General features: G+C 62.6%; 56 protein-coding genes (1 of these 56 only partly in view). 9 read left to right on the top strand and 47 right to left on the bottom strand.

The window, feature by feature from the left end; all coding sequences use genetic code 11:
* Together pheT and pheS are read right to left on the bottom strand one after the other, a co-directional pair.
* Nucleotides 1–2,340, bottom strand: the 5' portion of a protein-coding gene (pheT, locus tag ADIAG_RS15955; protein WP_007272457.1) for a phenylalanine--tRNA ligase subunit beta. 201 nt of this gene lie to the left of the window's left edge; the window shows 2,340 of its 2,541 coding nt (coding positions 1–2,340); it begins with the start codon at nucleotides 2,338–2,340; its stop codon lies beyond the left edge, outside the window.
* A gap of 3 nt (nucleotides 2,341–2,343) precedes the next feature.
* Nucleotides 2,344–3,432: a phenylalanine--tRNA ligase subunit alpha gene (gene pheS / locus ADIAG_RS15950; protein ID WP_007272456.1), complete on the bottom strand. Its 1,089-nt coding sequence runs from the start codon at nucleotides 3,430–3,432 to the stop codon at nucleotides 2,344–2,346.
* A 153-nt stretch (nucleotides 3,433–3,585) separates the two neighbouring features.
* On the opposite strand from pheS, the gene ADIAG_RS15945 reads away from it, so the two are divergent.
* Complete coding sequence (locus ADIAG_RS15945; protein WP_007272455.1) at nucleotides 3,586–5,496, top strand: penicillin-binding transpeptidase domain-containing protein; 1,911 nt, start codon at nucleotides 3,586–3,588, stop codon at nucleotides 5,494–5,496.
* A gap of 113 nt (nucleotides 5,497–5,609) precedes the next feature.
* Here ADIAG_RS15945 and ADIAG_RS15940 read toward each other — a convergent pair whose 3' ends face one another.
* Nucleotides 5,610–6,266, bottom strand: coding sequence for an LppM family (lipo)protein (locus ADIAG_RS15940; protein ID WP_007272454.1), 657 nt, complete (start codon nucleotides 6,264–6,266; stop codon nucleotides 5,610–5,612).
* Between the two features lie 148 nt (nucleotides 6,267–6,414).
* On the opposite strand from ADIAG_RS15940, the gene ADIAG_RS15935 reads away from it, so the two are divergent.
* Both ADIAG_RS15935 and ADIAG_RS20465 read left to right on the top strand, forming a co-directional pair.
* The gene (locus ADIAG_RS15935) at nucleotides 6,415–6,918 is read left to right on the top strand and encodes an eCIS core domain-containing protein (RefSeq protein WP_007272453.1); all 504 of its coding nucleotides are present in this window, start codon (nucleotides 6,415–6,417) and stop codon (nucleotides 6,916–6,918) included.
* Nucleotides 6,915–7,571 carry an SIMPL domain-containing protein gene (locus ADIAG_RS20465; RefSeq protein ID WP_007272452.1) on the top strand — a complete coding sequence of 219 codons (657 nt, stop codon included), beginning with the start codon at nucleotides 6,915–6,917 and terminating at the stop codon, nucleotides 7,569–7,571. Before ADIAG_RS15935 ends, ADIAG_RS20465 begins: the two co-directional genes overlap by 4 nt.
* Here ADIAG_RS20465 and ADIAG_RS15925 read toward each other — a convergent pair.
* From ADIAG_RS15925 to infC, 7 genes are all read right to left on the bottom strand, one after another.
* A complete protein-coding gene (locus ADIAG_RS15925) occupies nucleotides 7,568–8,200 on the bottom strand; it encodes a pyroglutamyl-peptidase I family protein (protein ID WP_007272451.1) in 633 nt (210 codons plus the stop codon). The two genes, ADIAG_RS20465 and ADIAG_RS15925, sit on opposite strands and share 4 nt — an antisense overlap.
* On the bottom strand, nucleotides 8,197–8,631 hold the full coding sequence (locus ADIAG_RS15920; RefSeq protein WP_007272450.1) for a (deoxy)nucleoside triphosphate pyrophosphohydrolase: 435 nt from the start codon (nucleotides 8,629–8,631) through the stop codon (nucleotides 8,197–8,199). Before ADIAG_RS15920 ends, ADIAG_RS15925 begins: the two co-directional genes overlap by 4 nt.
* Before the next feature lie 5 nt (nucleotides 8,632–8,636).
* On the bottom strand, nucleotides 8,637–9,584 hold the full coding sequence (locus ADIAG_RS15915; RefSeq protein ID WP_007272449.1) for a cation diffusion facilitator family transporter: 948 nt from the start codon (nucleotides 9,582–9,584) through the stop codon (nucleotides 8,637–8,639).
* Between the two features lie 169 nt (nucleotides 9,585–9,753).
* Nucleotides 9,754–10,662: a TrmH family RNA methyltransferase gene (locus ADIAG_RS15910; protein ID WP_007272448.1), complete on the bottom strand. Its 909-nt coding sequence runs from the start codon at nucleotides 10,660–10,662 to the stop codon at nucleotides 9,754–9,756.
* 86 nt (nucleotides 10,663–10,748) lie between these two features.
* Complete coding sequence (rplT, locus tag ADIAG_RS22695) at nucleotides 10,749–11,414, bottom strand: 50S ribosomal protein L20, sunset domain variant (RefSeq protein ID WP_007272447.1); 666 nt, start codon at nucleotides 11,412–11,414, stop codon at nucleotides 10,749–10,751.
* 105 nt (nucleotides 11,415–11,519) lie between these two features.
* Nucleotides 11,520–11,714: a 50S ribosomal protein L35 gene (gene rpmI, locus ADIAG_RS15900; RefSeq protein ID WP_007272446.1), complete on the bottom strand. Its 195-nt coding sequence runs from the start codon at nucleotides 11,712–11,714 to the stop codon at nucleotides 11,520–11,522.
* Between the two features lie 124 nt (nucleotides 11,715–11,838).
* Entirely contained in the window at nucleotides 11,839–12,801 is a 963-nt protein-coding gene (gene infC / locus ADIAG_RS15895) for a translation initiation factor IF-3 (protein ID WP_007272445.1), read from the bottom strand.
* A gap of 326 nt (nucleotides 12,802–13,127) precedes the next feature.
* Between infC and ADIAG_RS15890 the strand changes: the two genes are divergently transcribed.
* Entirely contained in the window at nucleotides 13,128–13,493 is a 366-nt protein-coding gene (locus ADIAG_RS15890; protein ID WP_043475407.1) for a DUF1844 domain-containing protein, read from the top strand.
* Nucleotides 13,494–13,667: 174 nt separating this feature from the next.
* On the opposite strand, the gene ADIAG_RS15885 is transcribed toward ADIAG_RS15890, so the two are convergent.
* The 9 genes from ADIAG_RS15885 to ADIAG_RS15850 all read right to left on the bottom strand — a co-directional run bounded on the left by ADIAG_RS15885 (nucleotide 13,668) and on the right by ADIAG_RS15850 (nucleotide 20,974).
* On the bottom strand, nucleotides 13,668–15,011 hold the full coding sequence (locus ADIAG_RS15885; protein WP_007272443.1) for an MFS transporter: 1,344 nt from the start codon (nucleotides 15,009–15,011) through the stop codon (nucleotides 13,668–13,670).
* Entirely contained in the window at nucleotides 15,008–15,916 is a 909-nt protein-coding gene (locus ADIAG_RS15880; protein WP_007272442.1) for an SseB family protein, read from the bottom strand. Before ADIAG_RS15880 ends, ADIAG_RS15885 begins: the two co-directional genes overlap by 4 nt.
* A gap of 148 nt (nucleotides 15,917–16,064) precedes the next feature.
* A complete protein-coding gene (locus tag ADIAG_RS15875) occupies nucleotides 16,065–16,880 on the bottom strand; it encodes an aminoglycoside 3'-phosphotransferase (RefSeq protein WP_043475495.1) in 816 nt (271 codons plus the stop codon).
* Between the two features lie 122 nt (nucleotides 16,881–17,002).
* Nucleotides 17,003–17,746, bottom strand: a complete 744-nt coding sequence (gene priA / locus ADIAG_RS15870; protein WP_007272440.1) for a bifunctional 1-(5-phosphoribosyl)-5-((5-phosphoribosylamino)methylideneamino)imidazole-4-carboxamide isomerase/phosphoribosylanthranilate isomerase PriA — start codon at nucleotides 17,744–17,746, stop codon at nucleotides 17,003–17,005.
* Between the two features lie 70 nt (nucleotides 17,747–17,816).
* Nucleotides 17,817–17,972, bottom strand: coding sequence for a hypothetical protein (locus ADIAG_RS21915; protein ID WP_007272439.1), 156 nt, complete (start codon nucleotides 17,970–17,972; stop codon nucleotides 17,817–17,819).
* Nucleotides 17,973–17,975: 3 nt separating this feature from the next.
* Entirely contained in the window at nucleotides 17,976–18,611 is a 636-nt protein-coding gene (gene hisH / locus ADIAG_RS15865; protein ID WP_007272438.1) for an imidazole glycerol phosphate synthase subunit HisH, read from the bottom strand.
* Complete coding sequence (gene hisB / locus ADIAG_RS15860) at nucleotides 18,612–19,232, bottom strand: imidazoleglycerol-phosphate dehydratase HisB (RefSeq protein ID WP_007272437.1); 621 nt, start codon at nucleotides 19,230–19,232, stop codon at nucleotides 18,612–18,614.
* A 118-nt stretch (nucleotides 19,233–19,350) separates the two neighbouring features.
* Complete coding sequence (locus tag ADIAG_RS15855) at nucleotides 19,351–20,466, bottom strand: histidinol-phosphate transaminase (RefSeq protein ID WP_007272436.1); 1,116 nt, start codon at nucleotides 20,464–20,466, stop codon at nucleotides 19,351–19,353.
* Between the two features lie 115 nt (nucleotides 20,467–20,581).
* On the bottom strand, nucleotides 20,582–20,974 hold the full coding sequence (locus ADIAG_RS15850) for a LysM peptidoglycan-binding domain-containing protein (protein ID WP_007272435.1): 393 nt from the start codon (nucleotides 20,972–20,974) through the stop codon (nucleotides 20,582–20,584).
* 287 nt (nucleotides 20,975–21,261) lie between these two features.
* Between ADIAG_RS15850 and lexA the strand changes: the two genes are divergently transcribed.
* On the top strand, nucleotides 21,262–21,981 hold the full coding sequence (gene lexA, locus ADIAG_RS15845) for a transcriptional repressor LexA (protein ID WP_007272434.1): 720 nt from the start codon (nucleotides 21,262–21,264) through the stop codon (nucleotides 21,979–21,981).
* A gap of 88 nt (nucleotides 21,982–22,069) precedes the next feature.
* On the opposite strand, the gene ADIAG_RS15840 is transcribed toward lexA, so the two are convergent.
* On the bottom strand, nucleotides 22,070–24,073 hold the full coding sequence (locus ADIAG_RS15840; RefSeq protein ID WP_007272433.1) for an ATP-dependent DNA helicase: 2,004 nt from the start codon (nucleotides 24,071–24,073) through the stop codon (nucleotides 22,070–22,072).
* Nucleotides 24,066–25,637 (bottom strand): GTPase HflX, encoded by a 1,572-nt coding sequence (gene hflX / locus ADIAG_RS15835; protein ID WP_043475406.1) that lies wholly within the window; start codon nucleotides 25,635–25,637, stop codon nucleotides 24,066–24,068. Before hflX ends, ADIAG_RS15840 begins: the two co-directional genes overlap by 8 nt.
* A 518-nt stretch (nucleotides 25,638–26,155) precedes the next feature.
* Between hflX and ADIAG_RS15830 the strand changes: the two genes are divergently transcribed.
* Nucleotides 26,156–26,773 (top strand): class I SAM-dependent methyltransferase, encoded by a 618-nt coding sequence (locus tag ADIAG_RS15830; protein WP_007272431.1) that lies wholly within the window; start codon nucleotides 26,156–26,158, stop codon nucleotides 26,771–26,773.
* 35 nt (nucleotides 26,774–26,808) lie between these two features.
* Here ADIAG_RS15830 and dapF read toward each other — a convergent pair whose 3' ends face one another.
* The 13 genes from dapF to ADIAG_RS21470 form a co-directional block, all read right to left on the bottom strand.
* Nucleotides 26,809–27,765, bottom strand: a complete 957-nt coding sequence (dapF, locus tag ADIAG_RS15825) for a diaminopimelate epimerase (protein WP_007272430.1) — start codon at nucleotides 27,763–27,765, stop codon at nucleotides 26,809–26,811.
* A gap of 69 nt (nucleotides 27,766–27,834) precedes the next feature.
* Nucleotides 27,835–28,734 (bottom strand): tRNA (adenosine(37)-N6)-dimethylallyltransferase MiaA, encoded by a 900-nt coding sequence (gene miaA, locus ADIAG_RS15820; protein WP_007272429.1) that lies wholly within the window; start codon nucleotides 28,732–28,734, stop codon nucleotides 27,835–27,837.
* Between the two features lie 10 nt (nucleotides 28,735–28,744).
* Nucleotides 28,745–30,271, bottom strand: a complete 1,527-nt coding sequence (miaB, locus tag ADIAG_RS15815; protein WP_007272428.1) for a tRNA (N6-isopentenyl adenosine(37)-C2)-methylthiotransferase MiaB — start codon at nucleotides 30,269–30,271, stop codon at nucleotides 28,745–28,747.
* Between the two features lie 55 nt (nucleotides 30,272–30,326).
* On the bottom strand, nucleotides 30,327–31,244 hold the full coding sequence (locus tag ADIAG_RS22225) for a regulatory protein RecX (protein ID WP_007272427.1): 918 nt from the start codon (nucleotides 31,242–31,244) through the stop codon (nucleotides 30,327–30,329).
* A gap of 4 nt (nucleotides 31,245–31,248) precedes the next feature.
* Nucleotides 31,249–32,295: a recombinase RecA gene (recA, locus tag ADIAG_RS15805; protein WP_007272426.1), complete on the bottom strand. Its 1,047-nt coding sequence runs from the start codon at nucleotides 32,293–32,295 to the stop codon at nucleotides 31,249–31,251.
* 216 nt (nucleotides 32,296–32,511) lie between these two features.
* Nucleotides 32,512–32,736 carry a DUF3046 domain-containing protein gene (locus tag ADIAG_RS15800; protein ID WP_043475487.1) on the bottom strand — a complete coding sequence of 75 codons (225 nt, stop codon included), beginning with the start codon at nucleotides 32,734–32,736 and terminating at the stop codon, nucleotides 32,512–32,514.
* A gap of 142 nt (nucleotides 32,737–32,878) precedes the next feature.
* Nucleotides 32,879–33,304 carry a helix-turn-helix domain-containing protein gene (locus ADIAG_RS15795; protein ID WP_043475484.1) on the bottom strand — a complete coding sequence of 142 codons (426 nt, stop codon included), beginning with the start codon at nucleotides 33,302–33,304 and terminating at the stop codon, nucleotides 32,879–32,881.
* Between the two features lie 209 nt (nucleotides 33,305–33,513).
* Complete coding sequence (locus tag ADIAG_RS15790) at nucleotides 33,514–34,026, bottom strand: CinA family protein (protein ID WP_007272423.1); 513 nt, start codon at nucleotides 34,024–34,026, stop codon at nucleotides 33,514–33,516.
* Nucleotides 34,023–34,652, bottom strand: coding sequence for a CDP-diacylglycerol--glycerol-3-phosphate 3-phosphatidyltransferase (pgsA, locus tag ADIAG_RS15785; RefSeq protein ID WP_007272422.1), 630 nt, complete (start codon nucleotides 34,650–34,652; stop codon nucleotides 34,023–34,025). The genes ADIAG_RS15790 and pgsA overlap by 4 nt, the downstream gene beginning before the upstream one ends.
* 9 nt (nucleotides 34,653–34,661) lie before the next feature.
* Nucleotides 34,662–37,532 (bottom strand): FtsK/SpoIIIE family DNA translocase, encoded by a 2,871-nt coding sequence (locus ADIAG_RS15780; protein WP_051059977.1) that lies wholly within the window; start codon nucleotides 37,530–37,532, stop codon nucleotides 34,662–34,664.
* A gap of 204 nt (nucleotides 37,533–37,736) precedes the next feature.
* Nucleotides 37,737–38,567: a hypothetical protein gene (locus ADIAG_RS15775; RefSeq protein ID WP_007272420.1), complete on the bottom strand. Its 831-nt coding sequence runs from the start codon at nucleotides 38,565–38,567 to the stop codon at nucleotides 37,737–37,739.
* Nucleotides 38,548–39,405, bottom strand: coding sequence for a hypothetical protein (locus tag ADIAG_RS15770; RefSeq protein WP_200859409.1), 858 nt, complete (start codon nucleotides 39,403–39,405; stop codon nucleotides 38,548–38,550). Before ADIAG_RS15770 ends, ADIAG_RS15775 begins: the two co-directional genes overlap by 20 nt.
* A gap of 299 nt (nucleotides 39,406–39,704) precedes the next feature.
* Nucleotides 39,705–40,226: a hypothetical protein gene (locus ADIAG_RS21470; protein WP_152426186.1), complete on the bottom strand. Its 522-nt coding sequence runs from the start codon at nucleotides 40,224–40,226 to the stop codon at nucleotides 39,705–39,707.
* A 344-nt stretch (nucleotides 40,227–40,570) separates the two neighbouring features.
* On the opposite strand from ADIAG_RS21470, the gene ADIAG_RS15765 reads away from it, so the two are divergent.
* Both ADIAG_RS15765 and ADIAG_RS15760 read left to right on the top strand, forming a co-directional pair.
* Nucleotides 40,571–40,951 (top strand): PadR family transcriptional regulator, encoded by a 381-nt coding sequence (locus ADIAG_RS15765; RefSeq protein WP_043475476.1) that lies wholly within the window; start codon nucleotides 40,571–40,573, stop codon nucleotides 40,949–40,951.
* A complete protein-coding gene (locus tag ADIAG_RS15760; RefSeq protein ID WP_007272417.1) occupies nucleotides 40,948–41,484 on the top strand; it encodes a hypothetical protein in 537 nt (178 codons plus the stop codon). The genes ADIAG_RS15765 and ADIAG_RS15760 overlap by 4 nt, the downstream gene beginning before the upstream one ends.
* Before the next feature lie 162 nt (nucleotides 41,485–41,646).
* Here the strand turns inward: ADIAG_RS15760 and ADIAG_RS15755 are convergent, their stop codons facing one another.
* Entirely contained in the window at nucleotides 41,647–43,353 is a 1,707-nt protein-coding gene (locus ADIAG_RS15755; RefSeq protein ID WP_007272416.1) for a ribonuclease J, read from the bottom strand.
* 15 nt (nucleotides 43,354–43,368) lie between these two features.
* Entirely contained in the window at nucleotides 43,369–44,286 is a 918-nt protein-coding gene (gene dapA / locus ADIAG_RS15750) for a 4-hydroxy-tetrahydrodipicolinate synthase (protein WP_007272415.1), read from the bottom strand.
* 64 nt (nucleotides 44,287–44,350) lie between these two features.
* Here dapA and ADIAG_RS15745 point away from each other — a divergent pair, with 64 nt between their 5' ends.
* Entirely contained in the window at nucleotides 44,351–45,595 is a 1,245-nt protein-coding gene (locus ADIAG_RS15745) for a heparan-alpha-glucosaminide N-acetyltransferase domain-containing protein (RefSeq protein ID WP_007272414.1), read from the top strand.
* Nucleotides 45,596–45,712: 117 nt separating this feature from the next.
* Here ADIAG_RS15745 and ADIAG_RS15740 read toward each other — a convergent pair whose 3' ends face one another.
* The 11 genes from ADIAG_RS15740 to purU all read right to left on the bottom strand — a co-directional run bounded on the left by ADIAG_RS15740 (nucleotide 45,713) and on the right by purU (nucleotide 55,146).
* The gene (locus tag ADIAG_RS15740) at nucleotides 45,713–46,378 is read right to left on the bottom strand and encodes a response regulator (RefSeq protein WP_043475474.1); all 666 of its coding nucleotides are present in this window, start codon (nucleotides 46,376–46,378) and stop codon (nucleotides 45,713–45,715) included.
* Nucleotides 46,375–47,850: a GAF domain-containing sensor histidine kinase gene (locus tag ADIAG_RS15735; RefSeq protein ID WP_007272412.1), complete on the bottom strand. Its 1,476-nt coding sequence runs from the start codon at nucleotides 47,848–47,850 to the stop codon at nucleotides 46,375–46,377. The genes ADIAG_RS15740 and ADIAG_RS15735 overlap by 4 nt, the downstream gene beginning before the upstream one ends.
* A 99-nt stretch (nucleotides 47,851–47,949) precedes the next feature.
* Complete coding sequence (locus tag ADIAG_RS15730) at nucleotides 47,950–48,654, bottom strand: 4-carboxy-4-hydroxy-2-oxoadipate aldolase/oxaloacetate decarboxylase (RefSeq protein ID WP_007272411.1); 705 nt, start codon at nucleotides 48,652–48,654, stop codon at nucleotides 47,950–47,952.
* Nucleotides 48,651–49,379, bottom strand: coding sequence for a PIG-L deacetylase family protein (locus ADIAG_RS15725; RefSeq protein ID WP_007272410.1), 729 nt, complete (start codon nucleotides 49,377–49,379; stop codon nucleotides 48,651–48,653). The genes ADIAG_RS15730 and ADIAG_RS15725 overlap by 4 nt, the downstream gene beginning before the upstream one ends.
* A 38-nt stretch (nucleotides 49,380–49,417) precedes the next feature.
* Nucleotides 49,418–50,158 carry an SDR family NAD(P)-dependent oxidoreductase gene (locus tag ADIAG_RS15720; protein ID WP_007272409.1) on the bottom strand — a complete coding sequence of 247 codons (741 nt, stop codon included), beginning with the start codon at nucleotides 50,156–50,158 and terminating at the stop codon, nucleotides 49,418–49,420.
* Between the two features lie 3 nt (nucleotides 50,159–50,161).
* Nucleotides 50,162–50,437 carry a muconolactone Delta-isomerase gene (locus tag ADIAG_RS15715; protein WP_007272408.1) on the bottom strand — a complete coding sequence of 92 codons (276 nt, stop codon included), beginning with the start codon at nucleotides 50,435–50,437 and terminating at the stop codon, nucleotides 50,162–50,164.
* Nucleotides 50,438–50,496: 59 nt separating this feature from the next.
* Complete coding sequence (locus ADIAG_RS15710) at nucleotides 50,497–51,207, bottom strand: alpha/beta fold hydrolase (RefSeq protein ID WP_007272407.1); 711 nt, start codon at nucleotides 51,205–51,207, stop codon at nucleotides 50,497–50,499.
* A gap of 32 nt (nucleotides 51,208–51,239) precedes the next feature.
* Nucleotides 51,240–52,556, bottom strand: a complete 1,317-nt coding sequence (locus ADIAG_RS15705; RefSeq protein WP_007272406.1) for an MFS transporter — start codon at nucleotides 52,554–52,556, stop codon at nucleotides 51,240–51,242.
* Between the two features lie 23 nt (nucleotides 52,557–52,579).
* Nucleotides 52,580–53,431 carry a class III extradiol dioxygenase subunit beta gene (locus ADIAG_RS15700; RefSeq protein WP_007272405.1) on the bottom strand — a complete coding sequence of 284 codons (852 nt, stop codon included), beginning with the start codon at nucleotides 53,429–53,431 and terminating at the stop codon, nucleotides 52,580–52,582.
* Complete coding sequence (locus ADIAG_RS15695) at nucleotides 53,424–53,831, bottom strand: protocatechuate 3,4-dioxygenase (RefSeq protein WP_200859408.1); 408 nt, start codon at nucleotides 53,829–53,831, stop codon at nucleotides 53,424–53,426. Before ADIAG_RS15695 ends, ADIAG_RS15700 begins: the two co-directional genes overlap by 8 nt.
* A gap of 409 nt (nucleotides 53,832–54,240) precedes the next feature.
* Complete coding sequence (gene purU, locus ADIAG_RS15690) at nucleotides 54,241–55,146, bottom strand: formyltetrahydrofolate deformylase (RefSeq protein ID WP_007272402.1); 906 nt, start codon at nucleotides 55,144–55,146, stop codon at nucleotides 54,241–54,243.
* Nucleotides 55,147–55,243 lie beyond the last annotated feature (97 nt).

The following is a 55,243-nucleotide window of genomic DNA, read 5'->3' as shown; positions in this document are numbered from 1 at the left end:
GCGCAGGGCCTCCAACACGTCCGAGGCCACGATGCCCTCGTCCACGACCAGGGCGACGTCCTGGGTGGAGATCGGGTAGGTGGAGATTTCCTTGGCCACGATCACATCGGCGGCGGCCTCAAAAAGCTCGTCGGCGTTGATTTCCATGGCCACGGTGCGCTCGGGCAGATCCAGCTCGGCCAGCAGCTTCGGGTGAAGCTCGCCGGCGTAGCCGATGAACGTGCCATCGCGCAGCGCCAGGGCCGCGGTGCGGCCGGGGTGGAATGCCTGGTGTGATCCCTGGGAGACCACGACCTCCACGCCCAGGACGTCCCCGACCAGCTTGGCCGCGTCCAAGGCGTCAGCCCAGTCGTAGACGCGCGGGGTGTGTTCCGCCGCCACCGGAGAATCATGCCCGGTGAGCACCGCTGCAATGTGCGTCGGCTGGTGCGGCAACCCGTTGTACAGCGCTTCCAGCTCCTCCTCGGAGGGACGAATGCCCAACGGCGGGATCGACGAGGTGCCCAGCACCTCGCCGGGCAGGAACACCTGGCCTGCCTCGTAGAGGGCCAGGTCGCGGAATCCGCGGCCGTGGTTGCGCCGTGCGATGCCCAGCAGGCCGGGCAGGATCGAGGTGCGCATGAACCCGTACTCGCTGGAGAGCGGGTTGTTCAGCTTCACCGCGGCAACGTCGCCGGCCTCGGGGGCACCGAAGGTGTTGTTCTGCGCCTTGGTGACAAACGGGTAGGAGAGCACCTCGGTGAGCCCTGCGTCTGCCAGGGCGGCCACGACGCGGCGACGCTGGGACTGCACACGGGAGTAGCCACGGCCCGGAGGCGCGGTAGGCAACGTGGCGGGGATCAGGTGGTAGCCCACCAGTCGAGCGATTTCCTCGACTAGATCCTGCTTGGTGGCCAAATCCGGGCGCCAGGACGGCGCGGTGACGCGCAGCCCACCCTCAATTTCCTCGAGCTGCGCACCGATCTCGCCCAGCGCCCAGGTGATCTGCTCGTCGGTGTACTCGATGCCGATCAGTGCCGAAGCGAAGCCTGCGGGCAGGTCGATGAGCGTCGGTGCGGGACGGGTGCCCGCGTCGGTGATCTCCGTGGTGGCGGTGCCGTCGGCCAGCTGGACCAACAGATCCACGGCACGCTGGGCCGCCTCGTCGGCAACTTCCCAGTCCACGCCGCGCTCGAAGCGCTTGGATGCCTCGGAAGGCAGCTTGTGGCGGCGACGCGAACGAGCGATGGAGATCGGCTCGAAGTGCGCCGCCTCGATCAGTACCGAAGTGGTCGTGTCCGACACCTCGGTGGCGGATCCGCCCATGACACCGGCCACGCCGATGGCACCGGACTCGTCGGTGATCAGCAGATCCTCGACGTGCAGCTTGCGTTCCTTGGTATCCAGGGTCTTGAGCGTCTCGCACGGGTTGGCCCGACGCACGGTGATGGCTCCGGTGAGCTTGTCCGCATCGTAGAAGTGCAGCGGCTGTCCCAGTTCCAGCATCACGTAGTTGGAGATGTCCACGACCAGGGAGATCGAGCGCATGCCTGCCAGGTTCAGCCGGCTAGCCATCCACGGAGGGGTGGGCAGTGCCGGGTTTATTCCGGTGACCTTGCGGGTGACGAACCTGTCGCAGCCCGGAACCCCGTAGATGCCAGCTGCATCTTGAAGCTTCACCGGGTGGCCTTCGGCGGTTGCCGCATCCACCGTGACCAGCGAGGCCGGGTCGGTGAACGTGGTGCCCGTGGCGTGCGCGTATTCGCGAGCCACACCGCGGATGGAGAACGCGTAGGAGCGGTCCGGGGTGACGTTGATTTCGGCGGCCTGGTCGTAGAGACCGAGCAGCTCCATCGCGTCGGTGCCAACCTCCGGGTCAAGGCCCAAGCGCGAGAGCACGATGATGCCGTCGTGGTCATCCCCGATGCCCAGCTCGCGGGAGGATGCGATCATGCCTGCCGAAATATGCCCGTAGGTCTTGCGCGGGGTGATCCTGAAGTCTCCTGGTAGCACGGCGCCGGGCAGGGTGACAACCACCTTGTCACCCGCGACGAAGTTGTGGGCGCCGCAGATGATGCCCTGCACACCCGAGGGATCGATTCCCTCGTTCGTCAAGGTCTGTGGCTGCCCTTCGGGCACCACACGGACCTGGCACCAGTTGATGGTCTTGCCGTTGGTCTGCTCCTCCTTGACGATGGACAGCACCTGGCCGACCACGATGGGACCTGTTATCGAGTCGGTGGGACGGTGCACGTCCTCTTCCTCGAGGCCAACCTTGACCAACTCGTTCATCACGTCTTCGGCCGAGGCATCGGCCGGAACCTGCGCGTATTCGCGCAGCCATGAAAGGGGAATACGCATAACTTAGATCTCCATCCCGAAGTGCTCGCTGAAGCGGATATCGCCCTCGATCATGTCGTGCATGTCGGGGACCTCGTTGCGGAACATGAGCGTGCGCTCCACGCCCATGCCGAAGGCGAACCCGGAGTACTCCTCCGGGTCGATGCCCGCGGCGCGCAACACGTTGGGGTTGACCATGCCGCATCCGCCCCACTCGATCCAGCGCGGACCGCCCTTGGCACCTGGGTGCCAGATATCCAGTTCTGCTGATGGTTCGGTGAACGGGAAGAAGTTGGGGCGCAGGCGGATGGAGGCATCGTCGCCAAACATCTGCCGGGCGAAGTGCTCCAAGGTGCCACGCAAATCGGCCATGGTCAGGTTCTTGTCGATGGCCAGACCCTCGAACTGGTGGAAGACCGGGGTGTGGGTAGCGTCGAGCTCGTCGGTGCGGTAGACCCGTCCCGGGCACAGCACGTACATCGGCACCTCGCGCTCGAGCATGGAGCGGACCTGCACCGGGGAGGTGTGGGTGCGCAACAGCAGATGCGAGTCGACCGGGTCGATGAAGAAGGTGTCTTGCATTTCGCGCGCCGGGTGATCCGGAGCGAAGTTCAGTGCGTCGAAGTTGAACCACTCGGATTCGACCTCGGGGCCCTCGGCGATTTCCCAGCCCATGCCCACGAAGATGTCCGAGACGCGGTCCTGCAGGGTGGACAGCGGGTGCCTGGCACCGGCACGGCGGCGGCGCGGGGCAGCCGTCACGTCGACGGTTTCCTCAACCAGGATCCGTGCGGCGTCCTCGGCCTCCAGCACCGCGGTGCGGTCGGCCAGGGCCTTGTTGACCCGTCCACGGGAGGCGCCCATGAGCTTGCCGGCAACAGCCTTCTCACTCTTATCTAGGCGGCCGATCTCGCGGTTGGCCAGCGACAACGGGGACTTCTCCCCGGAGTGGGCCAAACGTGCGCTCTTCAGCTCATCGAGGTTGCCTGCGGCGGCAAAAGCCGCCAACGCTGCTTGTACCGCGACGTTGACGCCGACCTCGTCGGTGGGGTGCGGGACGACCGGCACTAGGCCGTCAAGGACGGCCGTTTCCGGACTCGTGGGTTCAGACATGGGGTTCTACGGCCCTTTTCACTGTTGATTGTGTATCTGGTTCTGCTCACTATTCTAGGTGCTGATCTCGCCCAGCCCTGAATCGCGGTGCACCCGCGTCACGACCCTTACTCTTTGTGGACAGCCGGGAGCGGGTTAGGCGATAGTTATCTCATGTCACGAGCCCTTCGTACCTTCGCCCTGCCCGCCGCCGCGCTGCTGATGGCAGGCTCCCTCAGCGCCTGTTCGGCACCGCCATCCCCCGAGGCCACCGCCACCCTGCTGGCCACCTCCCTGCAGGACGTAGACCTGTCCGCGGTCCCGCTGGCAGGGACCGATGCCGCCAGTGCTACCGCCGAATTAGCCACGGCGCTGGCCCCCATGGAATCCATCAAGCGCAGCGTCACCCTGGACTCGGTCAGCGAGGACGAGGACTCGGCCGATCCCCAGACCGCGACTGCCACCTATTCCACGGTCTGGGACATTGATTCCACCGACACCGACTGGACCTACACCACCACCGCTATCCTCGAGCTGGATGAGCAGGCCGATACCTGGGCCGTACGCTACTCCCCCTCCATCGCAGTACCGGAGCTGGAAGCCGGCCAATACGTGGCCAAGCGCACCAGCGGCTCGGCACGCGGGGACATCATCGGGGACAGCAAGGCTGCCCTGGTGACCGATCGGCCGGTGCTGCGCATCGGAATCAATAAGGAAGCAGTGGAGGAATCCGAGTGGGAGTCATCGGCCAAGGCCCTGGCCAAACTGCTTGAGATTGACCCTGAGCCCTACGCCGCGCGGGTGGTAGCCGGAGGCGAGCGGGCCTTCGTCGTTGCCATCACGCTGCGCGATGACATCGATCGCACCGTGACCGATGAGGAACTTGACGCGATCCCCGGGGTGCTGGCCCAACCGGCCACCTTGCCATTGGCTCCCACACGCACCTTTGCCCGGGCCATTCTGGGCTCAGTGGGAGAGGCCACCGCGGAGATCGTGGCCAATTCCAAGGGCACCGTCAACGCCGGGGACCAGGTCGGGCTCTCGGGTTTGCAAAAGTCGTACCAAGACCGGCTGGCCGGGACCAAGGGTTACAGCATCAACATCTATGACCAGGACAAAAATGTTCTCTCCACGTTGGCAAGCCAGGACGCGGTGGATGGAAAGAACCTGGTCACCACGCTGGATCGCGACATGCAACAGCTTGCCGAGTCGCTAGTAGCTGAGTCGGACTCTGATGCCGCCTTGGTGGCGGTTCGGCCTTCGGACGGGGCGATCCTCGCCGCGGCGTCCGGCCCCGAGGACAACGCGCAGAACACCGCCATGCTGGGTAAGTACGCCCCGGGTTCCACCTTCAAGGTGATCACCGCGTTGGCGATGCTCCGCAACGGGGATACCCCCAAGACTTCCGTCGCTTGCCCTGCCACCATGACGGTGGACGGCAAGGAATTCAAGAACTACGACGGCTACCCTGCCTCGGCCTTGGGCGAGATCCAGCTCTCCGAAGCACTCGCGCAGTCCTGCAACACCGTCTTCCTAAAGGGTGCCGCCGATGCCAAGTCCCCGGCACTGGCCGACGCGGCGGCAGCCCTGGGGCTGAATCTGAGCCCCTCGACCGGAGCCGGATCGTTCCTTGGCTCGGTCCCGGATGATTCCTCCGGCACCGAACTGGCAGCCAACGGCATCGGTCAGGGCATCGTGCAGTCCTCCGCGCTGGGCATGGCCACCGTCGCGGCTTCCATCCAGAACGGCGGCACCGTCACCCCGCACCTGATCGATGATCCCAAGCCCGATGCTGCCCCGAAACCTAAGAATCCACTGACCGCCGACGAGGCCAAGGACCTGGCATCGATGATGGCCGGGGTTGTGGACCACGGCACGCTCAAGGAACTTCGCGACATCCCCGGTCCCAAGGTCATCGGCAAGAGCGGCACCGCTGAATATGATGGCGAGCGCAACGCCCACGCCTGGTCGATCGCGGCCCAGGGAGATCTTGCCGTGGCGGTGTTTGTCGCCGACGGCAGCGGAGGCGCGCAGACCGCAGGCCCGATCGTGGGCAAGTTCCTCACCGACGCCACACAGGGCTGATCCTCCCCCGCAAGCACCAAAGGGGACCTTGCGCCGAGAAATTTCTCGGCGCAAGGTCCCCTTGTTGGTTTTCTGTCGGCCGCCGAAGTAACCGACGGCCTCGTGAAGAATCTCTAAGCGTGTAGCTGCGAGTCCGTCTCGGGGCGGCGCATCAGGGACACCCCGATGATGGCTCCGAGCAGTGCCAGACCGCCCATGCCAAAGGACAGGTACAACGTGGTGTTGTCCTTCGGGTTGGCTACCGCCGTCATCGCGCCTTGGGTCTTGAGCATGTCGAAGCTGACGGTATTGCCCTCGATGGTCGCGCCCTTGCTGGCGGAGACCACTTCACCGGGGAAGCTCACCGTCATCGTGGATTCGTTCATGGTCGAGGTGTCGCCACCGGAAAGGCCTTGGCCAGCGAAGTGGTACTGCCCATCGGTGAAGTCGATATTGACCTTCGAGCCAAGTTCCCCGGAGATGTCGCCCATGTCGGTCAGCGACCTGTCCTGGACACTGAAGGTGTAGCCCTTGTATCCGTCTTTTTCATAGGGGCTCTTCTGTGCGTCCTCGGGGAAGTTCTCAAAGAGCTTTTCCTCGCTGGTGCCCATCTGCTTCAGGAGGTCTGCGACGCTGGCATCGCCGACGGCCTTGGTATCAAAGGCCATGACCATGTCCATGGAGGCTTTTTCCGGGCTTTCAACCACCAGATCCACATCCATCTTCATGCAGCCGGTCAGGCTCAACACCAATGCCACCATGACACCAATGACGGATAGGGTCTTCTTCATCAAATCTCCTCAGCATGCGGGGCAACTCTCGGCAACGAGGCCCCGGTTCAGCTTCCAACCCTAATGGTTGACGTGGCTACCCCAAGAATTCAGCACTCTGACGGCCCCCCTGCCGCAGCGTTGCTTCGGGTGGATACACTGGGGAAGCATGGAGACCTGGCAGCGTACCCGCGAGCTCGCCAACTGGCTGAATCTATCCACCCTCGCCGGTCTGGCCTTGGCAAACGTCGCAGGTTCGCCGCTGTCTCGAGGGGAACGTGGAATCTTCTGGGCACGGAACTACACCCCGAAGCTGCCCCATGCCGGCGCCTTCACCGTGGGAAACGTGGTCTTCTTCCGCGAGTATCTCAGCGTCCAGGAGCCCGACCCCGTGTTACTGGCCCACGAGGAAAAGCACTGCACGCAATATGCGTTGTGCCTCGGGTTACCGTTCCTACCATTGTATTTCGCCGCCGCCGGGTATTCCTGGTTGCGCACCTCGGATCCGGCCTCTCGAAACATCTTTGAACGTGCCGCCGGCCTGCAGGCCGGCGGCTACCTTGAACGCCCTTTCCGCAGGCTGGGCCCGGTACTCGCCGCGGGCATCCGACGCAGCTTGCGCTCCGGTAGCACTCCGAAACCCGTCCCACCCGCAGGAGGCATCCACGCATGAGCAAGACACCAAGAATCACCGTGCCCGGGACCGGAAGCAGCTGGGCCGTCCCGGATGTCATGAACATTTCGTTTACCCTCCAAGGGCACCATCTGCAGGGCGCCTCTGCATTTGCGCGTGCCTCGGACGCGGCCAGGGATGTTATTGCCGCGGTGGGAAGTACGGCGCCGACCGCCGAGCTGTCCACCACCGGAATCACTCTTGCCGCCCGCAGCACTTGGCGCAACGAAGAGTCGGGGTTTGCCGGCTATGACGCGGAAACCACCGTGGAGGCCGTGGGGCTTGCGGTGGATTCGGTTCCCGCAGTTCTCGAAGCGGCCGTTGCGGCCGGCGGGGACACGCTACGCATCCATTCCTTGCGCGCCGAGGTATCGGATCCTGCACCGGTGCTGGTGGACGCCCGCGACGCGGCCTTTGCCGATGCCCGCTCTACGGCCGAGCAGCTGGCGCAGCTATCCGGGACCCGACTTGGCACAGTCCAACGAATACGTGAGTTGGCCGAGGCCCCGGCCTTCCCGTTGACACGGGTCAAAGCTACGACCATGGCTTCTTCGTCCATGCCGGTGGTGGCCGGGAAGCAGACCCACACGGTGCGCCTCGAGGTGACATGGCGGTTGGTGCCCCTCGAGACCGCCCAGCAGCCAGGTTCCTAGAATTCGGTCCCGGCACTGTAAAGAGGTTCGGCCACGTTATCCAAGGCCAACCGTGCCACGGTGGCGACCGCCCCGGACAGATCTTCCATCTGCGGATCCGTGGCCTCCATCGAGGGCACGTGGATGAATCCGGCTCGAGTCTCGGGGACATCACCGAGGTGGTGCATGAGTTCATAGAAGACCTGGTTGCAGACAAAGCTTCCGGCCGTATAGGAAATCGCGGCATCCACTGGGGTGCTTCCATCCACGGGTTCGCCGAGAGCCTGCAGGGACGCCTTCAGCGGCAGCGTGGAGAAATAGGCGTTGGCACCGTCCTCGCGCACCGGCACATCGATCGGTTGCTGCCCTGCGTTATCCGCGATGCGCGCATCGATATGGTTGATGGCGACTTTCTCCAGGCCGAGGCCCTTCCTGCCACCTGCCAGTCCCAGACCGATGGCCACACGGGGGCGCCACCGCTCGAGCAAGACTGCCAACGTTGCAGGTGCCGTAGCAAAAACACAGGGTAGTTCGGCGGTAATCACCTGGTGGCCCTGTCGGCGAAGAATGTCAGCTGCCCGTTCCGCGATGGCCTGGGACGGATTAAAATCCGCCCCTCCAAAGGGTTCGAAGCCCGTGAGCAGGATCAACGAGTGGCTCCTGCCAAAGTGTCAGCGAGTACCGCGTGCACGATTGGCAGGTCGGCCGGGATCCAGTCCAGGGCCTTGAGCGACTCGGCGTCAAGTTCCACCCAGGCCAACTGGTCGTGATCTTCCAAGGTGTCTGGGGTGCCGTCGGTGATTTCGGCGAACCACACGCGCATCGCGGCGTGCTCGTTCAGCACCCAGCCTTCGGGCTCCGGCCCAAAAACCTCGGTCCCCAGCATCACCTCGACGCCAAGTTCTTCGACGAGTTCGCGGGCCACCCCCGCCTCACAGCTTTCTCCTGATTCGAGCTTGCCTCCGGGAAATTCCCAGAGCCCGGCCAAAGCAGGCGGCGAGGTGCGTCTGGCGGCCAGGAGTTTACGCGGGTGACTGAGCGAATCAAGGATTGCTGCGGCGACGATCTGCTTGTAGGCCATGGGGCTTACGCCCGCTCAGTGGTGTGGGCCGCGGCTTTGTCGACAGCACCGAAGATGTCGGGCTCAATGTAGATCACGCACTTGAGCGGAACAGCGGCACGAATGCGTGCTTCCGCGTCACCGATGGCGTCGGCGATCTGGGCGCCTGTGGCGTCCTGGGGCACCGAGACCTTGGCGGCGACCAGGATTTCTTCTGGCCCCAGGTGCAAGGTCTTGAGGTGGATCAGTTTCGCGCCCTTGACGGTGATGGCCGCGGAAATCAGTTTGACGTGTTCGGCAGTTGCTGACTCCCCCAGCAACAACGATTTGGTTTCCACTGCCAGCACGATGGCGATGGCCACCAGCAGCAGACCAATGCAGGCGGTTCCGGCGGCGTCCCAGATGCCGTTTCCGGTGAGCAGGGTGAGGCTGACACCGCACAGGGCCAGGACGAGCCCGATAAGTGCCCCGAGGTCCTCAAGCAGGATCACCGGCAGTTCCGGGGCCTTGGCGGTCTTGACGAACTTTGGCCACGACTGCGTCCCGCGCACCAAGTTCGATTCGATGATGGCCGTGCGGAAGGAGAAGGACTCGGCGATGATCGCACCGATCAGCACCGCCAGCGGAACCCACCACCATTTGCCTTCAATGCCGTGCGGGTGCTGGAACTTCTGCCAGGCCTCGTACAGGGCGAAGAGCCCACCGACGCTGAAAAGGACAATGGAAACGATGAACGAATACACGTAGCGTTCACGCCCATATCCGAAGGGATGCTCCGCGTCTGCTTCGCGGCGGGCTTTTTTGCCACCCACCAACAGCAGCACCTGGTTTCCCGAGTCGGCCACCGAGTGGATGGCTTCGGCAAGCATGGAGGACGAGGCCGTCATCGCCCAGGCCACAAACTTGAATACCGCAATGGTCAGGTTGGCCGCCAGTGCGGCAACCACCGCTTTTGTTCCGCCGGATGCCGCCATTGCGGGCCCCGCTTTCTTCTCGGTCAAATATCTGGTCCGCCCGTGCAAAGGCTCGTGCGACGCTGTCATCCGCAGGGTGCCACCGGGGTTCATCCCCGCGGCGCACAACTACGTTCCCTAATCCTAGGGCACGGGTATTTTGTCCCGGTGCAGGCCACAGCGGGAGTGTCTAGCTACGACGTTGGGCGCGTGCCGAAGCGTAAAGGCAGACTGTGGCAGCGGTTGCGACGTTCAACGATTCGGCGATCCCATAGAGCGGAACAGCGACCCGGTGGTCGGCACCCGCCAGTTCGGTCTCGTCCAGACCCTCTCCCTCGTTGCCGAACAGCCAGATAGTGGGCTCCTCCAGCATCGGTTGGCCGGCCTCGGGCGCCGTGGTGCTCCCGGCCCGCCGTGCGGCGCTGACGTCCTGGAGTTTATCTAGGTCCGCGGCCCCGTATCCGTCGGCGGCCAGGATCGTTGCGCCCTGGGATTTAAACAGGGCCAGGGTTTCGCCCAGGTCGGCGTTGGTGATGATTGGCAGGTGGAAAATCGACCCCACGGTGGAGCGCACGGCCTTGGGGTTGTAGATATCGACGCTGCCGCTGGTGAGTACGAGCGCATCGGCGCCGGCGGCGTCCGCGGCGCGGAGGATCGTTCCGGCATTTCCTGGGTCCTGGATGCGGCACAGGACGGCTACGAGTTTCGGCCGGGTGGCAGCGAGATCTTCGAGGCTGGTTTCGGGGAGCGGGCAGACGGCCACGATGCCCTGGGGCGTGACGGTATCGGCCATGGCTGCCAGCACCTCTGGGCTGACCAGACGGGTGAGCAGACCCGGGGCTTTATCGGCCATTTCTTCGAATTCCGGGTACCGGTCCAGGCAGTCCTCGGTGGCGTACAACGCACCGACGACCGGGGCTTTGGACTCCTCGAGGTGAGTCAGATGCAGGCGCATGGCCTCGCGAACCGCTTGCGGGCCCTCGGCCAGGAATTCTCCGGCCTTGCTGCGTCCGGTACGTGTGCCAAGTCTGGCTACTTCTCGCACCCGCTCGGCACGGACGTTGGTCATTGTTTCTTCGGTGTATCCGGCGCCATTCATGGAGATGACTTTACCGGTCAGACGCCAAAGGGACGGAATCGCGAACGATTCCGTCCCTTTGGACAGGAGCTTTAGGAGCTCAAAGACTAGGCGTCTTTGATCTGCTGGCGAGATTCGCCGCCTGCAGGCTCGAAGCCTGCAGCCTTTGCTGACTCAATGCTGTTGAACCAGTACTCCGCAGCGGTCTGCTCGTACCAGGTCGAGCCCGGGACGTGGTACTTGCCCGAGCCGGCGTTGCCCTTGATGACGTAGCCTTCCGGTGCGGCTTCGCCTTCGACGGCCTTGACGGCGCCTTCGATGTCAGCTTTCTCCGTGGATGCTGCGGCCGGAGCTGCAGCCTTCTTGGCAACAGGGGCAACAACGGCAGCGGCAGCAGCCTTCGGTGCGTTGACATCGGTCGGCAATGCGCCCTTGGCGATGTTCACCAGTGCGGTGAAAGCGTTGGCGTCCGAGATGGCCAGTTCGGCCAGCATGCGGCGGTCAACCTCGACCTCAGCGGCCTTCAGGCCCTGGATCAGACGGTTGTAGGTCAGGCCGTTGGCGCGGGAGGCAGCGTTGATGCGCTGGATCCACAGGCGACGGAAGTCACCCTTGCGCTTGCGGCGGTGGCCGAAGCTGTAGACGAACGAGTGGAGCAGCTGCTCCTTGGCCTTACGGTACAGGCGCGAACGCTGACCGCGGTAGCCCTTGGCGCGAGCCAAAATGACGCGACGCTTCTTATGGGCGTTTACTGCCCGCTTCACACGTGCCACGTGTGTACTCCTTTGTTTCTGTCCCGCCCTCCCGCAAGGTGGCGGAGTGACGAAAATCTTTAAGTGGTAGGAAGTCCCAATTCGGACGTCCCGGACGGAAGGGTGTTAGATACCGAGCATCCGCTTGATGGTCTTGACGTCCGCCTTGGCGACCAACTGGTCAGAAGCCAAACGACGGGTGATGCGGGAGGACTTGTGCTCCAGGTAGTGACGGCGGTTAGCCTGCTGGCGCATGATCTTGCCGCTACCGGTGAGCTTGAAGCGCTTCTTGGCGCCACTGTGGGTCTTGAACTTCGGCATATCCGCCGTTCTCCTTACTTGCTCCCGGGGTCCTGTCGGGCCGGGGATCTTTTGAACTCCCGCGTTTGCGATGAATCCGTGGTTCTAGTGTTGCTCTTGCGAGCACGCCCTGCTCGGGAAGACCTTACTTGGTCGTCCCGGGCTTGGCGGCGCGGGTTGCGGGCTTGGGACCCGGCTTGCCCGCAGGCTTTGGAGGCATGGCCGTTGGCTTAGGAACAGCCATCGGCTTCGGTGCTGCAACGGGCTTGGCTGCAACGGCCGGCTTCGCAGCCGGGGCTGCCGCAGGCTTGGAAGCCGCCGGACGAACCGGAGGCCTTGAAGCTGCCGGACGACTGGCCGCATCGCGGACCGGGGCTGCCTTGGCCGGAGCCTTGGAAACCACTGGAGCCGACCTGACGGGAGCTACCTTGGGAGCCGCAGCTGCTGCGGCTTCTTCGGCTGCTGCCTCGGCGCGGACCTTGGCAAGCTTTTCCATGATGTCGGATTCGATCACATCTGCAACTGATCCACCAATGTCGCCCTGGGGCTCCGAGGTGTCGATCTTTGCATCGGGGTTCGCTGCCTTGGCCTTGTCCGCATCGCGCTGTTCGTTGCGACGGGCTTCTGCCTTGGCCTCTGCCTTGTTCTTCAACGGCCCAACAACCATGACCATGTTGCGGCCATCGATGCGCGGGCTTGACTCGACCACGCCAACTTCGGCAACGGCCTCGGCAAACTTGTTCAACAGCCGAATACCCATTTCCGGGCGCTGCTGTTCACGGCCGCGGAACTGGATCATGGCCTTGACCTTGTCACCAGCACCGAGGAAGCGCAGTGCGTGCCCGACCTTGGTTTCGTAGTCGTGCGTATCGATCTTCAGACGGAAGCGAACTTCCTTCAGCACGGTGTTCGTTTGGTTCTTGCGAGTTTCGCGTGCCTTGACGGCGGCCTCGTACTTGTACTTTCCGAAGTCCATCAGCTTGCACACGGGAGGCTTGGCAGTGGGTGCCACCTCCACGAGATCAAGGTCGGACTCGACGGCAAGACGAAGTGCATCCTCAATACGGACAATGCCAACCTGTTCACCGGCAGGCCCGACAAGCCGCACCTCTGGGACGCGGATTCGATCATTAATGCGTGGATCGCTAATGTGTTGCTCCTGAGTAGTTCGTAGTTTCAGGCCACCACAGCAAAAGGAAAGGCCTTCGGCTGCAGGTGCAGGCGAAGGCCTCGAATTCGATCGATGAAAAATCATCCAACCGATTGATCCCGCGGGATCAATCGGTACCGAACGTACCCGGCCGCCTGATTCGGCTGCTGCGGGTGGGAGTGGCCTCCACTTGCATACTGACCCATGCTTACTTGATCACATCCACCCGTTGGGCGTCTGTTCCAAATGCACGGATTCAGTCGGTCTATGGAAAGCTTAGCAGTATGAGTACTCCTGAAACCAATCCGGACTCCACCCCCGCCGCCGAAGAGATTCGCGACATCGCCGAGGTGGCAGCCATCGAAATCATCACTACCGCCGCAGTTCACCTGATGAGCGCCGCCGCGGTCAAATGCGGTTTGGCCGAGGGCCACGACGCAGAAGAGCTCACGGACCTCGATGAGGCCCGCAAGTTGATCACCGCGCTGGCCGGCCTGGTCACCTCCGCAGCCCCGGAAATCGGGTCCCAGCACGCCGGTCCGTTGCGCGACGGACTGCGTTCGCTGCAGCTTGCCTTCCGCGAAGCCTCGGCGTTCCCGGACGCGCCGGGCCAGGGCCCGGGCGAAAAGCTCACCGGCCCGGTCAACTAATCACCCGCACCATGAAGTAACACTCCAACGCGTTAACACCCTGCGGCCGAGACATTGGACACAGGAAGCATCATCGAAGTTTTCGGTGCTTCTACTCCGACTCGGCCGCAGGGTTTTTAATGCCCGTTGCGCGCCCGACCGGGCCCAGTCCCACGCGCACGAAACAGTGCCGGATTAGCTTTCGTTGACCAGCACTCGCACACGACCTCGCGCACGCTTGCGACGCACCTGCTGGGCGGTCAAAGCCACGGCGCAAATCAGTGTCCCGATGGCGCCGACCATGACGAATCCGGTGTTGGCACCCAAGAGGTCCACCGTGGCCCCGGAGATGGGCGATCCTAGGGCGGTGCCCCCGGTCAGCGCGGAACCGTACCAACCCATGGCTTCGCCGCGACGCTTCTCCGCAACCAGATCGGTGAGCCATTCCGAGGCGGCGGAGAGTACCGGGGCGCACACCATCCCCGGCGCGATCGACAGCAAGGCCAAGGACCAGGTATCGGTGGCAAAGGCCATGGGCACCGTCAGCACGGCCATGGCCAGCAGCAGCACGATCGGCGAGATACGCCGATCCAGGCTTCCGTAGAGAAGCCCGCCCAGCAGCGAGGCCCCGCACCAGAACAGGACCACGATACCCAGCTGACCTTCGCTGTGGTGCGCATCGAGCAGTGACAGGATTCCGACTTCGGTGCCCGAGATCAGCAATCCTGCACCGGCTGCGGCGATGAGCACCGCGATCACCGAGGCACTGACCCAGCCGAACTTGTGGCGGAAACCGCGCCCGCGGGCGGCAATCCGCGCCTTGGTCGACTTGGCGCCGGCCACGATCAGTTCACCCTCTACGTCGGCCAGACCGCCCGGTCCGGCGGCGATCAGCGAAGCCTCTGCCCCCAGGCGTTCCTCGTGCGGGTTGGCTTTGAGCGCCACGGCCCCAGGCTGGCCGGTACGCGTGGGCGGGTTCAACACCATCAGTGCGAGCCCGGCCACGGACGCGGCGATCCCGATGCCGATCATCCCGATGGTGGTGTCAAGCGAGACGGCGACGATCCCCGCGCCGGCCGGACCCACGATGAAAACCACTTCGGTGGCCATCGCGTCCAGGGCGAAGGCCGCGCGACGTGTGTCCCCGGTGGTCATCACGCCCAGGGCGGTGCGCACCACGGAGAAGACCGGCAGGGAGAACAATCCGCCGAGGAATACTAGCGGCAGCACCCAGGTGAAGGAGACCTGCGGGACAATGCTCCACACCACCACCTCGGCGATGACCGAGGGGACCAGCGCCCGGCGCAACCCGTACATATCGACAATGTGCCCACGCCACGGTGCCCCTAGGGCAATGCCGATGGTCATCAGCGCGACCACCAGGCCCGCCGAACCCCAGTCCTGATCTAGCTCGTTGACCAGGTGCAGCAACAGGAGCATGCCGACCGCTGCGTGCGGAAGCCTGGCGACCATACCGATGAGCAGCAGTGCGCCGACCCCGGGCTGCCTCAGCAGTTGCCCGTAGCGGCCGAACTTCACGCCTCGGTGCCGGGAACAGGTGCCGCCTTCAGGGCAATCTCGAGAGAATCGACGTTTTCGGCAAATTCTTGGTTGGCCGCGAGCCTGGAATGGACCCGGGAGACGCACTCGCGGGCGGCGGCTTCCTCGACGCCCGGATGGAACAAGAATTCCAGGCGTAGTTCGGGCCCCGGCCCCCCGCCCGGCACCGCGGCGCCGGCGGAGGTGCGGGTTCCCACCCCATGGCCAGGTGCCATGTGGATCGCCGCCAACACGCTTTCGCTGGACAGCTGCGCCTCCACCACGGCTGCGAGCTCGTCATTGAGGTAGCTGGGCACCCAGTCGTGCTGCTGGGCCAGGGCCCACATGCCGGGGCGGCGCAAGACGAAGGTGAAGTCGGTGCCGGGATCCAACACCAGCATCTGGGCTTCCTCGCTGACCGCCGAGAGTGCGGCGCGCGGTGCGTACACGGCCACGGGGCGGGCCTCGCCATGCCAGCGCTGCAGGTTCTCGACGCTGCTGAAGACCGGCAACGCGGTACGCCCGTCCGGTGCGGTGAGCGTGACCAGGGCCATGTCTGCTTCCTTGTCCTCGGTGAAGCCGTGCTCCCCCAGCCCGCCCTCCGCCAGTTGTGCCACCACCGCGATGTAGACCCGTGCATGGGCCAGGGCCGTGTGGACCAGTGGCTCGGAGCCGTTCCCGGCCTTCAAGTCTTCCAGCGCGCGCTCGAGCGCGGGGTCAATCAGTCCGTTGTCGTTATCGAAGTTGTGCAGCGGGTTCCCCTCGCCGGAGAGGTCCCGCCCGTCCCAACTCTGGCCAGCCGAGTCGGTGGCACCGCCTGCGCGCTGCAGGGCAGCAGCAATGTGGCCCGGCAGGTGTCGTTCGGCACCCTGGTCGGTGGGGGAAGAAGGGGAATTCGCGCTCATACGCCCATGCTATCCCGCCCCCGCGGTGCTCGCGGGGCCTTTCCCTGCGGCGGTGGACGGGCCTTCCGCCGGTGCGCCCACGGATTCCTCGAGACCAAGGTCTGGTGCGGTGTGGCCAAAATCGCGTTGTGCCCCGGCAGCGGGATGGTTAACCCAAGTCCCAGAGCAGGCGGTAGTAGGCGATTGATGCGGTGTCAGGTGCGATGCCGTAACCGGCGTACACCAACTCCTCGTAGCCACGACCGTAGTTCCATTCGGTGCTCCACGCCGCCACGGCCAGGTCGGCCCAGCGGTCTGCTACACCCAGGGAACCCAGGTCCACGTGTCCGGCAAAGTTTCCTTGCTCATCCAGCAGCGTGTTGGGGGCACAAACATCTCCATGGCAGACCACCCTGACGGCGGGAACCGGCGGATTACGCAGCAGTTCCAAGGCCGTCTCGATTCGGTGAAGGGAGTATCCAGGGGGCCAGTCCGCCGGGTTCCAGGGCCGCTCGATGCGCCGTTCAAGGTCTTTGACCCGCTCGGACAGCGATGATTCGAACGGGCAGTCATGCACCGGCAAGGCCTCGTGCAGGGCGCGCAGCCCGGAACCCAGTGCGCGTGCAGCCATGGCAGGCCTGGGGATCCAGCCCGGGGCCACCGCCGATTCGCCCCGAAGGGCCGCGGTCAGCAGCCAGTTTCCCGCCGCGTCGCCGCCCACCTCAAGCACCCGCGGAACGATGGCATGGGCACCGGCCCAACCCAAACGTTGCGCCTCGGCAGCGAAGTCGGTGTCTTCGGTGCCCACCGGCGCGTACTTGATATAGCGTTCGGCCGTGGTGTCGGCCCCGATCCTGAAGCTCGTTCCTCCGACCTCGTTGATCCAGACGGCTTCCAGCTCTTCGCCTCCGGCTTCCCTGGCCACGGCGGCGGGGATCGGGACCGGCGCTGCGGGGATGCCTGCCAACGGTGGTTTCAGGGTCATGGTCCCAGCCTGCCCGAGTCCCTGCAGCACAGACAACCAACGGGAGGTGCCCGGAACCATTGTGGTCCGAACCCCTCCCGGGGATTCAAAGCTCAGGGCCGGTCATCGGACGGCCCGGTGACTTAGCGGCGGCCTGCCACATCCAAGGCCTCGGCCATGGTGAACTTGCCCGCGTACAGGGCCTTGCCCACGATGGCGCCTTCGACGCCGGCCGGGACCAGTTCGCGCAGCACGCGCAGGTCCTCGAGGCTCGAGATGCCGCCGGATGCGATGACGGGCTTGGCGGTGCGCTTGCACATCTCGGCCAGCAGCTCCACGTTGGGTCCGCGCAGCGTCCCATCCTTGGTCACGTCGGTGACGACGTAGCGGGCGCAGCCGGCGTCTTCCAGACGGGCCAGGACCTCCCAGATGTCGCCGCCTTCCTTGGTCCAGCCACGGCCCGAAAGCACGGTACCGCGCACGTCCAGTCCCACGGCGATCTTGTCTCCGTGGCGTGCGATGGCCCGGGCGGTCCATTCCGGGTTTTCGAGGGCTGCGGTGCCCAGGTTGACGCGTGTGGCACCGAATTCGAGGGCTCGTTCGAGGGATTCGTCGTCGCGGATGCCGCCGGAGAGCTCAACCTTGATGGTCAATTCCTTGGCGATGCGGCCCAGCAGCTCGGTGTTTGCCCCACGGTCGAAGGCAGCGTCCAGGTCCACCAGGTGCACCCATTCGGCACCGGCTTCCTGCCAGGCCAGGGCGTTCTCGAGCGGATCGCCGTAGCTGGTCTCGGACCCGGCCTCGCCCTGGACCAGGCGCACGGCCTGGCCGTTCACCACGTCGACGGCGGGCAGCAGCTCAAGGATGTTGTTGTGGTTCTCGGTCATGATCGATCCTTAGGTTCTTGTGCCCGGCGTTTGCCGGGTGCAACCGGCGGCATTCGCCGGCGGGGGTTGGTTAAAGCGTGATCAGGTAGGCGCAGTAAAGGGACACCGCGGCCAGTACCCAGGCGACGATGATCCAGGAGATGTGGGCGCGTTGTTGGCGCAGCGAGAGCGCTCCGCCGGCTAAGATCCCGGCGACTCCCATGAGGACAATTGACCAAATGAGCATGGTTTACAGGGTCTCCAACCAGTTGCGCAGCAATCGTGCTCCGGCCTCGCCGGACTTTTCCGGGTGGAACTGCAGGGCGCACAGTGGCCCGTTTTCCACCGCGGCGATGAATGGGGTCCCGTGTTCGGACCAGGTGACCTGTGGCGGGGTCATTTTGGGTTGGGCCACTTCGAAGTCCCATTTCTGCACGGCGTAGGAGTGCACGAAGTAGAAGCGTTCATCCTCGATGCCGGCGAAGAGCTTGCTGCCGGCCGGCGGGGTGAGGGTGTTCCAGCCCATGTGCGGAACCACTGGTGCCTGAAGCAGTTCCACGGTGCCAGGCCATTCGCCCAGCCCCGGAGTATGGATCCCGTGTTCCACGCCCTCGTCGAAAAAGACCTGGTGTCCGACGCAGACCCCGAGCACGGGTCGGCCGCCGGCAATGCGGCGTCCAATCCAGCGGATCGCTCCGACGTCTTTGAGCGCCTGCATCACCGCGGCAAACGCGCCAACACCTGGAACAAAGAGTCCGTCGCAGTTGGCGATGTCCTCGGGTTTGGCCGAAAGCTTGACCTGTGCCCCGGCTGCCTCAAGTGCCCTGACTGCGGAGCGGACATTGCCCGATCCGTAGTCCAGGACCGTGACGGTCTTCTGCGCCATCTACAGCGCACCCTTGGTGGACGGGATGGCGTCGCCGATGCGCGGGTCAGTTTCCACTGCTTCACGCAGTGCACGGGCCAGGGCCTTGAACTGGGCCTCCACGATGTGGTGCGGGTCGCGTCCGGAGATGACCTCGATGTGCGCGCAGATCTGCGCGTGGAAGGTCAGGGATTCGAAGACGTGGCGGGTCATCGACCCGGTGAAGTGTCCACCGATCAGGTGGTATTCCTGTCCTGCGGGCTCGCCTCCGTGGACCAGGTAGGGGCGTCCGGAGATGTCGACGACGGCGCGGGCCAGGGCCTCGTCCAGCGGGGCGTAGGCGGTGCCGAAACGGCGGATCCCGGCCTTGTTGCCCAGTGCGGTGCGCAGTACCTCGCCGATGGTGATGGCGGTGTCTTCCACGGTGTGGTGCACATCGATGTGGACATCCCCGGTGGCGCGCACGGTGAGGTCGATCAGCGAGTGCTTGGACAGCGCTGTGAGCATGTGGTCGTAGAACGGTACGCCGGTGCTAATTTCCGAGCGGCCAGTGCCGTCCAGATCGAGCTCGACAAAGACGGAGGACTCGCTGGTGATGCGTTCGAGGCGAGCGCGACGACCCGTGAGTTTTTCGGCAGACATGCACATTCCTTTGGATCAGGCGTTGAGACGAAGATGTGGGGCGCTGGCTTGGAGGCGCACGCGGGCATGTGGTCGTAACCAGCCCGCCGGCACCATCGCCGCCGCCCCAAGTTTAGCGCTATAGCGTGGGAGGAGCCTGATTGAGCAGTTCCTCGAGGCGTACCAAGAACGTGGTGGTCTCCGCTTCGGTGCCGGCGGTAACCCGGAGGTGTCCGGGAATTCCGACATCACGGATGATCACCCCGGCCTCGAGCAGGCCCTCCCAGATGGCACCGGTGTCGTTGATGCCGCCGAAGAACACGAAGTTCGAGTCGCTCGAGGCCGGGCTCAATCCCATGCGGGTGAGCTCGTTGACGATGCGGTCACGTTGGACCTTGATGTCCTCGACGTTGGCCAGCAGCGCATCAACGTGTTTCAGCGCGGCGTTGGCTGTCGCCTGGGTGACCGCCGAGAGGTGGTACGGCAGGCGGACCAAGCGGATGGCGTCGGTGACTTCGGGTGCCGCGGCCAGGTAGCCCACGCGGGCACCGGCCAAGGCGAAAGCCTTGGACATGGTCCGCGAGACAATGAGCCGTTCACGGCCCGGAAGCAGGGACAGCGCCGAGGGCGTTCCGGTGTGCGCGAATTCGGCGTAGGCCTCGTCCACGATCACGATGGTGTTGCTGGCTGCCCCGGCCTCGTAGACGGCTTCGACAACGTCGAGGCCCAGTGCCGTGCCGGTGGGGTTGTTTGGCGAGCATAGGAACACGATGTTCGGGGCTGCCTTGCGGACTTGCTCGGCGGCATCCGCGGCGGTGAGGCCGTAGCCCGGTGAGCGTTGCCCGGCAATGTAGGCGGTATCCGTGCCGGAGGCCAGCAGCGGGTACATGGAGTAGGTGGGAGGGAAGCCCATGACGGAGCGTCCGGGCCCGCCGAAGGCCTGGAGGATCTGTTGGAGGACCTCGTTGGATCCGTTTCCGGCCCAGATGTTTTCCGGCGTCAACCCATGGCCCAGGTAGGTGGCCAGGCGTTCGCGTAGTTCGGTGAATTCACGGTCGGGGTAGCGGTTGAGTCCCACGGCTGCGGCGGTGACTTCTTCGACGATCGCACGATGCACTTCGGCGGGAAGCGGGTGGGTGTTTTCGTTGACGTTTAGCTGGATAGGTACGTCAATCTGGGGTGCACCATAGGGTTCAAGACCTTGGAGATTATCGCGCAGGGGCAGATTTGCCAGGCGATTTAGCCGTTCATTCACAGTGTAAGTCTACGGCGGCAGGGCCGCAGCCTAAGAATCTGTGGTGGTGCGAAGGGTAATAATCGGTTCGAATCCCGGCAGCGCTAGAAATTGTTTGCGCCCGGAGCTACCGGCGCTAGTTTGCTGTGGGGACGAAGATCTCGGTGCCCGGGTGCAGCATCGAGCTGCTGAGGCTGTTCATCTCACCGATCTGGCGAACGGCATCGCGTGGCTCGAGCTGGGGCGCAAATTCGCGGGCGATCCCCCACAAGGTGTCTCCCTCGATGACGGTGACGGTCGTTGCTTCGACGCCCAGCGGACTGGTGTCCGAGGCATTGGCCGGGGACTGGAAGAGGCCAATAATCATCATTGAAGCAGCGGCGACCAGGAAGATCGGAAGTGCTATAAGTACGAATTTGCCACGACGCGTCAAGCGAAGGGGCGCCTGAGTCTGCCGCATGAGCGGTTCCGACTCGAAGTTGGGGGAAGTGACCAGGTGGAGCGGGGCCGAGAAAGCAGTGTTTGCCATGTCTTTGCCTTTCCTCATGTTTTCGCGTGTTTGACGTGGCCTGATGGCCCGGTTCGAACACGCGACGGTTATTCGAACATATCTTTCGAACAGGTGTTCGGTGTTTGTATCTTATTTCTAGCACCTTTGGACGACACGTGTCCAGATCTGTTCGAACAAATCTTTGAAAGTAGTGTCCTTGTCGACTAAGCTTGGTGCCGTGAGCCGATGTATTTACTACATCAGCCAGCACCGACAATTTGCGGCACGCGCGGGCAACCGGCGACGATCGGGATGAGGCATTGACAATGACGACCGAACAACGAACCCCTCGACGCGACGCGAAGAGCCTGACTATCCGTCAGAAAAAGGTTCTTGAAACCATCCAGCGCTCGGTGAGCGCCAATGGATACCCGCCTTCGATGCGGGAAATCGGTGACGCTGTGGGGTTGGCAAGCCTCTCGAGCGTGACCCATCAGCTCAGCCAGCTGGAAAAGCTCGGCTATATCCGCCGTGATCCGCGCAGGCCGCGGGCCATGGAGATCCTCTTGCCGCTCCAGCTCAAGGGTGATGCAAAACTTGAAGTAGTAGAGGGCCAGGACAGCCTGAAGGCCGCTAACGGCATGAACGTCTCGGAGCTGACCACCTCGGCCGACACCGCCATGGTGCCACTGGTGGGGCGCATCGCCGCAGGCGGTCCGATCCTGGCAGACCAGGCGGTTGAGGACGTTTTCGCCCTTCCACGCCAGTTGGTGGGCCACGGCGAACTGTTCATGCTCAAGGTCACCGGAGATTCGATGATCGACGCGGCCATTTGCGACGGGGACTGGGTGGTGGTTCGCCGCCAGCAGACCGCCAACAACGGGGACATCGTCGCAGCACTGCTCGAAGACGAAGCCACGGTCAAGACGTTCCGCCAGCGTGACGGCCATACCTGGTTGCTGCCGCAGAACTCACGCTACGAGCCGATCCTCGGCGACACCGCCACCGTCATGGGCAAGGTCGTCTCGGTCATGCGCTCCATCTAGGAGCAATATCGCGTTTCATCCCGCCAAAGGTTCGGGGCCGGTCTTTCGACCGGCCCCGAACCTTTTTTGTGCCCCTTACTGGTGCCCCTTAGCCTTCGCTGAGGCGTTGCAGGGCGGAGATGACGGTGGCCTTGTCAGGAGTGGCCCACAACGGCGGCAGGGACGCACGCAGGAACGTGCCATAGCGTTCGGTGGCCAGACGTGAATCCAGTACGGCCACCACGCCCTTGTCGTTGATGGAGCGGATCAGTCGGCCTGAGCCCTGTGCCAAGCGCACCGCGGCATGGCTCGCGGCCACGGCCATGAAACCGTTTCCGCCGTGCTTGGCGACATCGCGGCTGCGGGCCGAGGACAGCGGGTCATCGGGACGCGGGAAGGGAATTTTGTCGATGATCACCAACCGGCAGGCGTTGCCCGGCACATCCACGCCCTGCCAGAGTGTCATGGTGCCAAAGAGACAGGTGTCCGGTTCTGCGGAGAACTGGTCGACGAGGGCCTTCATACTGGACTCGCCCTGACACAGGATCGGAATGTCCAGACGGGCACGCAAGATTTCCGCCGCGTCTTCCGCGGCACGGCGCGAGGTGAACAGCGCCAGCGCCCCACCTCCGGAGGCCTTGATCAAGTCCTCGATCTCGGAGAGCGTTTCCTGTGACATCTGCCGCCCGGGCTTGGGCAGGTGCTTGGCGACGTACAGGATGCCTTGCTTGGGGTAGTCGAAGGGGCTGCCCACATCGACACCGTTCCAGGTCGGTGCGCCATCGCCGATCAGACCCAGGGACCCTGCGACGGGTTCGAAGGCGGCTCCGATGGCCAGCGTCGCGCTGGTGAGGATCACGGTGCGACCGTCGAAGAGTCCCTCGCGGAGCTTGCCCGCTACCGAGAGCGGTGCCACCATCAGGGTCGGTTGGCTGGATTCATCGGGCTGGACGTAGCCCTCACCCGGGCTGAAGTGCCCCGGCCGCGAGGCCCAGATGACTTCGCGCTCGTCGGTCATTTCAAGCATCTTGGTGCATTGCTCCACCAGGTACATGACCTGTGAGCGGGCCATTTGCCGTCCGCCGTCGGCCGGGGCGTTGGCCTCCGGCTTTGAATCGGAGAGCACCACCCGTGCTGCCTCGGCGATTTGGTTGATCGCCGCTTCCTGGTCTTCGTTCAGGCCCTTGGCCATGAGTCCCGTGGGAACCCCTTCGAGGGCGCGTTGCAGGGCCTTGGCTCCCTGGTTCAGGGAATCGACGCTGACCGAGCAGTGCTTGCGTGCCGCGGAAGCTGCGGTCTGGACCATGGCCACGGACATGGGGCGCGTCACGGAGCTGGTGACCCGGTCCTGGAGCTCGTGGGCCTCGTCGATGATAACGGTGTCGAAGTCCGGCAGCACGGCCAGACCTTCGAACGCCGAAACGGCGAGCATCGCGTGGTTGGTGATGACCACATCGGCGTTGGCCGCGCGGGAGCGGGCCAGTTCGCTAAAGCATTCGGAGGCCATGGGACATTTCTGGGCGCCGAGGCAATCCATGGCGCTGACCGACACCTGTCGCCAGGCCTTGTCGCTGACTCCGGGGGTGATGTCGTCGCGGTCTCCGGTGTCGGTGCGTTCGGCCCATTGCCGCAACCGCACCACTTCCTGGCCCAGCGCGGAGCTCGGCCCTTCGCCGCCACCGACCAGTGGGGTGCCCGATTCCAAGGAGAACAGTGCGCCCTCGTCGTCGTCCGGGTACCCGCCGCCGAGCTTGTACTGGCACACGTAGTTGGAGCGGCCCTTGACCAGCGCCACATCCATCTCGCGCGGGAGCTTGCCCTTGAGCGAGGAGAGAAGCCGCGGCACATCGCGACCGACGATCTGCGCTTGGAGCGCCAGAGTTGCGGTGGAAATCACCACCGGCTTCTCCGCGTCGATCGCGTGGGCCAAAGCGGGGACCAGATAGGCCATCGATTTACCGGTTCCGGTCCCGGCCTGCACCAACAGGTGTTCGCCAGTGTCCATGGCCCGCACGACCTGACGCGTCATTTCGTGTTGGCCCGGCCGATTTTGCCCGCCCATAGTGGACACTGCAGCGTCCAAAAGGGCGATGACCTCTGATTCCTCAGCCATGAATACTAAATTGCTCCACTTCTGCCGCCATGCTTTTGCGCACCTTGACCATCATGCGTGTTCCAGTTTCGGTATGTTCGACGGCCAGAATTTCGGCCTCCGCGCCGTGCAGCCTGTTGACCACGTCGCCTCGATCATAGGGAATCATCAATTCTAGTTGGACATCGGGCCGTGGAATTGCAGCACTGATCTTCTCGAGCAGTTCGCCGATTCCCTCACCGGTGCGCGCCGAGACGATCACGTGGTTTGGCTCGTGTTGGCGCAGCCGTTCGACCACAAACGGGTCGGCGACATCTGCCTTGTTCAACACGATGAGCTCCGGGATTCGACGGGCGTCCACGTCGTTGAGGACCTCGCGGACCGCCTGGATCTGCCCTTCCGGGTCGGGGTGCGCGGCATCCACGACGTGCAGGATCAGATCCGCGTCGGCAACTTCTTCCAGCGTGGAGCGGAAGGCCTCGACCAGCTGGGTGGGCAACGACTTCACAAACCCAACGGTGTCCGCCAGCGTGTAGGTCAGTCCGTCCTCGGTCTCGGTCTGGCGAACCGTGGGATCAAGGGTCGCGAACAACGCGTTCTCCACCAGTGCTCCGGCGTTTGTGAGCCTGTTGAGCAACGAGGATTTCCCGGCGTTCGTGTATCCGGCGATGGCCACCGATGGCACCGAGTTGCGTTTGCGGTTGGCCCGCTTGGCCTCGCGGGCCGGGAGCATTCCCTTGATTTCCTTGCGCAGCTTGGCCATGCGGTCGCGAATGCGCCGGCGGTCCAGTTCGATCTTGGTTTCACCGGGACCACGCGAGCCGATGCCGCCGCCTGCGGTGCCGACCCGGCCACCTGCCTGACGGGACATGGATTCGCCCCAGCCGCGCAATCGCGGCAGCAGGTATTCGAGCTGTGCCAGCTCCACCTGGGCGCGGCCCTCGTGACTCTTGGCGTGCTGGGCAAAGATGTCCAGGATCAATGCGGTGCGGTCAATGACCTTGACTTGGACGACATCTTCGAGGGCGCGACGCTGGGAGGGTGCGAGTTCGGTGTCGATGATGACGGTGTCCGCGCCCGTGGCAGCCACGACCTCGCGCAGCTCCTGGGCCTTGCCCGAACCGAGGTAGGTGTTTGCGTCGGGCTTTGCACGGCGCTGGACCATGCCATCCAACACCTCGGAACCGGCGGTTTCGGCAAGCGCCGCCAACTCGCGCAGCGAATTCTCGGCGTCTTCCGCGGTGCCCTCGTTCCAGATGCCGGCCAGGACCACGCGCTCGAGGCGCAGCTGGCGGTTCTCTACCTCGGTGACATCATCGAGTTCGGTGGACAGGCTTGCGGACCGGCGCAGCGCACGGCGTGCGGCCAGTTCCTCCTGATCCCCGTCGAAGGAGGAGTGTTCGCGGGTGGACTTGTCCAGCGCCTGGGCGCGTCCGGTGAGGATTTTCTCGTCCTCCGGGGCACCGAAGTGGCTGGCTTGGTTGGCTGCTGCGGCGTCGCTGGCAAGAATGCGTTCGATGGCGGCTTGGAGCTGCGCCTCGTCCAGGTCATTGTCCTGCGGGCCGGAAGGCTGTGGATTGGTCATGTTCCCCTTTGCTTGCTGTATTCCAGAATAGTGCCCCGCACCGTCAGATGCGCCCTTGGGCGTGGATGGGTTGTGTTGTTCCGGGTGTTCGTGTGGTGTTTGCATGGATTGGCTCCTTGCCGGGCCGTGATTACACGGCGTCCTGAAGATCTGGGGGCGTGGTGACGCCGCGGGGATTGGGCCGGTGCCGACGGTACTGGCATCGCCGAAATGAGTTGACCCATGCTTCGTATGCCGCGGGGGCATCACGAGGTATGTGGGGTCCGGTGATGACTTTTGCGCATGGCTTGCGTATCGGCCCGGCCATGAGTCAACTTCCGGTCGCCGGCGTGTTGGCTCGGAGCGGGGAAGGACACGGGGGCGCGTTGAGCGGCTGCGTCTTACAAGTACGGGTAAGTCATAGAGAAAACTTTATCACTTTGTGGCGAGCGGCGCCTTGATGCATCTCACACCGTTATCCAGCCCTTAGACGTGCTTCGGGTTTGGGATTGTTGGTCGCTGGCGGTTAACTTGCAGATATGAGCCCGGAACACTACTTCAGCGCCCAGCCTTCCACCCCGGAGAAACGGCGCACCATCAGCGTCGAATTGGGCGGTGCCCCGCGCAAGCTACAGTCGTCCGGCGGCATCTTCAGCCCCGACCGGATCGACAAGGGAACGGCCGTGCTTTTGCGTGGCGTCCCCGACCCGTCCCCGACGGGAAACCTGCTGGACCTTGGGTGTGGCTGGGGCCCGATCGCCCTGTCCATGGCCATGGCCTCCCCCGAGGCGACGGTGCACGCCGTCGACGTCAATGAAAGAAGCCTCGCCTTGACCCGCGATAACGCCGCGACCCTCGGGCTGGGCAACGTGGTTGTGGCGCTGCCGGAGGCGGCGGATCCGGACATCACCTACGACACCATCTGGTCCAACCCGCCGATCCGTATCGGCAAGGAGGCGCTGCACGAGTTGCTGCTGCTCTGGCTGCCCCGGCTGGCACCGGGTGGCGATGCCTGGCTGGTAGTGCAAAAGAATCTGGGCGCCGATTCGCTACAGAAGTGGCTCGATGCGGCGCTGCCGCAGGACTGGAACGTCGAACGGGTCTCGACCGACAAGGCCTTCCGCATTCTGAAGGTCTCCCGCCCGCTCGCTGCCTAACGGAGCCACCGGAAGGTTACCTTGGGGCCGGGGTCCTAGCCCGCGGTGATGTCGCCGCGGGCCACCAGCACGGCCGGGCCGCTGAGCACCACGTGCTCCCGTCCGTCGGCGCCTTCCTCGAACCCGACACCCAGGTCTCCACCCGGGACCTGTATCGCCCATTGGGCGACGTCGTGGGCCTGGGACCAGTGCCGGGTGGCGATGGCCGCGGCGCAGGCCCCTGTGCCGCAGGAGAGGGTCTCCCCCACCCCGCGTTCATGGACTCGCATGCGCAGCGACCCGCGCCCGCCGGGCACCGACGGATTGCCGGCCAGCACGTACTCAACGTTTGTCCCGTGTTCCGGGCGCGGCTCCACCTCCGGGATCGAGGCCAGGTCCAAGGCGCGCAGCTCGGCGGCATTGGCCAGGGCCACCACGGTGTGCGGGTTGCCCATGGAAATACTCAGTGCCCCGCGGACCGTGGGCAGCCCGGAGGTGAGGACCCTGGAGTCCAGCCCGTTTTCCGTCGCTGCCTTGTCGTGAATGAACTCCCAAGGGCCCATGTCCACCGCGTAGCCGTCCCGTAGCCGGGTGACCAGCTTCAGTCCGCCACGCGTGCCGATCGGCAACACTGCGCCCACTTCAAGGTCCACGAGGTTTTCGCTGAGCAGGAAATGCACGAACACGCGCACCCCATTGCCACACATTTCCGAGATCGAACCGTCGGCGTTGCGGTAGTCCATGAACCAGTACGCCTCCGGCGCGGACTCCAAGATGGTCCGGCCCTCGGCCACGGCTTCGGACGGGACGGCGCGGATCAGCCCGTCGCCGCCGAGGCCTGTGTGCCTGTCACATATCTGTGCAACCTGCGCTTGGTCCAGGTGGTGCTGGTCCGTGGGGTCTGCGATCAGGATGAAGTCGTTCCCTGTCCCGTGCCCCTTGGCATAGGGAAGCGAGCCCACCACAGATTCCAGGGTGGGGCCGGGACTGGGTGCAGGATCGGTCGCGCTCATGATTCCAAGAATACGTGCAGCAAATCCCCGTCGCCTATTTCCATGTCGCGTACTTCTTCGCAGGCAGGCTCAGGTGTCTTTGATCCGGGCTAGAACGCTGCGTAGCAGCGTATCGGTGGTCGGATCGAACCAGGAGACCCGCTCGTCGGCACCGAACCAGGTGACTTGGCGGCGGGCGAATTGGCGGGTGGCGATCACGGTCTTTTCCACGGCTTCGGGCTGCGACATGGTGCCGTCAAGGACCGCCAGGAATTGGGCGTAGCCGATGGCCCGCCCGGCGGTTTTGCCCTCGCGCAACCCCTGGGCGTCCAGCCGCCGCACTTCCTCGAGCAGCCCCTGCTCGACCATCGCGGTGACCCGAGCCTGCAGGCGGGTGTGCAACAGTGCACGGTCGATGTTCAGCCCGATCTGGATCGCCGGGGCGTGGTAGCGCCGTTGCGGCATAAAGGAACTAAAGGGTTTGCCGCTGATCTCGTAGACTTCCAGGGCCCGGATCAGACGTCGGTCATCGAGGTTCCGTGCCGCGGATTCAGGGTCGATAGCCGCCAGTCTGGTGGCCAGCGGGCCGATGCCGCCGGCAGCTGCCTCGGCCTCCAACCGTTGGCGCACCGCAGGGTCGGTCGGTGGGAAGTCGATCTCGTCAAGTGCTGCACGCACGTACAGTCCCGAGCCGCCAACCAAGATCGGGACGTTTCCGCGGTTCCGGATTTCTGCGAAGCAGGCCCGCGCCTCGGCCTGGAAGCGAGCCACGCTGGCTTCCTGGCGCACCTCCATGATGTCCAGCAGGTGGTGCGGGATCCCACCGCGTTCGGCTTCGGGGAGCTTGGCCGTGCCGATGTCCATGCCGCGGTAGAACTGCAGGGCATCGGCGTTGACGATTTCGCCGCCCAGTTCTCGGGCCAGCGCGATCGACAAATCCGATTTCCCGGTTCCCGTGGGTCCCAGGACGGCAATAACAGGTTTTTCCATGGTGGGCCGGCTACTTGCGGATCGGGAGCGTGGGCATGCCCAGTGAAACCCCACGGGTTCCGGAGTCCCCGCCGGTCCCGGTACCGCAGGAGTCGGCCTGGGACCTGTCCCAGGCGTCCCCCGCCCGCGAACGGCGTACTGAGTACTCTTCGAGCGAGGACGGGTCTGAGACCAGGTGGAAGGCCGCTGCACCGGTGATGGGCACCGTGACCAGGTCACCGGGGCGCGGGGTGCCGCCTCCGGCGGGCACGGAAAAGTGCACCAGTCGTTGGTCGGTGGCGCGTCCGCTGAGTCGATGGGTTTCGGCTGCTTTGCGCCCGGAGTGCTCGGTGACCAGCACTTCGACCGTGCGTCCGACCTGCAGGGCGTTTTCTTCGGCGCAGATCCGGTCCTGCAGTGCGGTGAGCCGCTCGAAGCGCTCCTGCACCACGGCCTTGGGCAACTGGTCGGGCAGCTCGGCGGCGGGGGTACCGGGGCGCTTGGAATACTGGAATGTGTAAGCGCTGGAGAAACGCGAGGCTTCCACCACGTCCAGCGTGGCTTGGAAGTCTTCTTCGGTTTCTCCGGGGAAGCCCACGATGATGTCGGTGGTGATGGCGGCGTGCGGGATCAGTTCGCGAACCTTATCCAGGATGCCCAGGAACTTCTTGGAACGGTAGGAGCGGCGCATGTCCTTGAGCACCTTGTCCGAACCCGACTGCAGCGGCATGTGCAGTTGCGGCATGATGTTGCTGGTTTCGGCCATGGCCTCGATGACGTCGTCGGTGAAGGCCGCGGGGTGCGGGCTGGTGAAGCGGACCCGTTCGAGTCCCTCGATCTGTCCGCAGGCGCGCAGCAGCTTGCCAAAGGCCAGCCTGTCGCCGAATTCAATGCCGTAGGAGTTCACGTTCTGCCCCAGCAGGGTCACCTCGATGACACCGTCGGCAACCAGTGCTTCGATCTCTGTCAGGATGTCGGCCGGACGCCTGTCGCGTTCCTTGCCTCGCAGCGAGGGCACGATGCAGAAGGTGCAGGTGTTGTTGCACCCTACGGAGATCGATACCCAGCCCGAATGCACGGAGTCGCGTTTGGTCGGCAGCGTGGAAGGGAAGACTTCGAGAGACTCGAGGATCTCGAGCTGTGCCTCGTTGTTGTGCCGTGCGCGTTCCAGCAGGGCCGGAAGCGAACCAACATTGTGGGTACCGAAGACCACATCGACCCAGGGTGCCTTTCGCAAGATCGTTTCGCGGTCCTTCTGGGCCAGGCAGCCACCGACGGCGATTTGCATCCCGGGACGGGTTTCCTTGATGTGGGCCAGCATGCCCAGGTTTCCGTAGAGCTTGTTGTCAGCGTTTTCCCGGACCGCGCAAGTGTTGAAAACCACCACGTCGGCAGGCTCGTCGCCGGGCTCTTGCTCAACGAGGCCGCTGGCTTCGAGGAGCCCGGACAGACGCTCGGAGTCGTGGACATTCATCTGGCAGCCGTAGGTTCGCACCTCGTAGGTGCGGGTAGCCACTGATGAATCTTGATCGTCGGTAAATACAATGCTCGCAGTCACCCACCAAGCCTACCCAATGCCCTCAGGTCCCGGGCCTGCATAACGCGTGCGGACGCTAATACTCCGCGTCCTCCCCGAAGCGTTCTTCCCAAGACTCGTTGACCAGTCGGTAGGCCATGGACGAGGAATATCCCTTACGGGCCAGCATGCCCACGAGCCGGCGGACAGTTTTTTCCTTGTCCGCCGCCATGGATGGTGCCCTGAGTTTGCGTTCGACCAGATCCTTGGCCGTGGCTTCCTCGGTGTCCTCGTCGATCTGTTCCAGCGCGGTTTCGGCCAGCTCGCCTTCGATCCCCTTATCGCGCAGTTCGCGTCGAATGGCGGACCGGGCCAGGCCTCTGCTGCGTGCCCGGGAACGGACCCAGCCTTCGGCGAAAGCCTCGTCATCCACGAGCTGGATGTCTTCGAAACGGTCAAGGAGTTCCTCGGCGATGTTCTCGGGAATCTCCTTTTCCAGCAGCTTGGTTTTCAATTGGGCGCGGCTTTTGGCCGAGGCCGTGAGCTGGCGCAAGATCACGGCACGTCCCTTGGTGGCATATTGCTCATCGCTGAGCTCGACGGGCTCCGTGGAGTCCGAGACCGCCTTGGTGCGCGTGCGCCCCGTCCGCTCGGTGCTGCGCTTGGAACTCGTGCGCTTAGTGCCGGCGCTGCTCCCCCACGAGCCGGTGCTCTTCTTCTTGAACCCTGAGCGGTTGCCACTGCCCCAGGAGCTGGCGCTTTTCGTGGAACTGTCGCGGGCGCTCCGCCCGGCATAGGCGTCACGTTTCTCGCCGAAGCCAGGCGATGAGGTTTCGGCTGGGGCTGGTGATTGCTCTACAGCCGGCGCGGCTCCGGCCTCCGGGCTGTCTGCCCAGGCCGGAATGTCCGTCGGCTTTCCCCAGTCGGAGTTGCCATCTGCCGGGAACGACCAAAGCGGCCGTTCGGCTCCCGGTCGGGAGCCGGACGAACCGCCCGGTTTTTTGGTGGTGCCCACGGAGTTAGGACTCCTTGACCACGCGCAACTTGTCCCCGTCAGCTTCCTCCGGAAGCTGGCCGATGCCAAGCTTCTCAAGGATCTGACGTTCGAGTTCGTCGGCGAGGTCAGGGTTGTCACGCAGGAACTTGCGGGCGTTCTCCTTGCCCTGGCCCAGCTGGTCTCCGTCATAGGTGAACCAGGCACCGGACTTCTTCACGAAGCCCTGGTCCACACCAATGTCGATGAGGCTGCCTTCGCGGGAGATGCCCAGTCCGTAGATGATGTCGAACTCGGCCTGCTTGAACGGCGGGGCCATCTTGTTCTTCACGATCTTGGCGCGCGTACGGTTGCCGACCGGGACGGTACCTTCCTTCAACGTTTCGATGCGACGGACATCGATCCGAATCGAGGCGTAGAACTTCAGTGCCTTGCCGCCGGTGGTGGTTTCGGGGCTGCCGAACATCACACCGATCTTTTCACGCAGCTGGTTGATGAAGATCGCTGTGGTCTGTGTCTGGGACAGTCGGCCGGTGATCTTTCGCAGGGCCTGGCTCATCAAGCGAGCCTGGAGGCCGACGTGGCTGTCGCCCATTTCGCCCTCGATCTCGGCGCGTGGCACCAAGGCTGCCACGGAGTCGATCACGACGATGTCCACGGAACCGGAGCCCACGAGCATGTCCATGATTTCCAGGGCTTGCTCGCCGGTGTCCGGCTGGGAGACCAAGAGCGCATCGGTGTCCACGCCGAGTTTCTTGGCGTATTCGGGATCCAGTGCGTGCTCGGCGTCGATGAAGGCTGCAATGCCGCCCAGTCGCTGGGCGCTGGCTACTGCGTGCAGTGCCACGGTGGTCTTACCGGAGGATTCTGGTCCGTAGATCTCCACGACGCGGCCACGTGGCAGCCCGCCTATGCCCAGCGCAATGTCCAGGGCCACCGAGCCGGTGGGAATGGCGGCAATGGGCGCAACGGTCTTGTCGCCCAGTCGCATGACCGAGCCCTTTCCGTACTGCTTGTCGATCTGTGCGAGCGCTGCTTCGAGCGCTTTCTCGCGATCTTTACCTGCGGCCATTGTTCACCTCGGTTGTCAGGGCCGTCCGAATGAATCGGGTTGCGGCCGGTGTTCTTTGTCTGTTCCTGAGCGTACGGCCGGTGGCCCACACTTTGGACTTCGGGCGTTCGCACTGTGAATAACCCACGACAGACGCCGAACTAATCATCACTGTGAACACTACACTCTTCCGAACAGATATTCGAACGCTGGTGGTGTGTCAGATCGAATTTTTCTCTAGGATTCCTTGGGGGCGACATCGCGGCCCAACCAGCGTTCGGGCGGTACATCTTGCATCTTGCACACTGCCTGCCACACCCGCCGCGGGGATTCCCCGTGCTCCAGTGCCTCGGTGGCGGTAATGCCGCCCACCTCCGCGAGCACCAAAGAGGATGCCAGGGTGCGGGAGTAGCCCGCACCAAACTCGTCATCCATCAGTCGCCAAAAATCACTCATTCGCACCCTCGCCATTGTGTCATGGCTTGGCCGCAAAACACGCAAAAAGGCCCCCGGTCCGGCTTGTCCGCCGCGAGGGGCGGGGTCTGCCGGCCCGGGGGCCGAATCTCTAATGCCAAGTACACCACTGGCCAGAGTTGTCGTTGGTTTAGTGGCTCGGGGCCAGTCGCTTGCCGAGTTCTGATGGGTAGTCGCCAGCGAATTCGCTGGTCAGGTCCGTGGGGACAGTATCTGGGATCGTGATGCCTTCGGCGAGGGCGATGCGGTCGCTGACCTCGCGGAGCATCAGCGACAGCGGGAACTCTAGGGCTCCGCAGATCGAGGAAAGGAGTTCGGAAGAAGCTTCCTTCTGTCCACGCTCAACCTCGGAAAGGTATCCGAGGGAGACGCGGGCGCTATGGGACACTTCACGCAAGGTGCGTCCCTGGCGTTGGCGAACATCGCGCAGAACGTCACCGATTTCGTGTCGAAGGACTACCATTTTGCGCTCCTCTTTGTCTCGGCGGACCTCGCTTTGCAGGCCCACATCACGCCAACGGACCACACCGTTTACCGATATTGGTTGCTTGACCATGTGCATTGCCTTGTTTTCTCCGGTCCTAATGCCTTGTGGGGCGTTTTGGTGCGGGTCACTTTATTATGCCCGTCATGGGTTATAACTACCGGTTGTCGCCTTTTGTTCCCACGCCACCCACCTTAGCTATAGCAGAGGGTGTTTTTCCACAACAACCGTGAATCGTTCCGCAATGGTGTCACAATTCGATTCAATGCCACCTTGCCCCATTAAGCTGTGTGCCTGCTGGGTACAAGGTGGGAAAAAAGCAGGTCCAGGGCGGCCAGCGTGCTGCGTGCACGAACCTGCGCCCGGTCCCCGGAAAAATGATGCTCGATGAATCCACTGCCCGAGCCATCGGCCCAGCCCAGAAACACGGTGCCCACCGGCTGGCCATCGTGGGCTTCGGGCCCCGCGACGCCGGTGGCAGATACAGCCAGGTCGGCATCGCATGCGGTGCGCGCCCCCTGGGCCATCTGCCTGGCTACTTCCCCGTCCACCGAGCCACGCTCCCCCAGCAGCGCTTCCTCGACTCCGAGCAGCGAAACCTTCACGGCGTTGGAATAGCTGATGATCCCGCCGGTCAGCACGGCCGAGGCCCCCGGCACCTCGGCGATGGTCGCGGCGATCATCCCCGCGGTCAGCGATTCCGCGGTGGCTAGGCTCAGACCGGCGGTCTTGGCGCCGAGCACCACCTCGTGGGCCCGCGCGGCGAGCTGCGCCGCATCCGGGAACCGGGTCACTGGTCCTTCTCCGCCGCGCTGCCCGGATTCGGGCCGGTGGCCGCGGCGCGCAGCGTCCAGGCCTTGACGAGGTAGTCCAGGCCGGTGACGACGGTGATCGCCAGGGCGAGCAGCATCACCATGAATGCCACCACGTGCAGCCAGTCGATCGTGTGGGTCCAGGGCAGCAGGTAGAGCAGGATCGCGGCGGTCTGCAGGACCGTCTTGAGCTTGCCGCCACGCGATGCTGCCATCACGCCGTAGCGGATGACCACGAAGCGGACGGCGGTGATTCCCCATTCGCGCACCAGGATCACGATGGTGATCCACCAGGGCAGTTCGGCCAGGATCGAGAACATCACCAGCGCGGAGCCGGTGAGCAGCTTGTCGGCGATCGGGTCGGCGATCTTCCCGAAGTTGGTGATCAGCCCGCGACTGCGGGCCAAATCCCCATCGAGCTTGTCGGTGTACATGGCCACGGCGAAGATCGCCACGGCCACCCAGCGCATGAACCCGTAGTCCTTATCGTCGGCCATCAAGGCCCAGATAAAGAAGGGGACCATCACGATGCGCAGCACGGTCAGTACATTGGCGATGTTCAGGGTCGGCACATGGGCCGGTTGCGGGTTCGCTGGGGTTTCAGTCACGCTACTAGGCTACCTCCCGGTAAGGTTCCAGGCGTCTTCCGAGCCCGGTTCCTCAGCACCATCGTGGTAGTCAACTGCCTGTTCGAAGCCGTCCAGATCCTCGGCCACCAGGTCGGTGCCGTAGTGATTGGCATTGGCGTTCTCGGCCAGCGCCGCTTCCTGTGCGGTGGGGACCACGTCATCTGCCGGGGTTTCATCCCCACGCATCGCGGCGAGCACCTCGGGCAGATCGTCGGGCTTGACCAGCACATCGCGGGCCTTGGAGCCCTCGGAGGGGCCGACGACACCACGGGATTCGAGCAGGTCCATGAGTCGGCCGGCCTTGGCGAAGCCCACCCGCAGCTTGCGCTGCAGCATCGAGGTGGAACCGAATTGCGTGGTCACCACCAGTTCGGTGGCCTGCAGCAGCAGCTCCAGGTCATCGCCGATGTCGTCGTCGATCTGCTTCTTTTGCACCTCGGGGGTGACGTCGTGGCGGTATTCGGCCTTCAGCTGCCCCTTGACGTGCTCAACCACCGATTGGATCTCGGATTCGGTGACCCAGGCACCCTGCACACGCATGGGCTTGGAGGTGCCCATGGGCAGGAAGAGCGCGTCACCCTGGCCCAGCAGCTTCTCGGCGCCCGGCTGGTCCAGGACCACGCGGGAGTCGGTGACCGAGGAGGTGGCAAAGGCCATGCGGGAGGGCACGTTGGCCTTGATCAGCCCGGTGACCACGTCCACCGAGGGGCGCTGGGTGGCCAGCACCAGGTGGATGCCTGCGGCACGGGCCAGCTGGGTGATGCGCACAATCGAGTCTTCGACATCGCGCGGGGCGACCATCATCAAATCCGCGAGCTCATCGACGATGACCAGCAGGTACGGGTAGGGCTTCATGATGCGTTTTGAGCCCTCGGGCGGCACCGCCTTGCCGTTGCGCACGGCCTTGTTGAAATCGTCGATGTGCTTGTACCCGTAGTTCGCCAGGTCGTCGTAGCGGGTGTCCATCTCCTTGACCACCCATTGCAGGGCCTCGGCGGCCTTCTTGGGGTTGGTGATGATCGGGGTGATCAGGTGCGGGACGCCCTCGTAGGCGGTGAGCTCCACGCGCTTGGGATCGACCATGACCATGCGGACCTCGTCCGGGGTGGCACGCATCAGGATCGAGGTGATCATCGAGTTCACAAACGAGGACTTACCCGCGCCGGTGGCACCTGCCACCAACAGGTGAGGCATCTTGGCCAGGTTGGCCACCACGAAGCCGCCCTCGACGTCCTTGCCCACGCCCATGACCATCGGGTGATCGGTCTTGCGGGCGTTGTGGCTGCGCAGCACATCTCCCAGCACCACGATTTCCTTGTCAGCGTTGGGGATCTCGATGCCGATCGCACTCTTGCCCGGGATCGGGGAGAGGATGCGCACATCCGAGGAGGCCACGGCGTAGGAGATGTTCTTGGAGAGCGCGGTGACGCGCTCGACCTTGGTGCCCGGGGACAGTTCGATCTCGTAACGGGTGACCGTGGGGCCGCGGGAGAAGCCGGTGACCCGCGCGTCGACCTTGAACTGGTTCAGGGTGTCGGTCAGTGCCGCGACGACCGCGTCGTTGGCCTCGGAGCGTTCCTTGGACGGCGGGCCGGCGGGCAGGAAGTCCGAGGCCGGCAGCGTGTAGGCCACGTCCCCGGAGAGCTGGAGCTGTTCGGTGCGTGCCGGGATCGGCGGCAGCGGGACAGCCTGGGGCCTGGAGGGGGTCTGCGGGTTCGCCACCGTGGGCTCGGAGTCGTAGCTGGTCAAATCGATGGCGCTCATGGCCTGGGTGTCGGCCTCGGGCTCGGCGCCCAGACCCACGGACTCCATGATGGCTGCGTGTTCGCGCTCCTCCTTGGTGGGACGGCGCACCCCCGGGCGGATGGCGGGTTCAGTATCGGCAGGAGCAGCATCCGCGTAGAAGTCCACCGGATCCGCGGCGATATCCGCGTCGGTGATCACTGCGGTGTCGTAGGCGCCCTCGCCGGTGTTGCCCAACAGGTCCTCGGCGGAGGTGGCCTCGTCCTCGCGGTCCTTGCCGAAGAGGCGCATCTTCTTACGCGGCTTCTTCGCGGACTGGCTTTCCTCGTAGAGGTAGGACTGGTCGTGCTCCTCTGAGCCCAGGTCCACACCGGTTCCGGTGCGGGACTCAGGGGCCTGGCCCATGAGCTTCTCGTAGCCTTCACGCAGGCGTGTGGGGATCAGTCGGAATGGTGTTGCGGTGAGGATCATCAGGCTCAGCAGTGCCAGGGCGATCATCACGCCCATGGCTCCGGGGCCGGTGATGAGCCCGGCCAGCGGCACGGTGGCCAGGGCCCCGAGCATCCCGCCGGAACTCCAGAGGATTTCGAAGGGCGCGGAGACCGGAGGCAGGCCGCCGGCCACGTGGGAGATTCCGGATCCTGCCAGCGTGGCCAGTGCTAGACCGATGCCCACGCGGTTGTTCGCGCGATGCTCCTCGGGCCAGCGGAAGAGTCGGATGGCGCCAATGAGTAGGATCGGGGGCATCAAGGCGGCCATGAATCCGAAGGTTCCTCCGGCCACGGAATGGACGAACCCGCCGTACCAACCGACCCCGCGCAGCCCCCACCATTCCACCGAGGCAATGATGATGGCGATAATGACCAAGAAGAGCCCTGTGCCGTCGCGGCGCACGTCGTAGTCCGGGTGCACGTCGCGGCCGATCTTGCGGAAGGCTCCGCCGGTGACACGCGCGATGCCCATCCATGCGGCGCGCACCATGCGTACCGGCAAGGGGAAATCGTGTTCCACCACGGCTGCTGCCTTGGTGTTGCGTGTGGTCTTGGAGGTGCCCCCGGAGCCGCCCGTGGTGCGGCCCGAGGCCTTGGGTTTCTTGGAGGGAGTGCGGGTGGCCATAACTCTAGGGTATCGCCCATGCGGGTCCGAGGCCCGAATGTACACGGTTTGGCGGAAGTCGCCGGGCTGGATAATCGTCACAGCCGGACCTACTCCAGGGGTTTCGCATGCTCTGCTGTTCTCCGGCTGCCTTGTCAACGGGTGAGATCAGCGAGACCCTGAGCGCTCAGGTTCGTCAAGTGGCGTGCACGACCCCAGATGCGGTTATCTTTCGCCGAGATCTTCGAGCAAGTCACTGGCTAGGATCGAGACGGCTACAGAAACTTGAGCTGGGTCACCCACAGCCTCTTCCGCCCTACCCGCCATCACGGCCCCGATCGATTCAGGGCCAGCACCGAAGAGTTCTGCAAGGTAAACCAGGGCTTCCCTCGTTGCGTCCTTGCTGAGCGAATCGGCCAAAAGCCGCGCGATCGCCACGCCAAGGGCATCCGTCTCAACAGCTCGCAGGATTCTGTAAGTGTCGTGGGCATCCTTGTCATTGAGCCGATTGGGAGTATCTACCCGTTCTCCGATCTTGTGGAGTTTTGCGACGAGCAGCGCGGCAGCACCAGCCACCTTAACCTTGGCGACTCGGTGGTCATTCGGATCAAGTGCGGTCACCTCCATCTCGTCGCAATCAACTAGTGTCGCCTCCAACCCTCTGGCGCGTCGGGTTGCACGCTGATCGTGAGGCGGTATGCGTGCGCCACGACTACCGGGCCCCGCCAAGCTTTCGGGCACCATAAGATCAACGGGTATTCCTTCCGGGCTGATCCATGCTCCCGGTTGGCCATTTACCGACGGCACAAAACCAGCAGCCCGCATCGCCGTCTCAAGGCGTGGGTTGTCGGTAAGCAAACGAGGGTCTATGGCTACGTCGCTGTCCTTCGTCGCCTCCGCCAGCGCAACGTCTAGCCCGCCTGTTCGGAGATACACCGCTTGCGCGCCGATCACGATGATCGCGTCATGGTGCTCATGCAACGCATCAAGGGCGTCAAGGAGAACTGAACGGGCCCGGACGAGCAGGTCCGTGGCTTCATCGCCAGAGTTGTTCATTGTCTGTCATCCAATCCACTAGTTCTTCCGCTTCCGCTGGTGCCCGTCCGGGGCCGGTCATGAGGTCAGCAGCCACCTGAGCCGGTGCCGCGATGCGTAGTCCGTCGGGCCTGTTGATGACGCGCTCGGCCAGCACCTCGTATGCGGGTCGGGCCAAGATGACGTTTGCCCCAGTATCAGTGGCACGCAATCCCCAAGCCTCGGCAGCTCGCTCGGGGTTCTGGCTGTAGATCATGGCCGAACGGACAGGGGCGTAAGGTGCCCAGATGGCAGCAGCAATCGATCCCGTTATCGCATAGTCGTGTATTTCGTCTTTCCGAACTCGTTCCAGGAATGCTTCAATTCCACGTGGGGCTATCCACCGGCTGACGGAATTGGTACGCAGGAACTGGTAGTCCTCACTCCACCGACGCAGCAAGGCAGGCCAATCGGGGACAGTGATCAGCTTGTCAGCTCCCCTATTGATCAACGCCTCGGATTCCAAAAACTCCACGACTCGGTAGACGGAGCCAGTGGAGGACGCCGAGGCAGTCACGAGGTCACGGATTTTCCAGGGGCCCTGCATATCCAGCAAGGCGCGTACAACTTTGGCAGCGGGTTCACCTTTCAATGTTCCCCGAGGGCGTCCCGCTCCGCGCCAAGGGTCCTTGTCGGCTCCTCTGTCAGAGATGAAAACGGCAGGCGACTGTGCGCGCATCAGGAGGTTCCCCGTGGCGTCAACGAATGAAAGTCCGGCCTCCGAAAGACGTTCACGTGTGGACTTGGTCAGGTATCTGGCAGCGACCATCCCAATGCTCCCGGGGCGGCTGTCGATGATCTTATCGAACCGTTCCCTCATTCGGCCGATGTCCCTTCCGTCGAGCAACCGCTTTGCCGCTACGAGGATCTGTAGCTCTCCCCCGTCAGGAGAACGCAACATAAAGACCGCATCTGCCCGGGGGGGTCCTCCCTCAACCGCCAATTCGGTGAGGATCCAATCTAAGGGAAGTCGGTCGCGGAGCATGGAAAACCCGGATCCAACCACGTCTGCCTCGGTACGAGGAGGCATCGGTAATACATTCATCTCGACCATGTTCAGATAATAGCCTGTTTCCAGACGCATCGGAACCCATTGATTACCTGAACATTGATGCTGCGTTACACGTCCTGCGCCTTGTGATCAGCAGGCCATTGTTCCCATCGATTGGCGCGGCCGCGTTTGACTACGGCGGCTGGGTACTTTGCCTCCAGCACCTTAAGTTGCTCAATGACCTCGGCAATAGCCAGGCCCGATGGGATCACGGCGAGAGGGTGCGGCTTTGGCGGCTCAACTTCCGTCGGTGTGGAACGCTCCGGGAACTCGAGCAGTATTTGGCGAACTCTCTTGAGCCGCGCTCCCGTTCTGGGCCAATCCGGACATGGTCCTTCGTATGGCGGGGTAACCCAGCCATGTTCAGATGCCTGTGTTGCACATTCAGTACACATGCCCTCGGGACCAAGAGGCGGCACGGCAAGGAGCTTCTCCAGCTTGCTCTCCACCGCCTGTATTTCAGTGCGCGACTTCGAACGACCGGTCTTGTCGCTCGCGGACTTCAACGTGGTTTTGAGTTCCAGAACTTGTTTTCGAAGCTCACGGACATTGCGCTGTCGATGGAGTTGGCAGAAAACGGAATCGGGCATCGCAATCGAGCCACCGATCACACCAAAAGTTCCCCTCAGAACCACTGTGTGGTGGATTCGCGGGGAACTTTCGGGCTCCGGTTAGGCTTCGAGCACGACCGGAATGATCGTGGGCTTACGGCGCAGCTTGTGCGAAACCCACGACCCATGACCCGGCGCACGACTTGCTGCAGCTGGTGCGTGGTGTGAGTCGGGTTGCTGCGCATACCTTCCTCTGCGGCTCGAACGATCGTGCGGTCCGCGCGAGATTCGTTCACCGTCGCGGGCGAGGTACGCCCAGGAACCGCGGGACTAGGAAAGCTCACTACTTGACCTGCCTATCTAGTGTGTTGGACTATATAGGCATGAGTGATCCTTCAGATGCCAGCGATGCCGGTCTCCCGGAATCGCAGTGGCCCAGCGACTGGCTTCGAGCCGCCCTGGGTTTGGCCGCTCTCAAAGCATTGTCCGCGGGCCCCTCGTACGGGTACGCAATGATCGGGGAGCTTGCCGATGCCGGACTTGGACAGGTTAAGGGCGGCACGCTTTACCCACTGTTGAATAGGTTCGAAAAAGCCGGCTTGATTGCCACGGAATGGGGCCCCGGCGATGGCGGCCCTGGACGCAAGTACTTTTCTCTCACTGCGGCCGGGCGCAGCTTCCTCAAGGAACAGAGCCGAGACTGGGCCCGCTTTGCCGCCACCGTCACCGACTATCTAGCACCCGAAGGGACCCTACAACCATGACTCACGTAGGCCACGCTCACCATCGCAGATGGACCGAGGAATTCAGCCATGAATTACGTCTACGGCAGGTCTCAGGTGAGGACATCAACGAGGCAATTTCCACCGTTGACGAGCATCTGAACGACAGCGGAGAAAGCGCGTCAGACGCCTTCGGCAATCCCCGAGACTATGCCGCCAGTCTTGGCCTGTCACCCACCGATGACGGCCCTGCCCGAGGGCAGGTCTTGGTTGCTGCCTTCGTGGCTACCTTGTCCTTCTTGGCGTTTGGCCTCGCGGTCAGCCGTTGGATCTCCGGAGAAGGTAGCTCCACGGTGATTATCTGCACGCTCGGCGCCGGAGCCATCATGCTATCCGCCTCAGCATTACTGACCCTCGGCATCGCCAAACAGATCGTCGAGGCGACGGTCCGTGAACGATTCACCGGCGTTTCAGCGGGAGCCTGGAGTCGATACGCACCGGCTGCGATTGCCGTGCCATGGGTGTTCCCCATCTTCGCCGCGGTGATCGTCGCCGTCGGGGTACTACGCGCATAATATCTCCACGTACCCAGAGGTGTAGGCCGCCAAGACGAGAGCGACTATTGGGGAGCCAACAACTATCAATCCACTACGAGCTCTGCCCTGCCGTGAAACCAAAAGTACCCCGTCAAACCGCTTTTTAGCGGCTTGACGGGGTACTTCGTGGTGATCGAGGGCTTAGGCTTCGAGCACTACCGGGACGATCATGGGCTTGCGGCGCAGCTTGCGCGAAACCCACGAACCCATGACCCGGCGCACGACCTGCTGCAGCTGGTGCGTGGTGTGCGTCGGGTTGTTGCGCACGGCTTCCTCGATGGCCTCGGCGATCTTCGGCTTGATCTCGTCAAACACCTTGTCGTCCTCGGCCACGGCGCGGGCGTGGATGTCGGGTCCGGAGATGATCTTGCCCGTCTGGCGGTTGATCACCGAGATGATCGAGATGAAGCCCTCTTCGGCCAGCGTGACGCGGTCCTTGAGGTCTTCTTCGGTGATGGTGCCGACCTTGGCGCCATCGACGTACACGAACCCGCACTCGACCTGGCCGACGATCTTGGCCACGCCGTCCTTGAGGTCGATGACCGAGCCGTCCTCGGTGAGCAGAATGTTCTCTGCCGGGACGCCGGACTGGGCTGCCAGTCGGGCGTTGGCGATCAGGTGACGGGTCTCGCCGTGCACCGGCATCACGTTCAGCGGCTGGACGATGTTGTAGCAGTACAGCAGTTCGCCGGCCGAGGCGTGGCCCGAGACGTGAATCTTGGCCATGCCCTTGTGGATCACGTCGGCGCCAAGGCGCATCAGACCGTTGATCACGCGGAACACCGAGTTCTCGTTGCCCGGGATCAGCGAGGAAGCCAGGATGACGGTGTCGCCCGGGCCAACCTGGATCCGGTGGTCACCGGTGGCCATGCGCGAAAGCGCTGCCATCGGCTCGCCCTGCGAACCGGTGGACATCAGCACGACCTTGTTATCCGGCAGCTTGTCCACGTTCTTCATGTCCACCAGGATCCCGGCGGGGATGTGCAGGTAGCCAAGCTTCTCGGCGATGGTCATGTTGCGCACCATCGAACGGCCAATGAAGGCGACCTTGCGCCCGTGTACCTGTGCGGCGTCGATAACCTGCTGCACGCGGTGCATGTGCGAGGAGAAAGAGGCGACGATGATGCGCTTGCGCGCCCGACCGAAGAGGGACTCGAGCACCGGGCCGATTTCCTTTTCGGCGGTGGTGAAGCCGGGGACATCCGCGTTGGTGGAGTCGGTCATGAACAAGTCCACGCCCTCGTCCGCGAGGCGGGAGAAGTGGCGCAGGTCGGTGATCCGGCCATCGAGCGGCAACTGGTCCATCTTGAAGTCGCCGGTGTGCAGCACGTTGCCGCCCTCGGTGCGGATGAAGACCGCCAGGGCGTCGGGGATCGAGTGGTTAACGGCGACGTATTCGGTCTCGAACGGGCCGAAGGTCTCCACATCTCCCTCGACGACCTCGCGCAGTACCGGCTTGATGCGGTGCTCTTCGAGCTTGGCCGCGATCAATGCCAGAGTCAGGCGCGAGCCGATCAAGGGGATGTCGGAGCGCAGGCGCAACAAGTAGGGAACCGCGCCGATGTGGTCCTCGTGACCGTGCGTGAGCACAACACCGACGATGTCATCGAGACGATCCTTGATGTAGGTGAAGTCGGGCAGGATGACGTCCACGCCCGGCTGGTGTTCCTCGGGGAAGAGCAGTCCACAGTCGACGATCAGCAGTTTGCCGTCGATTTCGAAGACAGCCATGTTCCGCCCGATCTCACCCAGGCCACCGAGCGGCACGATGCGCAGGGTGCCCTTGGCGAGCTTGGGCGGAAGGTTGTGCAACACCGTATCGGTGTTCACAGTGGAGGAATCGGTCATGAATGAATTACCTTTCTAGATCTCCCATCCGCCCTCGCGCAAATTGGTGCGAATGGTTTCGAGTTCCGTCTCCGACGGTGCCACAAGCGGCAGCCGGACCACGGCGTTGGGCAGGAATCCCTGCCAGTTAAGAATGTGTTTTGCTACGACTGCACCCTGGGCGTGGCTCATCACCGCGCGCTGGATCGGCTCCAGCTCGAAGTGGGCCTTGCGGGCGGTGGCCAGATCCCCGGCATGCATGGCATCAACCAGGATGCGGTACTTGGCGGCGGCCACGTGGGCCGTCACCGAGACGACGCCCACGGCGCCGGCTGCCATCAGCGGCAAGGTCAACAAGTCGTCGCCCGAGTAGACATCAAGGTCGGTGTTCGCCAGGACCGTGGTGGTGGACTGGTAGTCCGCCTTGGCGTCCTTCAGTGCCACAACCAACGGGTTCTTGGCCAGGGCGATGATACTTTCCGGGCTCAGGGCAATGCCTGAACGGCCGGGGATGTCATAGAGCATCACCGGCAGCTGGATCGCGGCGATGATCGCCTCGACGTGGGCGATGACCCCGGCCTGGGAAGGCTTGTTGTAATACGGAACGGTCACCAGGATCCCGTGAACCCCGGCTTCCTTGGCCGCCAGTGAAAGCGAGATCGAGTGCGCCGTGTCGTTGGTGGTGGACCCGGCAAGAATCTTGGCTCGGTGCCCCACGGCCTTGACCACGGTGGCGAACATCTTGACGTTTTCTTCATCGCGAAGTGTCGAGGTTTCCCCGGTGGTGCCAGTGACCACCAGACCGTCGCAGCCCTCGTCGACAAGTTTGATCGCTAACTTCGCTGCCGCATCGTAGTCGACTTCCCCGTTGTCCTTGAAGGGCGTCACCATAGCGGTGAGTACCGTTCCGAAGGTAGGGGTCTTACTCGAGGTGTGCAACGCAGTTTCAGCCATGACTCCAAGGTTACCTGTTGCAGGGACCAAGAATTGATTCGGCACCTGCGTTTAGGCTGTAATCATGACGCATTTCTCTTCCGCCGCTGCCACCCCGCGGGCGGCGGCCGGCCATGGGGCCCGTTCGAAGGGCCGCATTGCCGGTGTTGACGCGGCGCGCGGCCTGGCCCTGCTGGGAATGGTGGCGGTGCATATCGTGCCGCTGGCGGTGATTTCCTCCTCCGGGGCGCAGGTTCCCTCCTGGGCTGCATCGTTCTTCGCCGGGCGTGCCTCCGCGCTCTTCGTGGTGTTGGCGGGGCTGGGACTGGCGTTGCTATCCGGTGGTGTGGCACGGACCGGAGCCGGCCGGTTGGCCGGGATACGCCGGGCCGTAGCGGTGCGGGCAATCTTGATCTTTGTCATCGGTTTGGGGCTGGGGATGCTCGACACCAATGTTGCCGTCATCCTGGTGCATTACGGGCTCTTATTCCTGTGCGCAATCCCATTCTTGAACATGCGCGCCCGCGCCCTGGGGTTCTGGGCGGCCGGCTGGCTGCTGCTCTCGCCCCTGGCGCTTTATCTGCTCCGTCCCCTACTGACCGGGCTGCTGGAGCCATCGCGGCTCGGGGCCTCCCCGCTGCCCGAGGATCTGGCCTCCCCCGCGGTGTTCCTAGCCGACCTGTTGGTCACCGGTTACTACCCGCTTCTGGTGTGGTTCGGCTTTATTCTGGCCGGGCTGTGCGTGGGTCGTTTGGGGCTTTCCCGTCCGCCCGTGGCCCTGGCCATCGGTGCGACAGGTGCGGTGCTGGCCCTCGGAGCCAAGTCGCTCTCGACTTGGCTGCTGGCCCAACCCGGCGCGCTGGCTGCCGTGGCCAAGGCCACCGGGCTCAGTGGGCGGGAGCTGGCCGTTTCCCAGATCACCGGCCAACGCCTGAGCGGAGCCATGGAGACTCCCTGGTTCTTGGGACTTTCCGCTCCGCACACCGGCGCTCCCTTGGATGTACTGCATGTGACCGGCTGCGCCCTGGCGGTACTGGGGGCGGCCCAGCTGCTGTGCCTGGCTCTCTCCGCCTTGCTGGGGCAGGTCGGCGACATGCTGCTGTGGCCGCTGACCGGTGCCGGGGCCGCGACCCTGACTCTCTATGCGCTGCACTTAGTGACGTTGGATTTGTTCAGTGAGGTCTCGGCGCCGCTGCCGCGGAATCTGTTGTTCATCATTTACGCGGTCGGCTGCCTGTTGTTCGGCTTGGTGCTCAAGTTCTTGGGCCGGCGCGGCCCACTGGAGGCTCTGGTGCATTCGGTATCCCGGACGCTGGGACGCAGCGCATAAGCCCGGCACACTTGCACACGCGCTCAAAGGCGAAGTCTCCGGCATATGCTTCAAGGTCCCGCGGCATCATGGCACCTGACCGAATCGACGACCGATTCCCTGTGTCGCGACGGGGTGTTAGGGGGAAACGAGTCCCGCGTTGACTGCAGTCAGGGCGGCCTGGGTGCGCGAACTGACACCCAATTTACCCAATACATTGCTCACGTGGGTCCGGGCCGTCCGCTCGCTGATGCCCAGATTTCCGGCGATGTCCTGATTCGAGTGTCCCTCAGCCACCAGCACCAACACATCGCGTTCCCGCTCGGTCAGGGTTGATATGCCGGTGGGCGGAGAAGCAAATGATTTGGTCAGATCCAAGGCCAGTGCCGGGTCGATATACACTTCATCGCGCGCGGCCGCGCGGATTGCCGCTGCTACATCTTCCGGGCCGGCGTCCTTGAGCAGATAGCCTCGGGCCCCTTGCCGCAGGGCTTCGTGCAGACGCTCTGGTTCGCCGAAACTGGTCAGAATCACGACCTTGACCGAAGGGTACTTTTCCTTGATCTGCTTGAGGGTTTTCATGCCATCCATCACGGGCATGATCAGGTCCAGGAGTACTAGGTCAGGCAGGCTTTCGAAGGTTGCCAGCTCGGCCAACCTTTCGAGGGCAACACGGCCGTTCTCGGCCTGTCCGACGGTTTCGATGTCGTCGAGTACCTCAAGATAGGCAGCAATGCCTCTCCTGACGATCGCATGATCATCGACTATCAGCACCCTCAGCGCCGCGGATTCTTCGTTGCTCATGCCCTGCCCCATCTATGTTCTTCCGATGCCGATGGCATTTCCAAGCTAACGGTGGTTCCGTGCACCTCATCGAAGACTATCTCCAATAGGCCATTCCAGTTTTTTGCCCGCTGCTTCATGAAGGCTATCCCCCTCCCAGACATGCCATCACCCGTGCCAGCGCCAGTGGGCCGGTTCGAGGCGGTACCAAAGTCTTTGATCACGATGCGCAAACTATCGGTGCTTTCGAACGCGTTGACTAGTACGTCAATGCGGTCGGTGGAAGAGTGTTTCACGGCATTATGGATGGCTTCCGAAACGATGAAATAGATGTCCTCCGCCATGGGAAGGCCGAGGTGATCGAGTTCCCCCGAAATCCGCATCTGAACATCGATCCCGGTCCGTCGAGAAGTGCTCGCCACCAGGGTACGTAGTGCTGCGCCCAGTCCCTTGTCGATTAATGCGACCGGTTTTGTTCTGTGGACGAGGTTACGTAGGTCGCTCAATACCGCACCGGAGATCTCCTCGAGTTCCCCGGCGATCGTATCGATCTTCTTCCGGTTGGCCAGTAGTTCTCCGCTGCCGGTGAGCACCTTGAGGGCCTGTACTTGCATGCGCATGGAGAAGGCACCCTGCACGACGGAATCATGCAGGTCCCGGGCCAGCCGCTGGCGTTCGGCCTTCTCGGCCGAACGCCGCTCGCTTTCCAGCAATGCCGCGTAGTCCAAGGCAACACCGGCTTGCACCGCCATGGTGGAAAAGAACTCCAGATCCTCGTTGTCAACACTCAGGCCAGGGGCTAGATACAGGTTTAGGATCCCAATGGTTTGGTTGCGAACAATGATGGGCAGCGATGCGAAGGCATCCCACACCGGAAACCGCAGGACCTCATGCATCGGTTCCCACGCCGGATCCGACATCACTTCGGCATACCGGTGCGGCATGACCGCTAGGCGACTGGATTCCATGACTTCGAACATGCAGAGACGGGCACCACGCTGCTTGCACTCCATGAGCCGCTCAAGGAATCGTTCGCCGGTGAGCGAGGTGAACCCGGCCATCCCCAGCACCCGTAAATTTCCGGAGTCGGCATCGCCGGTTAATATTTGGACCCCGGCCAGTCCGTCAGCTTTCAAAATTTCATAGGCCAACGCGGTCAAGACCGAGGAAAGCGAACGGTCCGAGATAAGTTCCGCGGCGATCCTCGCCACCGCCGCTGCCCTGCGATCCCTGCGCCGGCGCTGAGTGACGTCTTCAAAGACCAGTGAATAGCCGCCCTCCATCGGTTCGGAGCGACAGGACAATTCGATGATGGCGCCATTTTTGGCATGCCGGCTTTCCGACCAGCTGACCAATCCGTGAGGTGTTGCGGTATCCCGGCGGTGGGTCAGGTCAAAGCGCAACCCTCCACCATCATCTGATGTTTCGTTGAGAATGCGTTGGCCAGCATGGTTGAGTTTTTGGATTGTGCCGTCGGCACGCAGCAGCGCCATCCCTATGGGCGCTTCATCCCATAAGTCCGCATGGTTCAATGACAAACCGTCATCTGCAGGTCCCAAATCAGTCACCCATCATCTGCCCGTGAAGAAGTCTCATGGTTTTCCGTCTTCAGCTTCCTCGGATTCAACATAGCGCACGCCAAGGTCTTCGAGCACTTGCCGCAATCCATAAAGATCGAGTCCCAGAATTCCCTCGGAGAATTTCTTCTTCTTTTCCAATTCAGCGTCGTTCCGTACCGATGCGGCCTGCGCTACCTGGGTTGCTTCGGCCCTGGGCACCACCACGACTCCGTCATCATCGGCAACAATGACGTCTCCGGGGAAGACGTTGACACCCGGAAGGACTACCGGCACATTGACAGACCCCGGGTTCCGCTTGGCTGTTCCTTGCGCGTGAACCGCCTTGGACCACACAGGAAACCCCATCTCGCGTAGATCGTGGATATCCCGGACCCCGGCATTGATCACCAGTCCCCTCACCCCTCGAGCCTGCAGCGACGTCGCAAAGAGGTCCCCGAACATGCCATCGACAGAAGGCGAAGTCGTCGTGACCACGAGGATGTCCCCCGTTTCACACTGTTCTATCGCGGCATGGATCATCAGATTGTCCCCGGGATGGCTCAGCACGGTGACCGCGCGTCCGGCCACGCGTGCACCGGGATAAATGGGTCTGAGTACGGGGTCAACTAGCCCACGTTTGCCCATGGCTTCATGCGTCGTTGAGACTCCCAGGCTCAACAGTTTTTCAACTGCCCATTGGTCTGGTGTGGCAATGTTCTGAACGATGACGTGGTTCATAGGACTGCCGAGCGCACCGTGGGGAAGAGCATTTGATGCGCTTCGGCGTAACGGATTGATTTGGCTCCCCCATTACGTACCGCTTGGACGCCTCTGCGCACGGCAAGGTCCTGGTAGTAGTCGATGAGGTGGCTCTGTGCCGACATCACATTCATCGCCGCACTCTTCTTCTCGTAGACATCGGTGATGTCCAGAAGCAGCCCGGGGACGAATCCACACATTTCAGACTGGTGAGGTTCAAACATCAGAACCTGGGGTGCTCCAATCGGTGGATGCTTGGTCTTGTTTCCTTGGGCCTGCGCAACCATGCGGGCCTTGAGCAACGTTTCGTGCGCCAAGTTGTGATCGCGATTGTAGGGGTCATTGGCCACGTGGGTCATGATGCTGTCCGGGTTCGCCGCGCGCAGCAGGTCCACGATGGTGTCGAACGCTTGATCATCTATCGACAAGGGGTAATCCCCCAGATCAAGGAAATCAATGCTCGCTCCGAGGATGTCTGCTGCTTTTTGTGCCTCCTCCCGACGAATAGCCCTGACAGTTTCGATGTCCATGCCCGGTTGCTTCCACAGGCCCTGAGATTCGCCTCGTTCGCCGAAACTCAGGCAGATGACATGTGCTCGATGGCCCTGGGCCACGGCCGTGGCGATGGCTCCCCCGGCCCGCCACACGAAGTCTCCGGAGTGGGCGCTAAATACTACTAAGCTCTTTTTGCCTTTAGTGGACATGAGGTCCGCCTTTCGTAGGTTCGAATTTTTCTCCACGGTCAGCGCATGACCGCGCCGCCGTCGCAAACGATGCTTTGCCCGGTCACCATCCGGGCCTCTGGGGAGACCAGGAAAGCCACCAACCCGGCGAAGTCCTCCGGTGTAACGAATTCCTTGAGTGCCTGCCGCTGCATGGTGCTGCTGAAGCTTTCTTCAGAGGAGTGCTCGCGCGTGCCCGGGGTCGCGATCTGGGACGGAATCGCGGCGTTGACGGTGATCCCGTGTTCGCCCAGTTCATTGGCCATGACCCTGGTCATTCCGATCAAGGCGCCTTTGCTCGCCACGTAGGCAAGTCGTCCAGGAGCGCCGGTGAAAAACGTTCGAGACGCCACATTGACGATCCTGCCCCGGTGTGTGCTGTCCCTCAGGTAGGGCAAACAGGACTGCACCATCAGCAACGGACCAACGGCATTGACTTCAAAGTACTGACGCATTTCTTGTGCATCAATAACTTCCAGGGGCCGGTGACCGCTCAAGAGGCCGGCGTTATTGACGAGGATGTCGATCCCACCGCGTAAATCGGCGATGTGTTGGATGGTCGTCTCGACGGCAGCACCATCTGTGACATCGCATTCGATCCAGTGGACGTTTGGGAGGACATCCACGTCTCGTGGTATTTTTCCCACCCGGTCCAGCGCCATTACATGAATTCCGACGCGCGCCAGTTTCGTGACCAGTGCTCGCCCCAATCCGCCGGCGGCACCGGTGACAATCGCTGTCCGTTCTGAGTGGCTGGTCATTGGCTAGAGTTCCTGCGGATGCAGTGCCAAGGGTTCCACTGTCACATCCATCCACGGGAATTGAGGAAGGGAGGCGATGGCCTCATGGAGCTCAGTGGTGCTCGCTGCTTTCCAGAGGCCAACGACGGCTCGCCTGCCGGGTACACGCCACAGACGGACCAGTTTGCCCTCTTGACGAAGCTCGGTGGCACGCTTGCGTTCGTTGGTCTTCAAACGCCCCACTTCTTCGCTATCCATGCCCGGTGGAAGGGTGGTTTCGAAACGAACAAGAAATTCCATGATTTTCGCTACTTTCTCTTCTAGGCGACGACCGAGGTGAGGACGTATTCGCTATTGGTTCAGCGACTGCTTTCCAGGATCTGTAAGAAGATCGAGGCCAGCTCGTCGGGTGCCGTCACCATGGCCTCATGGCCTGTCTGTATTTCGTGTACGGGCCAGCCCAGGCTGGCGGCGAGTTCTGCGTAGGGGCGGAAAACTCGCATCCAGTCGACACACTCAATGAACTCTGCAGGAACCTGCTGTTGATGCCCGTGGACATTGAGCACGTCCGTATAGGTCTTCCATGGATGCGGGGTAAGCCGTGGGGTCAGCCATTCTAAGTCCGTCGGGCTGGTGACCCCCAAGACCTCCAACGAGCGGCCAGGGATCAGCCAGCCGAATCCACTCTCGGCAACAGATTCCCGATAGTGAACCGAAATTTCTGCTGGCAGGAGCTCAATGGCTGGACGCCCGTCGCCGATGAAAGCATCCAGATAAACCCTGCGGGCCAACCGTTCAGGGCGTTGATCGGCAACTCCGGTAATGACCTGTCCTGCATAGCTATGGCCCACCAGAATCACGTCACTGAGATCATGGTGATCCAGCAGCTGAACCACGTCGTTGATATGCGTATCGAGCCCCACGGCAGGATTCATCAGGTGTGCGCGATCCGATATTCCCGTCAGGGTCGGGGCGATGACTCGGTGCCCGGCTTGCCGCAAGATCGGTTCGACCCGATCCCAGCACCAGCCACCGTGCCAGGCACCTGAAACCAAAACAAAAGTACTCAATTACTTCTCCTTCTCATGCGCCGGCACTATTCCTAGTACGCGGATGCTGAATAGCGTCCAATGCGAAGCGTCAATATTCCCAGCAGACTGATGACGCCCAGACCCAGCAGGTACACCGAGATGGGCGTCAAAGTGCCGAATGCTGCGAACAGGCCAATAGCGATCATTGGCATGAAGCCACCGCCCAAGATGGAGCCAATTTGGTAGGACACCGATGCGCCGCTGTAACGCACCTCGGTGGGAAATAGTTCGGCAATCAAGGCCGCTTGCGGGCCGGCCATCAGTGATTGCGCAATGAGGATTCCGGTGACACCAATGACGATATTCACTGGCGACGCGGTATCCACCATCCAGAAGAACGGGAACGCCCACAGGCACACCAGAATCGCGCCTGCTACGAATACCTTTTTCTGTGTGAACTTGTCCGCCAGCACGGCACCTAGGTAAACGGTCACCAGGTGAATGACTGCGCCAATGATGATGATTCCCAGCATGGTATTGCGGGTGAGCTCCAGTTGACTGGTGCCGTATGACAGCAGATACACGGAGTAGATGTATCCGATGGCTGGTGCGGCAATCGAAATCGCTCCAGCCAACAAAACTGTCCACAAATGTTCCCGAAAGAGCAGTCCCAGCGGATTGCGCGCAACGTTCTCTTCTTTACGGGCAGTTTCGAATACCGGTGATTCCTCAATGCTGTACCGAATGTAGAGAGCGACGCCAACCAATGCACCACTGAGTAGGAAGGGAATCCGCCATCCCCAGGCGTTGAACATTTCCGGACTCGTCATATTGGCGACAACGACGAAGACTAGATTTGCGGCAATGATACCGATCGGCAGACCCATTTGGGGGAACGCCCCATAGAGTGCGCGCTTGTTCTTCGGGGAGTACTCCACAGCCATCAGGACTGCGCCTCCCCATTCCCCACCAACGCCCAAACCCTGCACGAATCGAAGGGTCACCAGGAGTATGGGCGCCCAAATGCCTATTGCCGCGTGATTAGGCAGCAAGCCGATGGCAACTGTTGCTCCGCCCATCATCAGCATCGAAAGCAAGAGCATCTGCCTGCGTCCTACACGGTCACCGAAGTGACCCATCACTACTCCACCGATGGGTCGGGCAATGAAGCCAACGGCAAAGGTAGCGAATGCAGCAAGGGTTCCGGCAAGCGGGTCCTCTGACGGGAAGAACTGGGGTCCGAAGACCAACGCTGCTGCGGCACCGTAGATAAAGAAGTCGTACCATTCGATGGCGGTTCCGACGAGACTCGCCACCAGTACTTTTCTTCGAGCCTTCGCTGTGGGCGCCGAACCGTTCTTCGTCTCTACCCGCAGTGTTTCTTCCATGGGCCAGCTCCCTCTCCCCTGATTCATGATGCCGTGACCGGGGCAAATAGTGTCAGCGCCGCTGCCGTGTTGGACGCCGGCACATGGTAGGTCTCATGAACGCGCTCGATGTCATCACCGATGGCTCCGCGCATGATCAACCACATGATCATTTCCAGGCCTTCCGAGCCTGCTTCGCGAATGTAGTCCTCTCGGGTCAGGGCGGCTAGTCGTTCCGGGTTCTCTTTGATGTCCCGTAAGAACTCTCTGTCGAATTTTTCGTTGATGAGCCCGGCACGTGCGCCGGATAATTGGTGGGACATTCCGCCGGTACCGAAGACCGCAACTTTGAGGTCGCCTGGGAACGAGCGGATGGCCCGGCCCAGCGCTTCGCCAAGTGCCAGGCAACGCTGAGCCGTGGGCTGAGGGTATTGCAGGACATTGACCAGAATGGGGATGACCTGGCATGGCCATTGCTCACCTGGTTCGGGGCAATACACGGACAGCGGAACGGTCAGTCCGTGATCGACGTCGAGTTCCTGGCATACAGTCATGTCGAACCCGTCGTTCACCAGCTGCACCAAAATATGTTCAGACATTTCTGCATGGCCGCGAACGTTGGGTACCTTGCGTGGACCGTACCCTTCGTCCGCTACGTTGAAATGGTCGTCCGTCCCGATGGCGAACGTTGGGATCATTTCCAATCCCAGCGCGTTGGCATGGTCGTTATAGATAATGACGGCTACGTCCGGGGTGTTCTCGGCCATCCATTCCCTGGCGGGAGCGTAGCCGTCGAACAGCGGTTTCCAGTATTCGTCTTGAGCCTTTTCGTTGTCCATCGCCGCACCGATCGAGGGTACATGAGAGGTTCCGAGGCCCCAGATAATTTCAGTCAAAGCTCCTACCTCCAGCTCGAAGTTCCGCGATGAAATCTTCGGTAGTCATTCCGGTAAAAATTCCGCCAAGGTCCTGCATGCTCTTCTTGTCGATGGCAGCAAGCTTGATGATGTAAAAGATGGAGCCGCCCAAGTCCAGCATCTGGACCCAGTCGCGTTCCAAGACTGCTTTCTTAAGGTCATCATCGAGTCCGAAACGATCGCAATATGCATTTTCATCGTCAACGAATTGATCTCGATTCGCAGACTCCTTGAGCGATAAACACAATCGGTTCAAGGGTCGTCCACGTTTGCTTTGCACTATGTCGTAAACATAGGTGCCTTCCACAATGGGTGTTGTCGAGGTCATCGCTACTGGTTCCTCCTTCGGTTTAGGCATCGCGTATCCAAAAGCTTCCACGCTTCCATCACTTTCAATTTATGGCGACAAGGTGATCCAGGACTCATAACAAAGTCTTGGTTGGTGTAGGTCATTTGACGTATATCGCTACGTTGCCGGCCATGCCGCCGGGGATTGAGCCACCCCGTAACTCCGATATCCCGCCAGTGGTGCTTTGTGCTCAGCATCAATTTGCCTGTTGGCTGTACGACCGAACACTCCGGCCGGCCGGTCTGTAGACACAAAAATGAGGTGAGGGAACCATCCATTGAACGTGGCTGTTCTGACGTTCCAGTTGGATTGCAGCGCTACATGCTGCATCAGGCCTGCTTGCTGGCGGCCCGGGTAAAGCGCCCACCGACGGCCACCAAGAAGCCATAAGAACATCCCGGCATGTTCACGGCTTTTCCCTCGGTCATGTGAACTATCCCTACAGTACGACCGTCGAGTTTCCGTTGGGCATGACTCGATCGGAACAGTGCCATGCCACTGCACGAGAAAGAACCTGCCGTTCGACGTCTGCACCACTACGGGCCAGTTCCTCGGCCGACTCCACATGTGAAACTCGTACGACATCTTGTTCGATGATCGGTCCTTCGTCGAGTTCCTCGGTCACATAATGCGCCGTAGCTCCGATAAGCTTGACGCCTCGTTCTTTCGCCCTCCGGTAAGGAGCGGCTCCAATAAAGGCCGGCAAGAAAGAATGGTGGATATTGATCACCGGGCAGCCAATTCGTTCCAGGAAATCGGGGGTAATTATTTGCATGTATCGGGCTAAGACGATCAAGTCCACATTTCCCTGCAGAAGTTCAAGGTGGCGTCTTTCAGCAGCTGTGCGATCCTGCTTATCCACCGGCACGTGGACGAACGGAATACCGAATTGCCTCACATCCTCGGCGAGGTCCGAGTGATTGGATATCACCATGGTGACGTTCATGGGCAGCTCACCACGGCGATGTCTCCACAGCAGGTCCAATAGGCAGTGATCAGACTTTGACGCGAAGATCGCAACCCGCTTAAGCTGCGAGCTCGAGTGCAGCTTCCATTCCATTCCGAACCCTCGAGTCAGTCGCTCCTCCAGCGCGCTTTCGAGTTCCGGGCGCATGGCTTGGAAACCTTCGAGATGAAATGCTGTTCGCTGAAAGAAGTTCCCGCTTTCGGGATCAGTGGAGTACTGGTCAAGCGACATAATGTTCGCTCCGAACTCCCGAAGAATCGAGGCCACAGCAGCCACGATGCCAGGCTTGTCTTCCCCCTTGACCAATAAGCGACCTTGTTCCGAGAGCTTTTCGACGGACCGAAGGGACTGTTCGGCATGGCCGGCAATTGTTATCACGTTTGTTTCCTTTGCTTGCAATATTGAGAATGAGAGGCGATGAGCAGAACGTGAGACTCGTCGAGACGCGTTGGTTTCCGCCACGGCTGCAAAAAAC

Source organism: Paeniglutamicibacter gangotriensis Lz1y (assembly GCF_000348945.1).
Taxonomy (GTDB): Bacteria; Actinomycetota; Actinomycetes; order Actinomycetales; family Micrococcaceae; genus Paeniglutamicibacter; species Paeniglutamicibacter gangotriensis.
Note: the sequence above shows the minus strand (reverse complement) of the source record. Positions and strands in the feature narration are given on the sequence as shown.

What these genes read in the sequence shown, in the direction of transcription:
- pheS (WP_007272456.1), bottom strand. Translation starts at nt 3,432, where the DNA reads ATGTCTGAACCCACGAGTCCGGAAACGGCCGTCCTTGACGGCCTAGTG.
- ADIAG_RS15945 (WP_007272455.1), top strand. Translation starts at nt 3,586, where the DNA reads ATGTCACGAGCCCTTCGTACCTTCGCCCTGCCCGCCGCCGCGCTGCTG.
- ADIAG_RS15940 (WP_007272454.1), bottom strand. Translation starts at nt 6,266, where the DNA reads ATGAAGAAGACCCTATCCGTCATTGGTGTCATGGTGGCATTGGTGTTG.
- ADIAG_RS15935 (WP_007272453.1), top strand. Translation starts at nt 6,415, where the DNA reads ATGGAGACCTGGCAGCGTACCCGCGAGCTCGCCAACTGGCTGAATCTA.
- ADIAG_RS20465 (WP_007272452.1), top strand. Translation starts at nt 6,915, where the DNA reads ATGAGCAAGACACCAAGAATCACCGTGCCCGGGACCGGAAGCAGCTGG.
- ADIAG_RS15920 (WP_007272450.1), bottom strand. Translation starts at nt 8,631, where the DNA reads ATGGCCTACAAGCAGATCGTCGCCGCAGCAATCCTTGATTCGCTCAGT.
- ADIAG_RS15915 (WP_007272449.1), bottom strand. Translation starts at nt 9,584, where the DNA reads ATGGCGGCATCCGGCGGAACAAAAGCGGTGGTTGCCGCACTGGCGGCC.
- ADIAG_RS15910 (WP_007272448.1), bottom strand. Translation starts at nt 10,662, where the DNA reads ATGAATGGCGCCGGATACACCGAAGAAACAATGACCAACGTCCGTGCC.
- rpmI (WP_007272446.1), bottom strand. Translation starts at nt 11,714, where the DNA reads ATGCCGAAGTTCAAGACCCACAGTGGCGCCAAGAAGCGCTTCAAGCTC.
- ADIAG_RS15890 (WP_043475407.1), top strand. Translation starts at nt 13,128, where the DNA reads ATGAGTACTCCTGAAACCAATCCGGACTCCACCCCCGCCGCCGAAGAG.
- ADIAG_RS15880 (WP_007272442.1), bottom strand. Translation starts at nt 15,916, where the DNA reads ATGAGCGCGAATTCCCCTTCTTCCCCCACCGACCAGGGTGCCGAACGA.
- ADIAG_RS15875 (WP_043475495.1), bottom strand. Translation starts at nt 16,880, where the DNA reads ATGACCCTGAAACCACCGTTGGCAGGCATCCCCGCAGCGCCGGTCCCG.
- priA (WP_007272440.1), bottom strand. Translation starts at nt 17,746, where the DNA reads ATGACCGAGAACCACAACAACATCCTTGAGCTGCTGCCCGCCGTCGAC.
- ADIAG_RS21915 (WP_007272439.1), bottom strand. Translation starts at nt 17,972, where the DNA reads ATGCTCATTTGGTCAATTGTCCTCATGGGAGTCGCCGGGATCTTAGCC.
- hisH (WP_007272438.1), bottom strand. Translation starts at nt 18,611, where the DNA reads ATGGCGCAGAAGACCGTCACGGTCCTGGACTACGGATCGGGCAATGTC.
- hisB (WP_007272437.1), bottom strand. Translation starts at nt 19,232, where the DNA reads ATGTCTGCCGAAAAACTCACGGGTCGTCGCGCTCGCCTCGAACGCATC.
- ADIAG_RS15850 (WP_007272435.1), bottom strand. Translation starts at nt 20,974, where the DNA reads ATGGCAAACACTGCTTTCTCGGCCCCGCTCCACCTGGTCACTTCCCCC.
- lexA (WP_007272434.1), top strand. Translation starts at nt 21,262, where the DNA reads ATGACGACCGAACAACGAACCCCTCGACGCGACGCGAAGAGCCTGACT.
- ADIAG_RS15840 (WP_007272433.1), bottom strand. Translation starts at nt 24,073, where the DNA reads ATGGCTGAGGAATCAGAGGTCATCGCCCTTTTGGACGCTGCAGTGTCC.
- hflX (WP_043475406.1), bottom strand. Translation starts at nt 25,637, where the DNA reads ATGACCAATCCACAGCCTTCCGGCCCGCAGGACAATGACCTGGACGAG.
- ADIAG_RS15830 (WP_007272431.1), top strand. Translation starts at nt 26,156, where the DNA reads ATGAGCCCGGAACACTACTTCAGCGCCCAGCCTTCCACCCCGGAGAAA.
- dapF (WP_007272430.1), bottom strand. Translation starts at nt 27,765, where the DNA reads ATGAGCGCGACCGATCCTGCACCCAGTCCCGGCCCCACCCTGGAATCT.
- miaA (WP_007272429.1), bottom strand. Translation starts at nt 28,734, where the DNA reads ATGGAAAAACCTGTTATTGCCGTCCTGGGACCCACGGGAACCGGGAAA.
- recA (WP_007272426.1), bottom strand. Translation starts at nt 32,295, where the DNA reads ATGGCCGCAGGTAAAGATCGCGAGAAAGCGCTCGAAGCAGCGCTCGCA.
- ADIAG_RS15795 (WP_043475484.1), bottom strand. Translation starts at nt 33,304, where the DNA reads ATGGTCAAGCAACCAATATCGGTAAACGGTGTGGTCCGTTGGCGTGAT.
- ADIAG_RS15780 (WP_051059977.1), bottom strand. Translation starts at nt 37,532, where the DNA reads ATGGCCACCCGCACTCCCTCCAAGAAACCCAAGGCCTCGGGCCGCACC.
- ADIAG_RS15775 (WP_007272420.1), bottom strand. Translation starts at nt 38,567, where the DNA reads ATGAACAACTCTGGCGATGAAGCCACGGACCTGCTCGTCCGGGCCCGT.
- ADIAG_RS15770 (WP_200859409.1), bottom strand. Translation starts at nt 39,405, where the DNA reads ATGAGGGAACGGTTCGATAAGATCATCGACAGCCGCCCCGGGAGCATT.
- ADIAG_RS21470 (WP_152426186.1), bottom strand. Translation starts at nt 40,226, where the DNA reads ATGCCCGATTCCGTTTTCTGCCAACTCCATCGACAGCGCAATGTCCGT.
- ADIAG_RS15765 (WP_043475476.1), top strand. Translation starts at nt 40,571, where the DNA reads ATGAGTGATCCTTCAGATGCCAGCGATGCCGGTCTCCCGGAATCGCAG.
- ADIAG_RS15760 (WP_007272417.1), top strand. Translation starts at nt 40,948, where the DNA reads ATGACTCACGTAGGCCACGCTCACCATCGCAGATGGACCGAGGAATTC.
- ADIAG_RS15755 (WP_007272416.1), bottom strand. Translation starts at nt 43,353, where the DNA reads ATGACCGATTCCTCCACTGTGAACACCGATACGGTGTTGCACAACCTT.
- dapA (WP_007272415.1), bottom strand. Translation starts at nt 44,286, where the DNA reads ATGGCTGAAACTGCGTTGCACACCTCGAGTAAGACCCCTACCTTCGGA.
- ADIAG_RS15745 (WP_007272414.1), top strand. Translation starts at nt 44,351, where the DNA reads ATGACGCATTTCTCTTCCGCCGCTGCCACCCCGCGGGCGGCGGCCGGC.
- ADIAG_RS15740 (WP_043475474.1), bottom strand. Translation starts at nt 46,378, where the DNA reads ATGAGCAACGAAGAATCCGCGGCGCTGAGGGTGCTGATAGTCGATGAT.
- ADIAG_RS15735 (WP_007272412.1), bottom strand. Translation starts at nt 47,850, where the DNA reads ATGGCGCTGCTGCGTGCCGACGGCACAATCCAAAAACTCAACCATGCT.
- ADIAG_RS15730 (WP_007272411.1), bottom strand. Translation starts at nt 48,654, where the DNA reads ATGAACCACGTCATCGTTCAGAACATTGCCACACCAGACCAATGGGCA.
- ADIAG_RS15725 (WP_007272410.1), bottom strand. Translation starts at nt 49,379, where the DNA reads ATGTCCACTAAAGGCAAAAAGAGCTTAGTAGTATTTAGCGCCCACTCC.
- ADIAG_RS15720 (WP_007272409.1), bottom strand. Translation starts at nt 50,158, where the DNA reads ATGACCAGCCACTCAGAACGGACAGCGATTGTCACCGGTGCCGCCGGC.
- ADIAG_RS15715 (WP_007272408.1), bottom strand. Translation starts at nt 50,437, where the DNA reads ATGGAATTTCTTGTTCGTTTCGAAACCACCCTTCCACCGGGCATGGAT.
- ADIAG_RS15705 (WP_007272406.1), bottom strand. Translation starts at nt 52,556, where the DNA reads ATGGAAGAAACACTGCGGGTAGAGACGAAGAACGGTTCGGCGCCCACA.